Genomic DNA, 55465 nt, shown 5'->3' with positions numbered 1-55465 from the left:
GGCGCAACCGACGATCGCACCGAACAGCAGGGTGACCGCGCCGACCGCGACCACCGCGGCCTGGGCGGTGGGCGCGGCGTTGAAGATCGCGCCGGAGCGGGTGATCAGATACACCCCGGCGGTGACCATCGTGGCGGCGTGGATCAGCGCCGACACCGGGGTCGGACCCTCCATCGCGTCGCCCAGCCAGGACTGGAGCGGCACCTGCGCCGACTTCCCGCAGGCGGCCAGCAGCAGCACCAGCCCGATGGCGGTCAGCTTCCCCTCGGAGGTGTGACCGACCGCGCCGAGCACCGGGCCGAACGCGAAGGTGCCGAAGGTGGTGAACATCAACATCACCGCGATCGACAGGCCCATGTCGCCGACGCGGTTGACCAAGAACGCCTTCTTCGCGGCGGTGGCCGCGCTGGGCTTGTGCTGCCAGAACCCGATGAGCAGGTACGACGCCAGGCCCACACCCTCCCAACCGACGTACAGCAGGAGGTAGTTGTCGGCGAGGACCAGCAGCAGCATCGCCGCCAGGAAGAGATTGAGGTAGCCGAAGAAGCGGCGGCGCCGCTCGTCGTGCTCCATGTAGCCGATCGAGTAGAGGTGGATCAGCGAGCCGACGCCTGTGATCAACAGGACGAAGGTCATCGACAACTGGTCGAGCTGGAAGGCCACATCGGCCCGGAAGCCGCCGACCGGGATCCAGCTGAACAGGTGTTGGTGCAGGGTGCGGTGCTCGGCGCCGCGGCCGAGCAGGTCGACGAAGAGCACCACCCCGATGGCGAACGACACCACCGCGAGCAGTGAGCCGACCCAATGGCCGACGCGGTCCAGGCGTGTGCCGCCGCACAACAGCAGGGCCGCACCGACCAGCGGTGCCGCGACGAGCAGCGCGATCAAGTTCTCCACTTTGTGCGACCCCTTACAGCTTCATCAGGCTGGCGTCGTCGACCGAAGCCGAATGACGGGTGCGGAAGATCGACACGATGATGGCCAGGCCGACCACGACCTCCGCCGCGGCGACGACCATCGTGAAGAAGGCGATGATCTGGCCGTCGAGATTCCCGTGCATCCGCGAGAAGGTGACAAAGGCGAGGTTGCAGGCGTTCAGCATCAGCTCGATGCACATGAACACCACGATGGCGTTCCGCCTGATCAGCACGCCGGCCGCGCCGATGGTGAACAACAGGGCGGCGAGGTAGAGGTAGTAGACCGGGTTCATTTCTGGGCCCCCTCCTTGGGCGCCGCGGGGCCGGGCCGCTGCTGCTCCGATTTCTCGGCCTTCTCGACCGGGCCGGACTCCCGCCCCAGCCACTCCTCGGACCGCCGCTCCAGCGCCTTGAGTTCGGCCAGCGACTGACCGGAGACGTCCCGGACCTGGCCGCGCTCCCGCAGCGTCGGACTGACCGTCAGCTCGGAGGGGGTGCCGTCCGGCAACAGGCCGGGGATGTCCACGGCGTTGTGCCGGGCGTAGACACCGGGGGCGGGCAGCGGCGTGACCTGCTTGCCCTCGCGGATGCGGGCCTCGGAGCGCTCCCGTTGGGTCCGGGCGCGCTCGGTGCGCTCCCGGTGGGTGAGCACCATCGCGCCGACCACGGCGGTGATCAGCAGCGCGCCGGTGATCTCGAAGGCGAAAACGTACTTGGTGAAGATGAGCGCGGCCAGGCCCTGCACATTGCCGCCGGCGTTGGCCTCGCCCAGGCCGTTGAACTCCTTGAGCGAGGCGTTGCCGATCCCGGCGATCAGCAGGATGCCGAAGCCGAGACCCAGACCGGCGGCGAGCCACCGCTGGCCCTTGAGGGTCTCCTTGAGGGAGTCCGCCGCGGTGACGCCGACCAGCATCACCACGAAGAGGAAGAGCATCATGATCGCGCCGGTGTAGACCACGATCTGCACGATGCCGAGGAAGTACGCGCCGTTGGCCAGATAGAAGATCGCCAGGACGATCATGGTCCCGGCGAGCGAAAGGGCGCTGTGCACCGCCCGCTTCATCAGGATCGTGCACAGCGCTCCGGCCACTGCGACGATGCCCAGGAGCCAGAACTGCACGGCCTCCCCCGAGGAGGTCGTGGTGGCGGCGAGCCCCGTCATGCGTGCGCCTCCTTCCCCTGGGCGTCCTGCGGTGCGGCCGCGTCCCTGGGCTGCTCGCCGCGGGAGCGGGCGACCTGACGGACCGTGCCGGGCGCGGCCTCGGTCACCAGCCCGCTGTAGTAGTCCCGTTCGGTCATGCCCGGGTAGATCGCGTGCGGGGAGTCGACCATCCCCTCCGACAGGCCCACCAGCAGCTCTTCCTTGGTGTAGATAAGCGACTCCCGGGAGCGGTCGGCGAGTTCGTACTCGCCCGTCATGGTGAGCGCGCGGGTCGGGCACGCCTCCACGCACAGGCCGCACAGGATGCAGCGGAGGTAGTTGATCTGGTAGACGGCGCCGTACCGCTCGCCCGGGGAGTAGCGCTCCTCGTCGGTGTTGTCGGCGCCCTCGACGTAGATCGCGTCCGCCGGGCAGGCCCAGGCGCACAGCTCGCAGCCGACGCACTTCTCCAGCCCGTCCGGATGGCGGTTGAGCTGGTGCCGGCCGTGGAAACGCGGCGCCGTCGGCTTCTTCTCCTCGGGGTACTGCTCGGTCAGCCGCTTCTTGAACATGGCCTTGAAGGTCACGCCGAAGCCGGCCACCGGGTTCTGGAACTCAGGCACCGTCGCCCCCCTTTCCGTCGCTCTCATTTCCGTCACTCACAGTGTCCACCCGGCCACTGACAATCAACTCCCCGTCGCGGCGCGGCCGTCGGCGCGGCACCGGTGGCAGGTGCTGCCCGGGCAGCGGTGGCACGGGGAACCCGCCGGCCACCGGATCGAAGGCGGCGTCCCCGTCGCCCTCCCGCTCCGGCTCGATCCGTCGGAAGAAGTCCACGAGCAGCGAGATCAGCAGCAGCGCCACCGCGCCACCGCCCACGTAGAGCACGATCCGGGAGAAGTCGTAGCCCTCGTTCTTCAGCGCCCGGACGGTGGCGACGAGCAGCAGCCACACCACCGACACCGGGATGAGGACCTTCCACCCCAGTCGCATCAACTGGTCGTAGCGGACCCGGGGGAGGGTGCCGCGCAGCCAGATGAAGAAGAACAGCAACAGCTGCACCTTGATGACGAACCAGAGCATCGGCCACCAGCCGTGGTTCGCGCCCTCCCAGAACGTCGAGATCGGCCAGGGCGCCCGCCAGCCGCCCAGGAAGAGGGTGGTGGCGACCGCCGAGACGGTGACCATGTTGACGTACTCGGCGAGCATGAACATCGCGAACTTGATGGACGAGTACTCGGTGTTGAAGCCGCCGACGAGGTCGCCCTCGGACTCCGGCATGTCGAACGGCGCCCGGTTGGTCTCCCCCACCATCGTCGCGATGTAGATGAGGAACGACACCGGCAGCAGCAGCACGTACCACCGGTTCGCCTGCGACTCCACGATGGTCGACGTCGACATCGACCCGGAGTACAGGAACACCGACGCGAACGCCGCGCCCATCGCGATCTCGTAGGAGATCATCTGCGCGCACGACCGCAACCCGCCCAGCAGCGGATACGTCGACCCGGACGACCAACCGGCCAGCACGATGCCGTAGATGCCGACCGACGCCGTGGCCAGGATGTAGAGGATGCCGATCGGGAGGTCGGTGAGCTGCATCGGGGTGCGGTGCCCGAGGATCGAGATCTCGTTGTCCGCCGGGCCGAACGGGATCACCGCGATCGCCATGAAGGCCGGGATCGCCGCCACGATCGGCGCGAGGACGTAGACCGCCTTGTCGGCCCGCCGGACGACCAGGTCCTCCTTCAGCATCAGCTTGATGCCGTCGGCCAGGGACTGGAGCATCCCCCAGGGCCCGTGCCGGTTGGGGCCGATCCGCAGCTGCATCCAGGCGACGACCTTGCGCTCCCAGACGATCGAGAACAGCACCGTCAGCATCAGGAACGCGAAGCAGAACACCGCCTTGATGACGACCAGCCACCACGGGTCGCGCCCGAACATCGACAGGTCCTCCTGGGCGGCCAACGCGGCCACCGGAAAACCGGGATGCTGCATCATGCGTCCTCCTCCTTGGCCGGCACCGGCGTACCGGGGACAGCGGAGACCTTCACCAACTCACCGGGGTGCGCCCCGGTGTCGGCGGCGACGCCACCGCCCACGGAGTTCAGCGGCAGCCACACCACCCGGTCGGGCATCTGCGTGACCTTCAGTGGCAGTTGGACCGCGCCGGCCGGACCGGTGACCGCCACCAGGTCGCCGTCCCGCACGCCGTTCTCCTCGGCGGTGGCCGGCGACAGTCGGGCCAGCGCGGCGTGCCGGGTGCCGGCCAGCGCCTCGTCGCCCTCCTGGAGCAGCCCCCGGTCCAGCAACAGCCGGTGCCCGGCCAGGACGGCCTCGCCGCTCGCCGGACGGGGCAGCGACCGCCCCGCCTCCCGGGGCCCGCCCGCGTACGGGCCGCCCCAGGTGCCGAGCCGGTCCAACTCCCGGCGCACGGCGGTCAGATCCGGCAGGTCCAGGGCCCCGGCGCCGTCGTCGACCACGGTCATGGCGTCGGCGAGCATCTCCAGGACCCGGGCGTCGGCGGGGAGTTGCCGCCGGGTCATCTGGTCCGGCTTGAGCGCGGGCTCGAACGGGCGGGCCCGGCCCTCCCAGTTGAGGAAGGTGCCGCCCTTCTCGACCACCGCCGCCACCGGGAGGACCACGTCCGCCCGCTGCGTCACCGCGGAGGGCCGCAACTCCAGGCTGACCAGGAACCCGACCTCGTCCAGGGCCGTCAACGCCCGCGCCGGATCGGGCAGATCGGCCACCTCCACGCCCGCCACCAGCAGGGCGGCCAGCTCACCGGTGGCCGCGGCCTCGATCATCTGGCCGGTGTCCCGGCCGTGCCGGTGCGGCAGCGCGGCCACACCCCAGGCCACGGCGACCTCGTCCCGGGCCACCGGGTCGGTCGCCGGCCGACCACCGGGCAGCAGCCCCGGCAGCGCCCCGACCTCGACGGCGCCCCGCTCCCCCGCCCGCCGCGGCATCCACACCAGGTGCGCCCCGGTGGCGGTGGCGGTGCGCAGCGCGGCGGTCAGCGCCCCGGGCACCGTCGCCAGCCGCTCGCCGACGACGATCACCGCGCCGTCCGCGCGCAGCGCCTCGGCCGCGGCCCGCCCCTCGCCGTCCAGTCCGACGCCGCCCGCGAGGGCGTCCAGCCACTCCGTCTCGGTGCCCGGCGCGGCCGGCAACAGCCGCCCGCCGGCCTTGATCAGTCCCCGGGTGGCGTGGCTGGCCAGCCCCCAGGTGCGCTGGCCGCGCTTGCGGTGCGCCTTGCGCAGCCGCAGGAAGACGCCGGGCGCCTCCTCCTCCGCCTCGACACCGGCCAACAGGACAGCCGGCGCCTGCTCCAGCGACGCGTAGCTGACGCCCTCCCCCGTCCCCAGGTCCCGACCGCGGCCGGCGACGTGGGCGGCGAGGAAGTCGGCCTCCTCGGCGCTGTGCGGCCGGGCCCGGAAGTCGACGTCGTTGGTGCCCAGCGCGACCCGGGCGAACTTGGCGTAGGCGTAGGCGTCTTCGACGGTCAGCCGGCCGCCGGTCAGCACGCCGGCCCGGCCCCGGGACGCGGCCAGCCCGCGCGCCGCGGCGTCCAGCGCCGCCGGCCAGCTCGCCGGCTCCAGTTCACCGGAGTCGGCGTTGCGCACCAACGGGTGGGTCAGCCGGTCCCGCGCCTGCGCGTACCGGAAGGCGAACCGGCCCTTGTCGCAGATCCACTCCTCGTTGACCTCGGGGTCGTTCGCCGCCAGCCGCCGCAGGACCTTGCCGCGCCGGTGGTCGGTACGGGTCGCGCAGCCGCCCGCGCAGTGCTCGCACACCGACGGCGAGGAGACCAGGTCGAAGGGGCGGGAGCGGAAGCGGTAGGCGGCCGAGGTGAGCGCGCCCACCGGGCAGATCTGGATGGTGTTCCCGGAGAAGTACGACTCGAAGGGGTCGCCCTCGCCGATGCCGACCTGTTGGAGGGCGCCCCGCTCGATCAGCTCGATCATCGGGTCGCCGGCGATCTGGTTGCTGAACCGGGTGCACCGCGCACACAGCACGCACCGCTCGCGGTCCAACAGCACCTGCGTGGAGATCGGCACCGGCTTGGCGAAGGTGCGCTTCTTGCCCTCGAAGCGGGTGTCGGGGTCGCCGACCTGCATCGCCTGGTTCTGCAGCGGGCACTCGCCGCCCTTGTCGCAGATCGGGCAGTCCAACGGGTGGTTGATCAGCAGCAGCTCCATCACGCCGCGCTGCGCCTTCTCGGCCACCGGGGAGGTCAGTTGGGTCCGCACCACCATCCCGTCGGTACAGGTGATGGTGCACGAGGCCATCGGCTTGCGCTGGCCCTCGACCTCCACGATGCACTGCCGGCAGGCGCCCGCCGGGTCCAGCAGCGGATGGTCGCAAAAGCGCGGGATCTCGATGCCGAGGAGTTCGGCGGCCCGGATGACCAACGTCCCCTTGGGGACGGAGATCTCGATGCCGTCGATGGTCAGGGTGACGAGGTCCTCCGGTGGCACCGCCGCCGCCCCGCCCCCGTTGGGGGCATTGGTCGTGATGGTCATGCGTTCACCCCCAGGTGAGCGTCGTTGTCGGCCCAGAGGGTCGACTTGGCGGGGTCGAAGGGGCAGCCCTTGCCGGTGATGTGCTCCTCGTACTCCGCGCGGAAGTACGTCAGCGAGGAGAAGATCGGCGAGGCGGCGCCGTCGCCGAGGGCGCAGAAGGACTTGCCGTTGATGTTGTCGGCGATGTCGGCGAGCTTGTCGAGGTCCTCCGGCCGGCCCTTGCCAGCCTCCAGGTCCCGGAGCAACTGCACCAGCCAGTACGTCCCTTCGCGACACGGCGTGCACTTGCCGCAGGACTCGTGGGCGTAGAACTCGGTCCAGCGGGTGACCGCCCGGACCACACAGGTGGTCTCGTCGAAGCACTGCAGCGCCTTGGTGCCGAGCATCGAGCCGGCCGCGCCGACGCCCTCGTAGTCCAGCGGCACGTCGAGGTGCTCGGCGGTGAACATCGGGGTCGAGGAGCCGCCCGGGGTCCAGAACTTCAGCCGGTGGCCGGGGCGCATCCCCCCGCTGATGTCCAGCAGTTGGCGCAGGGTGACGCCCAACGGGCCTTCGTACTGGCCCGGGTTGGCGACGTGGCCGCTGAGCGAGTAGAGCGTGAAGCCCGGGGACTTCTCGCTGCCCATCGTCCTGAACCAGTCCTTGCCCTTGTTGAGGATCGCGGGAACCGAAGCGATGGATTCGACGTTGTTCACCACAGTGGGGCAGGCGTAGAGGCCGGCCACCGCAGGGAAGGGGGGACGCAGACGGGGTTGGCCGCGACGGCCCTCCAGCGAGTCCAACAGCGCGGTCTCCTCACCGCAGATGTAGGCGCCGGCGCCGGCGTGCACCGTGACGTCCAGGTCGAGGCCCGAGCCGAGGACGCCCTTGCCGAGGAAGCCCGCCGCGTACGCCTCGCGCACGGCCTCGTGCAGCCGGCGCAGGACGGGCACCACCTCACCACGGAGATAGATGAAGGCATGGTTCGACCGGATGGCGTGCGCCGCGATCACGATGCCCTCGATGAGGGAATGCGGATTGGCGAAGAGCAGCGGGATGTCCTTGCACGTCCCCGGCTCCGACTCGTCGGCGTTGACGACGAGGTAGTGCGGCTTGCCGTCGCCCTGCGGGATGAACTGCCACTTCATCCCGGTCGGGAAGCCCGCGCCGCCGCGGCCGCGGAGCCCGGAGTCCTTGACGTAGGCGATGACGTCGTCCGGGTCCATGGCCAGCGCCTTCCTGGCGCCCTCGTAGCCCTCGTGCCGCAGATAGGTCGCAAGCGTCCAGGACTCGGGTTCGTCCCAGAAGGCGGACAGGACGGGGGCGAGGACCTTCTCCGGGCTGGTGGCTCCCTGGGGGTGCGGCCGGGAAGCCCCGCCGAACTCGGCTGCCACGGTCATCACTTCCCCTCCTCGTGGTGCGGGCCGGCGGCCTCATCACCGCGGGGCGGCGCCCCCGCGTCCGGGGCGACGGGTGGGGGCCCGGCCTCATCGGACGGGCGGTCCGCGGTGGCCCGCGGGGCGACGACGTGATCGGCGTGGCCCGGCGCCTCGCCCCTGGCCAGGCGGAGCCCGACCAGCGAGGCGGGGCCGGCGCCGCCGGTCGCCGCGACGGCACCGGGCCGCTCGTCGGGGAAGCCGGCGAGCATCCGCGCGGTCTCCTTGAAGGTGCACAGCGGGGCGCCGCGGGTGGGCTCGACGGTCCGCCCGGCCCGCAGGTCGTCGACCAACTTCCGGGCCGAGCCCGGCGTCTGGTTGTCGAAGAACTCCCAGTTGACCATCACGACGGGCGCGAAGTCGCAGGCCGCGTTGCACTCGATGTGTTCGAGCGTGACCTTGCCGTCCTCGGTGGTTTCGCCGTTGTCGACGCCGAGGTACTGCTTGAGGTCCTCGAAGATGGCGTCGCCGCCCATCACCGCGCACAGGGTGTTGGTGCAGACCCCGACCTGGTAGTCGCCGCCGGGCTCCCGGCGGTACATCGAGTAGAAGGTCGCCACGGCGGTGACCTCGGCGGTGGTGAGCCCGAGTTGCTCGGCGCAGAAGCGGATGCCGGTGCGGGTGACGTGGTCCTCCTCGGCCTGGACGAGGTGGAGCAGCGGCAGCAGCGCCGAGCGGGAGTCGGGATAGCGGTCGATCACCTCCCGCGCGTCGGCCGCCAGCCGAGCCTTGACGTCGGCCGGGTAGTCGGGGGCCGGAAGCTGGGGCATCCCCAGCTGGACGTCCTTGGGTGCCTCAGTGGCGCTCACCGGTCGACGCCTCCCATCACGGGGTCGATGGACGCGACGGCGACGATGACGTCGGCGACCTGGCCGCCCTCACACATCGCTGCCATGGCCTGCAGGTTGGTGAAGGAGGGGTCGCGGAAGTGCACCCGGTAGGGGCGGGTGCCGCCGTCGCTGACCGCGTGCACGCCCAGTTCGCCCTTGGGCGACTCGACGGCCGCGTACGCCTGTCCCGGCGGGACCCTGAAGCCCTCCGTCACCAGCTTGAAGTGGTGGATCAGGGCCTCCATCGAGGTGCCCATGATCTTCTTGATGTGGTCGAGGGAGTTGCCGAGACCGTCGGGGCCGAGGGCGAGCTGGGCGGGCCAGGCGATCTTCTTGTCGGCGACCATCACCGGCCCCGGCTCCAGCCGGTCCAGGCACTGTTCGACGATCCGCAGCGACTGCCGCATCTCCTCCAGCCGGATCAGGAACCGGCCGTAGGCGTCGCAGGTGTCGGCCGTCGGCACCTCGAAGTCGTACTCCTCGTATCCACAGTACGGCTGCGCCTTGCGCAGATCGTGCGGCAGTCCGGCCGAGCGCAGGACCGGGCCGGTGGCACCGGTGGCCATGCAGCCGGCCAGGTCGAGATAGCCGATGCCCTCCATGCGAGCCTTGAAGACCGGGTTGCCGGTGGCCAACTTGTCGTACTCGACGAGGTTCTTGCGCATCTTCTTGACGAAGGCGCGGATCTGCTCGACGGCGCCGGGCGGCAGGTCCTGGGCGAGGCCGCCGGGGCGGACGTAGGCGTGGTTCATCCGCAGGCCGGTGATCAACTCGTAGATGTCGAGGATCAACTCCCGGTCCCGGAAGCCGTAGATCATGATCGTGGTGGCGCCCAGCTCCATGCCGCCGGTGGCGATGCACACCAGGTGCGAGGAGAGCCGGTTGAGCTCCATCAGCAGCACCCGGATCACGGTGGCCCGGTCCGGGACGTCGTCGGTGATGCCGAGCAGCTTCTCCACCGCCAGGCAGTACGCCGTCTCGTTGAAGAAGGGCGTCAGGTAATCCATCCGCGTCACGAAGGTGGTGCCCTGCGTCCAGGTCCGGAATTCGAGGTTCTTCTCGATGCCGGTGTGGAGGTAACCGATGCCGCAGCGCGCCTCGGTGACGGTCTCGCCGTCGATCTCCAGGATCAGCCGGAGCACGCCGTGGGTGGACGGGTGCTGCGGCCCCATGTTGACGATGATCCGCTCGTCGTCGGACTTCGCGGCGGCCGCGGCGATCTCGTCCCAGTCGCCACCGGTGACGGTGTAGACGGGGCCCTCGGTGGTCTCGCGGGGGGTTGCGCGGGACGTCTGGCTGGGAGTGCTCATCAGGTGTACGACCTCCGCTGGTCGGGAGCCGGGATCTGCGCGCCCTTGTACTCGACGGGGATGCCGCCGAGGGGGTAGTCCTTGCGCTGCGGGAAGCCCTGCCAGTCGTCCGGCATCATGATCCGCGTGAGCGCCGGATGCCCGTCGAAGATCAGGCCGAAGAAGTCGTAGGTCTCGCGCTCGTGCCAGTCGTTGGTCGGGTAGATGTCCACGATCGACGGCAGGTGCCGGTCGGTGTCGGGGACCGCGACCTCCAGCCGGAGCAGCCGGTTGTGGGTGATCGAGCGCAGGTGGTAGACGGCGTGCAGCTCGCGGCCGGTGTCGTCGGGGTAGTGGACGCCGCTGACGCCGGTGCACAACTCGAAGCGGAGCGCGGGGTCGTCGCGCAGGGTGCGGGCCACCGCCGGCAGGAACTCCCGCTGGACGTGGAAGGTGAGTTCGCCGCGGTCGACGACGGTCTTGTCGAGGACGTTCTCGGGCACCAGGCCCTGTTCGTCGAGGGCGCCCTCCAACTCGTCGGCGATCTCGTCGAAGTCGCCGTAGCCTTCGGTGGCGCCCGGCCCGCCGTACGGCCGGGTGCTGGCCCCGGGCAGCCGGACGGTGCGGATCAGCCCGCCGTAACCGGAGGTGTCCCCACCGTTGTTGGCGCCGAACATCCCGCGGCGGGTGGCGATCACCTCGCCGGTGTCGTCGCGCTGCGCCGGGACGGCCTCTTCGGGTGCGTCCGCGTTCGGGGGGTTCGTCGGCTCGCTCACCGCAGCAGCCCCTTCTTCTCTGACCGGCAGGAACTCTCGACGGAACGGTCCATCTCGATCAGCGGGAGCGCCTTGAGCGCCGCCGCCTCCTCGTCGTGCGCCGCCTGCACCGCATGGGGCCCGAGCTTTTCGGCCTGGATCTTCTTGTGGAGCTTGAGGATGGCGTCCATGAGCATCTCGGGACGCGGCGGGCAGCCCGGCAAATAGATATCGACGGGGACGATGTGGTCCACGCCCTGCACGATTGCGTAGTTGTTGAACATGCCGCCCGAAGAGGCGCAAACCCCCATGGAGATCACCCACTTCGGGTTCGGCATCTGGTCATAGACCTGCCGCAGGACGGGCGCCATCTTCTGGCTGACCCGGCCGGCCACGATCATCAGGTCGGCCTGCCGCGGGGAGCCGCGGAAGACCTCCATGCCGAAGCGGGCCAGGTCGTAGCGCCCGGCACCGGTGGTCATCATCTCGATGGCGCAGCAGGCCAGTCCGAAGGTCGCGGGGAAGACCGAGGACTTGCGCACCCAGCCCGCGGCCTGCTCGACAGTGGTCAGCAAAAAGCCGCTGGGCAGCTTCTCTTCCAGTCCCATTGGTGACCCCTAGTCCCATTCCAGGCCGCCACGACGCCAGACGTAGGCGTAGGCGACGAAGACGGTGAGCGCGAAGAGGAGCATCTCGACGAGCCCGAACAGTCCCAGGGCGTCGAAGCTGACCGCCCAGGGATAGAGGAAGACGATCTCGATGTCGAAGACGATGAAGAGCATCGCCGTCAGGTAGTACTTGATCGGAAAGCGACCGCCACCGGACGGATGTGGCGTCGGCTCGATTCCGCATTCGTACGCTTCGAGCTTGGCCCGGTTGTAGCGCCTGGGGCCGATGAGCGTGGCCATGACCACGGAGAAGATCGCAAAGCCTGCCCCGAGGGCTCCCAGTACGAGGATGGGCGCATAGGCGTTCACCGTCCTCGCTCCCTTCAGTCGACGATGACTGGATGGCGGTCCGCTCGGGCTCGACTACCCCAGGTGATCGCGGATATGTGAGGCAGTTCACAAGCCCGATGCCCGCATCTTATGCCCGTCGGTCTGTGATCTGCGACACGGGGTAAGCCAACGCCTTTGTGATCTTCACCACCTGACGAAGGATCATGGAGTCGGATGCCCGACATGCCCCGCACACCCAGCGCGCGAGTGATCACCAAAGGTGATGTCCGCCGGGGTTACCGCTGGTCAGCGCGGTGGTTTCTTTATCAAGAAGCTTGCCATGCAAGCAAATTGGTGCTGGACGGAGGCCAACTGCTATACGCGCGGCGGCCGTAGACGTGATGCGGTCGTGACCCCGTCGTGATCGTCGGCGCGTGCTCGCGTTCACGAGCCGTGGCCGAATTTGGGGGGCGGCGGGGGCGGTTGGGGGCGCCGCGCGAACCGACGGCCGGTCACGGGAACATAACGGACACTCACGAGTGACCTATCCCACGCGATTTGAAGCCATAAGACCTTGACGGCCGGGAAGCCTTGGCGTGGCGGATCAAGAAGTGGTAAGCGCCCTCGGAGGCCGCGCCGGTCGCCAAATGCCGTGCGTAGGAACATGATCGCGAAATTCGGACATCGCGTCAGCTCCGCACTGGCCGACGAAAAGTCCGTTTTATTCGCCAGGTACGCGTCAAGTGTGGTGCACCCCACCTTTGTTGGCAGCAACCAGTGGCTCCTGATAGCCGTGGTGCCATGTCCCCGAACGCACTCATACCCAGCCACCGGAAGCCCCGCCGCTCCGCGTCCTCGCGGGCCCTGCGTGCGGGCGTGACCGGTGGCTTCCTCACCCTCGCGGTGACCGGCGCGACCGTGCCGGCCAACGCCGCTGAGAAGCCCGTCTCCGAAACCCAGGAGATGCCCACCATCACCACTGCGCTGGCCACCAGCGCCGCCAAGAGCGCCGACGCCGCCCAGCAGGCCGCGTTCAACTACGAGCGGCAGGCGCTCCAGGACGCCGCGGAAGCCAAGGCCGACCAGGCCGCGGGCAAGGCGAAGGCCGCCGCCGAGAAGAAGGCCAAGGCCGAGGCCGAGGCGAAGAAGGCCGCCGAAGAGGCCCGCCAGGAGAAGGAAGCCGCGCAGGCCCGCGCCTCCCGCTCCGAGACGCGCAGCGCGCTGTCCGCCGTCTCCGACTCCTCCTCCTCGACGCCCGCGTCCGGCAGCGTCGCCACCCTGGTGTCCTTCCTCAAGTCCCAGCTCGGCAAGGCGTATGTGCTCGGCTCCAGCGGCCCGTCCTCGTACGACTGCTCCGGTCTGACCCAGGCCGCGTTCTCGCAGATCGGCGTCGACCTGCCGCGCGTCTCGCAGAGCCAGTCGACCGCCGGCACCCAGGTCAGCCTCGGCAACCTCCAGGTCGGCGACATCCTCTACTGGGGCAGCGCCGGCAGCGCCTACCACGTCGCCGTCTACGTCGGGAACGGCAACTTCATCGGCGCCCAGAACCCGAGCACCGGCATCGTCGAGCGCCCGCTCAGCTACGACATGCCCACCGGCGCGGTGCGCGTCCTCTGACCCCACCGCGGCACCCTCCAGCACGCCACGCGAAACCGCCCCTTCCCCGCTCGGGAGGGGCGGTTTCGCTGCGTGTCCACAAGGTCAGCTAGGGCCTGTCCGATGGGGCAGGGTCGGATAGGCCCCAGCCAACGGGGCGGGCATCCGACGGCTCATGTCCCCAAAGGGGCAAGAGAGTTGGCCCCGCCCGCCCCGGCGCGGGCGGCCCGGCCACGGCTGCGACCGCGGCCTACCAACCCGCGCCAGCCGGCTGCCGGGTCGTGGCGTTGAGCCGGTTGAACAGGTTCGTCAGCCCGACCATCAGGACCAGCGCCGCCAGTTGACGCTCGTCGAAGTGGTCCGCGGCGGCGTCCCAGACCGCGTCCGGCACCGCGTCGGGGCGGTCCGCGAGCCGGGTCGCGGCCTCGGCGAGCGCCAGCGCGGCCCGCTCCTCCGCGCTGAAGTACGGCGCCTCCCGCCAGGCCGCGACCGTGCACAACTTGTCGTCGGCCACCCCCGCTTTACGGGCGCTCTTGATCCCGCCGTCCACGCAGTAACTGCACCCGTTGATCTGGCTGACCCGCAGGTGCACCATCTCCATCGTCCCCTGCGGCACCCCGCCGCTGCGGGCCGCCTCCGCCACGGCCAGCAACGGAGACAGCGCCTCCGGAATGACCGCCACCGGGTTCTGCATGCGTGCTTCCATCGCCGCGCTCCTCACGGAAATCCACTCTCCTCAACGGGATCCGACCGGCGAAGCCCTGCCGGCCTCCCCGTCACTGCACCGACGGATCGCACACGGCGCATGTGACAACGGGCCGGCCCCCGGGGAGGGGACCGGCCCGTTGAGGTCGGCGCGCCCGGTCAGCGGGGCGCGACGGCGCATCCGGAGGCGGACGCGTGGCGAGGGGCGCGGACGCCCGCCTCCTCACGCCTTCGGCGCGACCTTGCTCAGCCCGTTGATGATCCGGTCCATCGCGTCGCCGCCCGTCGGATCCGTGAGGTTGGCCAGCATCTTGAGCGTGAACCGCATCAGCAGCGGATGCGTCAGCCCGCGCTGGGTGGCGATCTGCATCACCTTCGGGTTGCCGATGAGCTTCACAAACGCCCGGCCCAGCGAGTAGTAGCCGCCGTAGGTGTCCTTGAGGACCTTCGGGTAGCGCTGCAGCGCCAGCTCCCGCTGGGCGTAGGTGGCCCGCGCCTGCGCCTGGACGATCACCTCGGCCGCGATCGCACCGGACTCCATGGCGTACGCGATGCCCTCGCCGTTGAACGGGTTCACCAGCCCGCCCGCGTCACCGACCAGCAGCAGACCCCTGGTGTAGTGCGGCTGGCGGTTGAAGGCCATCGGGAGCGCCGCGCCGCGGATCGGCCCGGTCATGTTCTCCGGCGTGTACCCCCAGTCCTTTGGCATGGACGCGCACCACGCCTTGAGGATCTCCCGCCAGTCCAACTCCCGGAAGGCGGAGCTGGAGTTGAGGATTCCGAGGCCGACGTTGCTCGTGCCGTCGCCCATGCCGAAGATCCAGCCGTAGCCCGGCAGCAGCCGGTCCTGCGCGCCGCGGCGGTCCCACAGCTCCAGCCAGGACTCCAGGTAGTCGTCGTCGTGCCGCGGCGAGGTGAAGTACGTCCGCACCGCGACGCCCATCGGCCGGTCCTCGCGCCGGTGCAGGCCCATCCCGAGCGAGAGCCGGGTGGAGTTGCCGTCGGCGGCGACCACGATCGGGGCGTGGAAGGTCACCGGCTCCTTCTCCTCGCCCAACTTGGCGTGCACGCCGGTGATGTTCCCGGTCAGCTCGTTGACGATCGGGGCACCCACGTTGCACCGCTCGTAGAGCCGGGCGCCGGCCTTCTGGGCCTGCCGGGCCAGTTGCTCGTCGAAGTCGTCGCGCTTGCGGACCAGGCCGTAGTCCGGGAAGGAGGCGAGTTCCGGCCAGTCGAGCTGGAGCCGGGAGCCGCCGCCGATGATGCGCAACCCCTTGTTGCGCAGCCAGCCCGCCTCCTCGGAGATGTCGATGCCCATCGCGATCAACTGCTTGGTGGCGCGCGGGGTGAGCCCGTCGCCGCAGACCTTCTCGCGCGGGAACGCGGTCTTCTCCAGGAGCAGCACGTCCAGACCGGACCTGGCGAGGTGGTAGGCGGTGGCCGAACCGGCGGGCCCGGCACCGACGACGATCACATCCGCGCTGTGCTCCGATCGGGGTGTGGTCACGGACTCGGTCACGGACGCGGACTCGGTCACGGCGTTGTCTCCCGGAAGTCGGTATCTGGCTCTGGCTTTGGCGCTTCGGAGCCCCGTCGCAGTCTATGAGGGCCGCGCTGATCGGAAACTGAAGGGTTGTCCCACGACGCCCGCGGCCGCCCCGCCCCACCCCCCAATCCACTCACCGCGCGTAACGCCCCGCCTACGGAATTGACGAAAAACTGCCCGTCCACCGCGCATCCATCGCCGCCTCCCGTGTGTCTCAAGAGTCAGCGGCACGCCCATGTGGCCGCAACGCAGGGGTATTTGGAGCATCCACTTTGAAAATCGGCATCAAAGGCATCAGGGGCATCAAGGGCATCCGGCGCGCTTCCGCCGTGGCCGTCACCACCGGAGCCGTCCTGACCGCCGGGGCGTTCGGCTCCCAGGCGCAGGCCGCCGCCCTCCCGACCCCCACGATCACCGCCGCGGGCGGCTTCGTGATGAACAACGGCACCGGCTCGACGCTGTTCGCCAAGGCCGCGGACACCCGCCGGTCCACCGGCTCCACCACCAAGATCATGACGGCCCGGGTGGTGCTGGCCCAGAAGAACCTCAACCTGGATTCCAAGGTCACGGTCCAGAAGGCGTACAGCGACTACATCGTCAACAACAACTGGGCCTCGTCCGCCCACCTGATCGTCGGCGACAAGGTGACGGTCCGTCAGCTCCTCTACGGGCTGATGCTCCCGTCCGGCTGCGACGCCGCCTACGCGCTGGCCGACACGTTCGGCACCGGCTCGACCCGCGACGCCCGGGTGAAGTCGTTCATCGGCCAGATGAACACCACCGCCAAGAACCTGGGAATGAAGAACACCCACTTCGACTCGTTCGACGGGATAGGGCGCGGCAAGAACTACTCGACGCCGCGCGACCTGACCAAGCTGGCCAGCAACGCGATGAAGTTCTCCACCTTCCGCACGGTCGTGGGCACCACCTCCACCAAGCAGAAGGTCACCACGAGCAACGGCGGCTACCGCTACATGTCGTGGACCAACACCAACAACCTGCTCAGCAACTACAAGGGCACCATCGGCGTGAAGACCGGTTCGGGCCCGGAAGCCAAGTACTGCCTGGTCTTCGCCGCCACCCGCGGCGGCAAGACCGTCATCGGCACGGTGCTCGCCTCCCCGAACCTGAACAACCGCACCGCCGACGCCAAGAAGCTCATGGACTACGCCTTCAAGAAGTAGCCACCACCAAGCGGGCCGACCGGCCCACCATGTGCCAAGGGCCCGTCCGCGCTCACGGACGGGCCCTTGGGCTCATGGCGGGTCGGCTCTCACTGGGCCGGGCTCGCCTGCCGACTCGACCTTCGACCGGTCGGTCTCGCCCTCACGTCTCGCCCTCACGGCCGGCGTCCGCCTCAGCCCTCGACCGGCTCCGGCTCGGCCCCTCGGCCGGCTCCGGATTGCCCACCCCTGACTACCCAGTTACCCGGCTACCGGCCTCGGCGCCCGGCCGTGGCAAGTCCGGGCTCAGCCCTCCTCGGGCTGCGGCTTGACGCCCCGGTGCAGCGCCACGATCCCGCCGGTCAGATTGCGCCACGCGACCTTGGTCCAGCCCACGCCCTGGAGCCGGGCGGCCAACTCGGGCTGGTTGGGCCACGTCCGGATGGACTCCGCGAGGTAGACGTACGCCTCCGGGTTGCTGCTGACCGCACGGGCGACGGGCGGCAGCGCCCGCATCAGGTACTCGGTGTAGACGGTCCGGAACGGCGCCCAGGTCGGCTCGCTGAACTCACAGATCACCACCCGCCCACCGGGCTTGGTGACGCGGTACAACTCGGCGAGCGCCGCATCGGTGTCCTGGATGTTCCGCAGCCCGAAGGAGATCGTGACGGCGTCGAACACCCCGTCCGCGAACGGCAGCCGGGTCCCGTCCCCCGCCGTGAACGGCAACCACGGGCGCCGCTTCTTGCCCTCCCCCAACATCCCCACCGAGAAGTCGCACGGCACGACGTACGCCCCGTTCTGCGCGAACGGCAGCGAGGAGGTACCGGTCCCGGCCGCGAGGTCGAGCACCCGCTCCGCGGGCCGCGCGGCCACCGCGCGGTCCACCTCCTTGCGCCAGAGCCGCGCCTGGCCCAGCGAGAGCACGTCGTTGGTGAGGTCGTACCGTGCCGCCACGTCGTCGAACATCGCGGCGACTTCGTGCGGCTGCTTGTCCAGGGATGCTCGGGTCACCCGGCCATTGTCCACCGTGCCAAGACGCCCCCCGGCACCGGGCGCCCCGACCGGCCCACCGTCCCCCGCCTGCACCCCGGCCCCGGCACCCCAGGCCCACCCGCACCGTGCCCCCGCGCCGCCCGCAGTCGGTGTCGGCCCTTCAGCCGGACGGGAACGAACAAGACCCCGGCCCGGGAGAGCCGGAAACGCCGGCAACGTCCCCACCGACGAAGTGAACGGAAGCGATTGGTCAGCGATTGGTCGGGGACGGCCGTCATGCCCCCCTCTGACATTCCGGGCGGTCTAGCGGTGCGCAGTGCATCGCGAGCGGCCGGGCGACGGCCGTCCCCGCGAACATGATCTTTCCGGCCTGAATCGCCCACTCCGCTTCCGTTGACACCGCCCTGATGCGCAAACGGCGCGCCCTGACGTGTTCTTGACGCCCAGCATGCGCCCCTGCACCTTCACTCCCCTCCCATGCCCGTCGCTCCCCCGCGCGCCTCCATGCCTCCCGCCCCTTCTCTCCACGTCTCTCCGCTCCCCACCCGCCTCTCCTCAGGAGCCGCGCGCCGCGTGCCTGGTGCGCCACCGGCCCGCCCTCCCCTGTCGCGCCGCCGCCTCCTCTTACTCCGGCAACGATTACGGAGCGTGAAGCGTTCCCAACTTCGTTACGGAGTGCGAGATTGGTGCGGCGGAGTGTGATGGGTGCGGTGAGGCTGGCGGGAACGGTGATGCAAGACGTGGGGAGACGTGGGGAAGGGCAGACGTGAGGTGCGTGTGGTGCGGGGTGATTCAGCGGCGGCGGTGGAGGAGGCGGCCGGCGAGGACGGTGGCCAGACAGGTGCCGTCCGGGGCGAAGACGGCGAAGTCGGCCTGGGCGCCCGGGGCAAGGCGACGCGGTGTGCCCTCGGGCGTTCGGTCGGGGGTGACGGTTTCTCGGAGGCCGGAGCGGTGGACCGCGGTGCGGACCACGGGGCGGGTGAACGGGCCGGCGAGGCTGGTGGTGCCGGCGGCCAGCAGGCGCTGGAGACCACGCCGGGCGCTGGCGCCCCAGCGGGCCTCGGTCATGGGGAGGGCGGCCAGCGCCCCGCCGGTCAGCGGCTCGGTGCCCAACTCGGCGGCCTCGCGCGGGTCGGGGTGGTAGGCGGCCTCCAACAGCGCCGCGCCGTCCGGTTCGTGGCGCCCCGGGGCCAGCGTCCCGTCCCATTCCCGGACCCGGGCCGCGCCGTAGGTCGCCACCAGTTCCTCGTACGGGCCGACGGCGGCCAGCCGGTCACCGTCGACGACGACCGCGTACCCGGGGAGCGGCTCGGCGTCCTCGGCGGCGGTGAGCCGGACGGCTCGTACTCGATGCAGCGTCAGCATGGGTTTCCCGTGACCGTGGGTTCTCGTGACCGTCGGTCCTCGTGACCGTCGGTTCTCTTGGCCAACTGGCGGGCTTCCGTGGGCAATTGGCGATACGGTTCCGGATGTGGCGTGACCCGCGGAATGGAATGACGGCGATGTGACGCGCCCGACCGCGGCCGGACCGGCGGCCGGACGCCACCAACCAGAGTTGGACACCAACCACACTTGGGCACCAACCGCAGTTGGACACCAGCCACGACTGAACACCAACCGCAGCCGCCCACCGGCCAGTTGCCATAGCCCTAGCCGTAGCCGTTGCCCTAGCCGTCCGCCGGCCAGTTGGAGGTCAGTTGGCGTCGATGAGCTTCAGTTCCGGGTGGGCGGTGCCGCCCTCGATGGCCGTCGAGGAGAGGTGCGAGACGACGCGGTCGTCGACCGGGTCGTTGGCCGGGTCGTCGTGGACGACCAGGTGCTCGTAAGTCGTCGCGCGCTGCGCCGGGACCCGGCCCGCCTTGCGGATCAGGTCGATGATCTCCTGACGGTTGGAGCGGTGCTTGGCGCCGGCCGAGGAGACCACGTTCTCCTCCAGCATGATCGAGCCGAGGTCGTCCGCGCCGTAGTGCAGCGACAGTTGGCCGATCTCCTTGCCGGTGGTCAGCCACGAGCCCTGGATGTGGGCGACGTTGTCGAGGAAGATGCGCGCGATCGCGATCATGCGCAGGTACTCGAAGAGGGTCGCCTGGGTCTGGCCCTTCAGGTGGTTGTTCTCGGGCTGGTAGGTGTACGGGATGAAGGCGCGGAAGCCGCCCGTCCGGTCCTGTACGTCGCGGATCATGCGCAGGTGCTCGATGCGCTCGGCGTTGGTCTCGCCGGTGCCCATCAGCATCGTGGACGTGGACTCCACGCCCAGCTTGTGCGCCGCCTCCATGATCTCCAGCCAGCGCTCGCCGGACTCCTTCAGGGGCGCGATGGCCTTGCGGGGGCGCGCGGGGAGGAGCTCCGCGCCGGCGCCGGCGAAGGAGTCCAGGCCCGCGGCGTGGATCCGCTGGATCGCCTCCTCGATGCTCACCCCGGAGATCCGGGCCATGTGCTCGACCTCGGACGCGCCGAGGGAGTGGATGACCAGCTGGGGGAAGTCCTTCTTGATGGCCGCGAAGTGCTTCTCGTAGTACTCGACGCCGTAGTCCGGGTGGTGGCCACCCTGGAACATGATCTGGGTGCCGCCCAGCTCGACGGTCTCCGCGCAGCGCCGCAGGATGTCGTCGAGGTCGCGGGTCCAGCCCTTGGCGGTGTCCTTGGGAGCGGCGTAGAAGGCGCAGAACTTGCAGGCCGTCACGCAGACGTTGGTGTAGTTGATGTTGCGCTCGATGATGTACGTCGCGATGTGCTCCGTGCCGGCGTAACGGCGGCGGCGGACGGCGTCGGCGGCCTGGCCCAGCGCGTGCAGCGGCGCGGAGCGGTACAGGTCGAGCGCCTCCTCGGGGGTGATGCGGCCACCCTGTGCGGCGCGGTCGAGTACGGACTGGAGGTCGGCGTTCTCGGTCACCGGGGTGTCCCTTTCGGAGGCTGACAGTTGGCACTGACAAGTCGGATTGAAGGCGTGAACCAGCGTACGCCAGGGGTCTGACAACGTTGCTGGCGGCCGGTCCGCGGGCGGCGGCGACGCCGTCAGCCGCCGCTCTTGGTCAGGGTCGCCTTCGGGGTGCCGCCCCGTTTGTCGTCCGAGGTGAAGGTGAGCGCCCCGTTTGCGCCGAGGGTGTACGTGACGGTGGAGGTGTTGCCGGTGCAGCCCGGCCCCTGGGTGCCGTCGAGGCTCTCCTGGAGCACCAGTTCGCGGTCGGTGGCCGACAGCAGTTTCGCCTTGGCTCGGCAGCGCACCAGCAGCGCGTCGTAGGTCGTCCGCACGACGACGTCGCCCTTGTTGCCGGCCGTGATGACGCTGGAGACGGTGCCGTTGGGGATGCCGTTGGCCATGGTGACGGAACCGTTCCAGGTGCCCAGGAAGGCGTGCGGTACACCGCGGTCGGCACCTTGGGCGGGGGCGGAGGGGCGGTGACCGGACGGCGGTTCGGCGGCGCTGCCGCCGCCCCCCGGCCCCTGGAGCACGCCGAAGAACACCCCGGCAGTGGTGGCGACCGCCAGCGCACCGGCCACCGAGAGCACCAGGGTGCAGCTCATCCTCCGGGGCCGGTCCTTGCCGCCGAGCGCACCACTGAGCGCGATCCGCCGCTCCTTGGGGGCGGGCACGGCGCCCGCGGCGGGCGGGGCGCCGGCCTCGGGCCAGGCGGCCTGCGGAGACACGGCCGACGGCACGGAGCCCGCTCCGGTTCCCAGCCCGCTTCCCGGCCCGGTTCCCGGCCCCGTAGGCGCGCCCACCCCTGGCGCCGTGGCCCCTCCCTCCTGTCCCTCCTGCACCGGACCATCGAACGGGATCAGCCCGGAGGCCGTCCCGGATGCGGCTCCTGCATCTGAGGCCGTCCCGGATACCGCCCCGGCCCCGCCCCCGTACGAGGGGTCCGGCGGCCCAAACGCCCCTCCGGGCAGCGCAGTTCCCGCCAACGGGCCGGAGGCGTCCGCACCGCCCGCAACCGGGCCATCGGCGCCCGAGCCGGCGGCGCCCAGCCCAACTCCCCCAGCACCAAAGGCCCCAACAGTCCCCGGAGCACCCTCACCCCCATCCCCATCTCCATCCCCAACCCCCGCGTCGAGGTCCAACAGCGCCACCGCCTGCCGGCTGACCTGTTCGACGAGCGGGCCGGGCAGCCATCCGGCGCGCACCAGCGCCGCCGCGCCGCCGCTGGCACCGCCCGCGAGCCGGGCCGCGACCGCTTCCGGGGTGGGCCGCCGGGCCGGGTCCTTCGCCAGGCAGGCGGCCACCAACTCGCGCAGCGGACCGGTGAGTTCCGGGCCCAGCTCGGGTTCCTCGTGCACCACCTTGTAGAGCAGCGCGGCGGACGAGTCCCCGGGGAACGGGCTGGTCCCGGTTGCCGCGAACGCCAGCACCGCCCCCAGGGAGAAGACGTCCGCGGCCCCTTCCGCACCGTTGCCGAGGATCTGCTCGGGCGCCATGTAGCCGGGCGAACCGACCGAGGCCCCGGTGGCGGTCAGCGAGACGGTGCCGTCCGTTGCCCGGGCGATCCCGAAGTCGATCAACCGGGGCCCGTCGAGCGTCAGCAGCACGTTGGAGGGCTTGACGTCCCGGTGGACGAGCCCCAGCGCGTGCACCGCGGTCAACGCCTCGGCCAGGCCGGCGCCCAGGGCCCGTACGGAGTGTGTGGCGAGCGGCCCGTGGTCGGCGAGGACGCGGGTCAGGGAGGGGCCGGCGACGTAGCCGGTGGCGACCCAGGGGACGGCGGCGTCGGGGTCGGCGTCCAGTACGGGCGCGGTCCAGGCGCCGCCGACCCGTCGCGCCGCGGCGACCTCGCGCCGGAAACGGGCCCGGAACTGCTCGTCCGCGGCGTACTGGGCGTGCACCGCCTTCACCGCCACGGTGCGGCCGCCCGCGCTGCGCCCCAGGTAGACGCGGCCCATGCCGCCCGCCCCCAGGCGGCCGAGCAGCCGGTATCCGCCCAGGACCCGTGGGTCGTCCGCGGCCAACGGTTCCATGGCGCCTCCCCCTCCAGACGGCGGCCCTCAGCTTATGACCGAGTTCATGCCGGGTCCCCGAAACCGAGTACCCGCTTTCCGCATCAAACAGGGCACAAGCCGGTCATCGGCCCCTCGACCCCGCCCAGGGCCCGTCCATCGGGAGAACGCTCATGCATCACACCCCCGGGGACCGCCCGTACGACCCGCGCCGTCAGTACCGCAGCCCCCGGCGCGGCCTCATCGGCCGTACCCGCCGCGCCCGTTCACGAGACGGCCGGCCGGCCCGACCCCGGTGGCGGATGTCCTTCCTCACCGGCCTGGTTGCCGTGCTCGGCCTCTGCGTCTACCCCGCCGTCAAGTACCTGGACGTGCTGAACGACACCGGTGAGCCGATGTCGTTCAGCCAGTCGCTGCCCGAGGGCGTGCCCGGCCCGGCGCCGGCGGTCGCGACGGACCCGGCCGTCCGGATGCCGACCGGCCCGCAGGCCGACTTCCGTACGGCCGCGACGCTCGGCGACGGCACGAAGATCGGCGTCACCACCCTGCGCGGCAAGAAGTCCGGCTTCACCGGGGAGGTGTGGGTCTGGGCGCCGAAGGAGTACTACGAGGACCGCTACCGGAACAGCGCCTTCCCCGTCCTGATCGCCCTCCCCGGCAGCTACGGCTTCCCCGTCAATTACTGGAGCAGCCCCCAGCTCAAGCTCCAGAAGACGGTCACGGACCTGGCGGCCCTGGGGCGCGGCAGGCCGTTCATCGTGGCGATGCCGGTCCTCAACCCTGGCAAGCGGTACTACGACGGCAGCGACATCCCCGGGCAGCCGAAGATGGGCACCTGGATGTCCGACGACGTGCCCGACCTGGTCAGGGCCAACTTCCGGACGTTCACCAGCCGGGACGGGTGGGCGTTCATGGGCTCCTCGTCCGGTGGTTTCGTCGCTCTGAAGCAGGTCCTGGCGCACCCGGACCGCTTCAAGGCGGTGATCGCCAGCGGCCCGGACACCCGCCCGGACTCGCCCCTGTGGCGGGGCCACGAGGCGGCGAAGCGGGCCAACGACCCCGAGCGGCTGGCGCAGCGCCTGGCCGCCCGCCCCGGTGCCCCGGACGTCTTCATCCAGTTCCAGATAGGCACGCGGGAGAACGGCCGGGCCAATCTGGAGCGCTTCGTGCAGCGGTACGCCAAGGGGCCGGTCCACGCCCGGCTGCACGTCATCGAGGACGGCGGCCACAACGCCCGCAGCTACGTCCGCGGGATGCGGGACGCGAGCCTGGAGGCCATCAGCCGGGTCCTGCGCGGCCCGACGCCGACGCCGTAGCCCCGCGGGCGGTCCGCCGCGCCCCGAGGCGCCCACGGGCCCGCTACGGCCGCGCGCCGGCCCGCTCGGCCGCCAGCAGCTCCACCGCCACATCGGCCGGGAAGCCGGTCGTCGGCCCCACCCGGCGCGCGAACTCGGTGACGCCGCCCAACTGCTCGGGCCCGAACCGGAAGTCCAACGTCGTGAAGTACCGCTCCAGGACTTCCGCGTCGAAGTGCTCCCAACGGGCGGCCTGCTCGGCGACCTTGCCGACCTCCTCCAGCGACAGGTCGCGCGAGGCCAGGAACGCCTCGTGCACCTGGTGGACGACCTCCGGCTCGCGCTCCAGGTAGTCGCGCCGGGCCGCCCAGACCGCGAAGACGAACGGCAGCCCCGTCCAGTCCTTCCACATCTGGCCCAGGTCATGGACGTCCAGGCCCAGCGCGGGCCCGTCGTGCAGGTTGGCGCGGAGCGCGGCGTCGCCGATCAGCACCGCCGCGTCGGCCTCCTGCATCATCAGCCCGAGGTCCGGCGGGCAGGTGAAGTAGTCGGGCCGCACGCCGATCTTCTCGGCGAGCAGCAGCTGCGCCAGCCGGACGGAGGTCCGGGAGGTCGATCCGAGGGCGACCCGGGCGCCGTCCAGTTGCTCCAGCGGCTTCTGCGAAACGATCACGCAGGACATCACCGGCCCGTCGCAGCCGACCGCGAGGTCGGGGAAGGCGACGAGGTCGTCGGCGGCGCGCAGGAATTCGACGAGGGTGATCGGCGCGATGTCGAGCTCCCCGCGGACCAGCCGCTCGCTGAGCTTCTCCGGGGTGTCCTTGGTGAGGTCCAGGTCGAGGAGGGTGCCCGTACGGGCCAGGCCCCAGTAAAGGGGCAGGCAGTTGAGGAACTGGATGTGGCCCACCCGCGGCCGGCTGCGACGGTGGTCGGCGTCGGCTCCCGCGGGTGCGTCTCCGAAGGTTGAATTGTCCACATGCGGAGGCTAGACCCGCGGCTTCCGCCGGCGGACGCCGGGGCCCCGGTGTGGCCTTTCCTTCTCCCCGTCAAACGTGATCTTTGGCTCTTCCACCTTCGGAGCGCACCATGCTAGGCTCAGGCCAAGTTGCAGTTTGGTTTCCCTTGCAGTACAGAGCCTGCGGAGCATGTGACCGCAGGCTTTTGTAGTTTTCAGACTTCTTTGCAGGTTCTGGAGCAGGGCAACCCTTTGGCCCAAGGAGGGCTCATGGCTACCGGAACCGTCAAGTGGTTCAACGCTGAAAAGGGCTTCGGCTTCATCGCCCAGGACGGCGGCGGCCCGGACGTCTTCGTCCACTACTCGGCGATCAACGCCACCGGTTTCCGCTCCCTGGAGGAGAACCAGCAGGTCACCTTCGACGTGACCCAGGGCCCGAAGGGCCCGCAGGCGGAGAACGTCTCCCCGGCCTGAGCTAACCGCTCCGGCTTCTCTCCTACAAGTCGATAAGTAGTACCCAAGGAGCCCCACTCCGCTTCGGCGGAGAGTGGGGCTCCTGCCTTTTGTACAGCCTTTCGTAGCCACACCACCCCTCGCACCGAAAATGAATACCGCGTGAATATTGGGCGCCCAGCGCCCCCGACCGGCGCACCGACGGCACCATCCGCCACCCGGCGCCGCCCCCCCCTCCCTCACCCCACCACCCCGGCCTCACCATCGATCTCCCTCACCGGGAACGGAACGGAGAATTCCCCTCCCCGAGAACCCTCCGGAAATGCTCCGCCCCAACAAGTCCGGATTGTGGATTTCCAAGATTCCCGGACCGGAAAATCACCCCCATTCCCACCCCCGAACCACCCCACCACCGCCCTGGCCTGCACCCTCCCCGCCCCAAGCGTCCCGATCCCCAAATTCGACCAGTCCCGGAAAAACCGGACCTACTCACGCCCCCGCACCCACTCCTTCACCACGATCACGGAAAGTGGTCACGCGGCCACATGACAAGTCCTACCGTGGGCAGAATGAGCGAGAGCATGCCCCCGCAGAAACCCTGTCCGGACTGCGGCGGCGCGGGCACCGTCGAGTGGGAAACCCCCGGCGGCCACAAGGTCATCACGCAGTGCTCCGGCTGCGCCGGCACCGGAACCGTCCTGGCATAGAGGAGGGAGGCCATGGCGGCCTTCAGCAGAAACGGCAAGCCGGTCGGCCTGGACGCCCAGTACGTCGGCAGGCTCCCGTGCGCCGCCTGCGGATTGCGCCCAATGAAACTGCCCGGCCGGGAGGGCGGCGTGTGCATTCCCTGCTACGCGGAAGAACGGGCGGCGGCGGGCCGACGGGCCGCATCGGCCGGCGCATGGGTCGCGGCCAGCTTCGTCGGCGACCCGTGCCTGGCCTGCGGTTCCCGCTCCGTGGACGCCAACGGATGGGCGTTCTGGTGCAACTCCTGCCACATGCAGACAGCGGTGGCGCTGCCCCCTCGTTAAGAACCCGTCAGAAAGCAGACCCCGTGCCACCTCCCCCACAGAGGTGACACGGGGGTTCCAGTTTGACGCGCGAAGGCCCCCGGCTCCAGAGCCAGGGCACCCCCTTTCGTAAACGCGCCCCATCTCACAGCCGCCCACGGCCAGCGGCCACAGCTCCGAACCGAAAACCGGCACACCGAGACCGTCGCCCCACCGCCAGAGATCCGACAAACCACGCACGCAGACGCCCAGCAGCCCGACCGACCCCACCCGCAGAAGGCCGGCAACGGCCCAAGCCGAAAACCGGCAGCCCAACCGGGCCCACCGGCGGAAAGTCGGCAACGGCGCATGCAGAGAGCCAGCAACCCGGCCGACCCACCGGCGGAAAGTCGGCGACGGCGTAGGCCGGAGGGGATGTCCCGGGGTGCGCCCGCAGGATCTGGAGCAAAGCCCCGGGTATTCGTCAGCTGACTGACCAGAGGCGCCCGCACCGAGGACGTACCCCGGGACAGCCCCTCCGGCCCCCACCCACAACGAGAACCCGCGAAGCGCAAGCCCCCACCGGACAGAACCCACAAACGAGCGGAACCCGTAAAGCACCCGCGCCCACCCGGCGGCACCCGCCCCCAGAGACCACCCCCCTCACCCCCCAGCGGCCCACCGCCCACCCGCCATCAGCCGCCCCAACCCCACCCACGCGAAGTTCATCAGCGTCGCCGCCGCCTCCTCGGCCGTCGGCGGCTCGCACTCGCCCGAGTAACCGAACGCCGAAGTCACGTCGGCCGTACGGCCGTTGGCCCACTCCGCGAGCGATTCCGCGGCGCCGACGAGGGCGTGCGCCAGGCCCGCCACCTCACGGTCGGCCAACTCCCCCACGCACCCCGCCTCCTTCGCGGCGGCCGCGATCAGCCCGGTCACGAACCGCACGATCTCCGCCCGCGTCGCGGCCACCTCGACCGCGAACGGCTCCCCGTGCGTCCGCGCCTGCTGGTGCAACACCGCCCAGCCGTCCGGGTGTTCGGCGGTGTGTGCGAAGAAGCCGGCCAGCCCGCTCCAGAGTTGCTGGTCGGCGGCGGCCCCCGGCTCCACGGCCGCGGTCACGGCCGCCACCAGGGCGGCCGACTCACGCCGGATGACGGCGCTGAACAGGTCTTCCTTGGAATTGAGGTAGAGATAGACCAACGGCTTGGAGACGCCGGCGAGTTCGGCTATCTCGTCCATGGAGGCCGCCCGGTACCCCCGCCGGGCGAACGTCCGCACCGCGGCGTCCATCATCTGCTGCTCCCGTATGGCCCGCGGCACCCGCTTGCTCTTGGCAGCTCCCACCCTGAAGCCCCTCCATCGTCCCGCCCCCTTTACGGCATTTACCGCCGAGTGAGTTTACGATCTTCGATTTCCACACCCCGTCCGGTTGACACGATGTGGACACAACGAGACGATACGGTTCGTCGCGCATGCACAGAACGCGACTCCCCCAGCCACAGGGCCCACCCCGCACGGCCCGCACGCCCCGGCCCACGCACGGCAGTCCGCGCGCAGCGGCCCACACCCGGAGGTCCCCATGCCGCAGCCGCCACACCAGCCACACCCGCAGCCCCGCCGCGATCAAACGACGGCGAAAACCAAACAACAACGCACCGAGGAACGCTTCATCGACGCCGCCCCCGGCATCCGGCTCTGGACCGAACAGCGCGGCCCCGCCGACGCGCCCCCGCTGCTGCTGGTCATGGGCGCCCAGGCCACCGGCGTCGGCTGGCCGGAGCCCCTGGTGGACGCGTTGGCCGCACACCACCGGGTGATCCGTTACGACCACCGGGACACCGGCCGCTCCACCTGGTCGTTCGAGGAACGGCCGTACCGGATCACGGACCTCGCGGCCGACGTGGTCGCCGTACTGGACGGGCTCGGCATCGAGCGGGCCCACCTCGTCGGGATGTCGCTGGGCGGCATGCTCGTCCAGATGGTGCTCGCCGACCATCCGGAACGCGTGCTCAGCGCCACCCTGATCGGCACCTGCGCGCTCAGCACCGCCCCGTACACCCGGCCCGACGGCGGCACCGTCCCGGTGGCGGAGCTGCCGGGCATCGCCCCGGAGGTGCGCCAGCTGTGGGCGCTCCCGGTGGTGGACCAGGGCGAGGAGGCCGAGATCGCGCGCCGGATCACACACTGGCGGGCGCTCGCCGGTGACCAACTGCCCTTCGACGAGGGCTACTTCCACGCGCTGGAGCGCCGGGTCATCGCACACACCGGGCACTACCACGTCGGCACCGCCCACGGTCGCGCCGACGACGGCGGGATGCTCCGCACCGACGCGCTGGCGCGGAACGCGGTGCCGGTGCTGGCGGTCTCCGCGCCGGCCGAGCCGGTGTTCCCGCCGCCGCACCCGCAGCACCTCGCGCAGGTGATCGGGAACGCCTCGGTGGTGGAGATCCCGGGGATGGGACATGCCCTGCCACCGGAGACCCACCGCCCGCTGACGGACGCGATCGTGGCCCACACGACCGCGACCCGCACGGGGGCGCAACGGGGCCCGCAGTAAGCACTCGCGCAGTAAGCGCTGGGGCACAACCGGGCCACAGCAAAGCCCCGTTGCGCCATAAGCCCCAGAGCCCCGTAGCCCCACCGGACGCCGCAGCGCCCCCACGGCCCGTAAGGAGAACGGGCCGCAGGGGCGCTGCGGTGAACTGCGGTGCAAGGGCGGGTGCGGGCCCGCCGCCGGTCAGGCCGCGGCCACCGCCGGCTCCCGCTCCTCGACCGCTCCGGAGCCGGCCACCGCATCGGCGTCGGCATCGGCGTCGGCGATGTTCACGCTGGTGGCGCGGGCGTAGGCGTCACGGTCCAGGATCTTCTCGCGGGCCGAGACCACGATCGGGATGACCGACTGGCCGGCCACGTTGGTGGCGGTCCGCATCATGTCCAGGATCGGGTCGATGGCCACCAGCAGGCCGACGCCCTCCAGGGGGAGGCCCAGCGTCGAGAGGGTCAGGGTCAGCATGACCGTCGCGCCGGTGAGGCCGGCGGTGGCGGCGGAGCCGATGACCGAGACGAAGGCGATCAGGACGTAGTCGGCGATGCTCAGGTGGACGTTGAAGATCTGGGCGATGAAGATCGCGGCGATCGCCGGGTAGATGGAGGCGCAGCCGTCCATCTTGGTCGTCGAGCCGAACGGCACCGCGAAGGAGGCGTACTCCTTGGGCACGCCGAGGCGCTCGGTGACCTTCTGGGTGACCGGCATGGTGCCGACCGAGGAGCGGGAGACGAACGCCAGCTGGATGGCGGGCCAGGCGCCGCGGAAGAACTGCACCGGGTTGACCTTGGCGACGGACGACAGCAGCAGCGGGTAGACGACGAAGAGGACCAGCGCGCAGCCGACGTAGATGTCGACGGTGAAGGTCGCGTACTTGCCGATGAGGTTCCAGCCGTAGGTGGCGATGGCGTGGCCGATGAGGCCGACGGTGCCGATCGGGGCGAGCCGGATGACCCACCACAGCGCCTTCTGGAGCAGCTCCAGGGCGGAGCGGCTGATCTTGAGGACCGGCTCGGCCTTCTCCCCGATCTGCAGCGCGGCGATGCCGGCGACGGCCGCGATGAAGACGATCTGCATGACGTTGAGCTGGGTGAACGGCGTGATGACGTCGGTGGGGACGATGCCGGTGAGGAAGTCGATCCAGGAGCCGCTGTGCTGGGGGAGCTTGCCGTCCTTGGGGGTCAGGCCGGTGCCCGCGCCGGGGTTCGTCAGCAGGCCGATGGCCAGGCCGATCGCCACCGCGATCAGCGAGGTGACCATGAACCACAGCAGGGTGCGGGTGGCCAGCCGGGCGGCGTTGTTGACCTGCCGCAGGTTGGTGATCGAGACCAGGATCGCGAAGAAGACCAGGGGGGCGACGGCCAGCTTCAGCAGCTGGATGAAGAGGTCGCCGATGTGCTGCAGGGTGGAGCCGAGCCAGCCGATGTCACCGCTCTTGGTGACCCAGCCGAGCAGCACGCCGAGGACGAGGCCGGTCAGGATCTGCACCCAGAACGGGATCTTGGGTATTCGGGAGGTCTTCGGGGTCTGGGGCGCCTTCGCGGGCGCAGGGGTCTGGGCAGACGTGGACAACGGACACACTCCGGTGACGGGAAGACGTGGGACGCGGGGCGTTAAGGAACGGCGTGCGAGAGCGCCAGGAGGTCCGTACGCAGGATCTCCGGCCGCTGGGGGCATGTCAGCGGCGGCAACAGGCCGCGGACATGCAGCGGCAAAGATCGACGTGCAGGCGCCCCACGAGCGGGACGCTCATGGGATTCGAGGGCGCGGCTGCTGTCTTCATGACAAGCACGTTAACACTTGAACTTTGAGGAACCCAAAGAAAATCTTTGGGTTGCGGACAAGAGCTGACGCAGCACCATGGAGCGGGTGAAAGGACGCAAAACGGCGCCCGGTCCGGGGAGTTGGGACTCCGCGGACCGGGCGCCGTACGTGAGTGGGGGAGGGACCGCGCGCCGACGTGACGCGTCTTACAGTCCGGGGCGGGGACGGGGCCTTAGAGGCTGTCCTCCATGCGCTGGTTGGCGGCGAGCCGCTCCTTCTGGCGGTCCACCCTGGCCACGATCTGCTCGGACATCGCGTCCCGCTGCTTGCGCAGCAGCACGAAGCTGAGCGGCGCGGAGATGACGATGGCGAGCAGCAACAGCCAGATCGTGTTGGAGTTGCCGACGCCGAGCGGGATGATCCGGAAGTAGGCCAGCACCCATACCGCGGCGAAGCAGACGACGAACAGGCCGATGCGAAGGGCGGTGTAGCGGAGCGTGGCGAACTTGGAGCTACTCACGGTCGGGACCTTCTTCTCAACGGCAACCGAAAGGGTCTGCCGTCCAGTCAAGCACAGCACCCCGGGCGATCTTCCGGGCCCCCGGCCCGCGGGCGCATCAGCCCAGGTCGAGCCACATCGTGACGTCGTCGCGGAGGTCGTCGTCGGCGAGCTTGATCGCGCGCGGGGCGCGGCCGATCTCGCGGTAGCCGCAGGAGGCGTAGAAGCGGTCCAGGCCGGTGCCGCCGCGGCAGGTGAGCCGGAGGCCGATGATGCCGTCGGTGCCGCGGGCGGCGTCGGCGACCGTGGCCATCAGCGCGCGGCCGGTGCCCTTGCCCTGGAGGTCGGGGTGGACCATGACGGTGGAGACCCACAGCCAGTGGGTGTACATCCAGTGCCAGTTGGTGGTGAGGAACGCGGTGGCCACGACGCGGCCGCCGGCGTCCCGGCCGAGGAACAGCCGCGCGCTGCCCTCGGCGAGCGCCGTGAGGTGACGCAGGAGGTGGGAGCGGACGTCCTGCGGGGTGACGGGCGGAACGAAGCCGACCGCGCCGCCCGCGTTGGAGACGTCCGCCCACAACTGGCAGATCCCGTCCCGGACTTCCGGGGTGACGGCGGGGTCCGGCTCGAAGCACACGCTCATGGGGCGGACCCTACCGGGGCCCCGCGGGGCCCCGGCCGGCGTCAGAGCCGCATCGGCTGCGGGGACTCGCGGCGCTCCGGGTCCGGGCCCGGGTACTCGCGGATGGTCTCGTAGCGGGTGTTGCGCTCGACGGGGCGGAAGCCGGCGTCGCGGATCAGGTCCAGCAGGTCGTCGCGGGTGAGCTTGTTCGGGGTGCCGTAGTTGTCCGCGTCGTGGGTGATCTTGTACTCGACGACCGAGCCGTCCATGTCGTCGGCGCCGTGCTGGAGGGCGAGTTGGGCGGTCTGCACGCCGTGCATCACCCAGAAGACCTTGACGTGCGGGACGTTGTCGAAGAGGAGCCGGGAGACCGCGAAGGTCTTCAGGGCCTCGGCGCCGCTGGCCATCGTGGTCCGCGCCTGGAGCTTGTTGCGGACCTTGCCGTCCTTCATGTCCACGAAGTCGTGCTGGTAGCGCAGCGGGATGAAGACCTGGAAGCCGCCGGTCTCGTCCTGGAGCTCGCGCAGCCGCAGGACGTGGTCCACGCGGTGGCGGGGCTCCTCGATGTGCCCGTAGAGCATGGTGGCCGGGGTCTTCAGGCCCTTCTCGTGGGCGAGGCGGTGGATCCGCGACCAGTCCTCCCAGTGGGTGGCGTGGTCGACGATGTGCTGACGGACCTCCCAGTCGAAGATCTCGGCGCCGCCGCCGGTCAGCGACTCCAGCCCGGCGTCGATCAGCTCGTCGAGGATCTCGGAGGCGGACATGCCGGAGATGGTCTCGAAGTGGTGGATCTCGGTGGCGGTGAACGCCTTGAGGGAGACGTTCGGCAGCGCCTTCTTCAACTCCCGCAGCGAGCGCGGGTAGTAGCGCCACGGCAGGGTCGGGTGCAGGCCGTTGACGATGTGCAGCTCGGTGAGGTTCTCGTTCTCCATCGCCTTGGCGAGGCGGACGGCCTCCTCGATGCGCATCGTGTACGCGTCCTTCTCGCCCGGCTTGCGCTGGAACGAGCAGTACGCGCAGGACGCGGTGCACACGTTGGTCATGTTGAGGTGGCGGTTGACGTTGAAGTGGACGGCGTCGCCGTTCTTCCGGGTCCGCACCTCGTGGGCGAGGCCACCCAGCCACGCCAGGTCGTCGGACTCGTACAGAGCGATCCCGTCCTCGCGGGTCAGTCGCTCCCCGGCGTGGACCTTCTCCTCCAGCTCGCGCTTGAGGCCCGCATCCATCGACGCCGCCATCGGGTCGCCTCCCACCATCTCTGTGTGTCACCGGCCGTTCCACCCGGAACGTCGGCCATTCCTGCGAAAAACGGGCTTCGCCGAGCCTACTCCCCCGCTTCCGCGGCGGACGGAGGCCCCTTGGGCGCCGCCCTGGGCCCCCGTCCGCCGGCGGTGTGCGCCGGTTCAGCCGACCTCTTCGGGGAGCTCGCCGACGCGGTTCTCCCACTTGGTGGAGAGCACGATCGTGGTCCGCGTGCGGGAGACGCCCTTGGTGCCGGACAGTCGACGGATGGTGCGCTCCAGCCCGTCCACGTCGCCGACCCGGACCTTGAGCATGTAGGAGTCGTCGCCGGCGATGAACCAGCAGTCCTCGATCTCGGCGAGGTCCTTGAGCCGGCGGGCGACGTCCTCGTGGTCGGCGGCGTCCGAGAGGGAGATGCCGACCAGGGCCGTGACGCCCAGTCCGAGCGAGGCGGCGTCGACCGTCGCGCGGTACCCGGTGATCACTCCGGCCGCTTCGAGGCGGTTGATCCGGTCCGTGACGCTGGGGCCGGAGAGGCCGACGAGCCGGCCGAGTTCCGCGTAGGAGGCCCTGCCGTTCTCGCGAAGTGCCTGAATGAGCTGCCTATCCACCGCGTCCATGCCCTCAAGCCTTCCAATCTTTCCGCGTTCCTGCGTTTTGCATGTAGAATCTAAGGCATACAGGGGTCCTAGCCCTGTGATTCATTTAGAACGATCAAGGACGATCTTTCAACAGGAGTTGTCACCGTGTACTCGATCGAGATGGCCTACGCCCGCATGCGCGAGCTGCAGGACCAGGCCAATCGTTCTCGTGCCGCCCAGCAGCCCACTACCCCGCGGGCCCGGCGCCGCTTCGGCCGCGCCGCCACCAAGAAGCGCTAACGAGCTTCGGGGGCCTCCCCCTTGGAGCCGCCCCCCAGCTCCCCTTCCCACCGCCGGTACAGCCCGTGCGGCACCTGTGCCGCATCGAGCACCCGGCCCGCGACGAAGTCCACCAGATCCTGGATGTGCGTCGCACCCGCGTAGAACGCCGGAGAGGCGGGCAGCACCACGGCGCCCGCCTCGTCCAGCGCCACCAAGTGCTTGAGCGTCGGCCCGTTCAACGGGGTCTCCCGCACCGCGACGACCAACGGCCGCCGCTCCTTGAGCGTCACGCTCGCCACCCGCTGGAGCAGGTCCTTCGACAGCCCCAGCGCCACCCCGGCCACGCACGCCGTGCTCGCCGGGACGATCAACATCCCCCGCACCGGATACGAACCCGACGACGGGCCAGCCGCCAGGTCCCCGGCCGGCCAGTGCCGCACCCGCGCCAGCATCTCGTCGGTCACCCGGAAGGTGTCCGGCTTGCCGTCCGCACCACGCGCCAGCCACTCCCGAAGGTCGCTGCGCCAGTGCGCGTCCCGGAAGGCGATGCCGGTCTCGTCCAGCAGCGTCAACCGCGACGCCCGACTGACGATCAGGTCCACCGCCTCCCCTGCGGCGAGCAACCCGCGCAGCACGGACGCGGCGTACGGCGTCCCGGACGCGCCGGAGATTCCCACGACCCACGGGCGACGGCCCGGGGCCTGCTTGCTGGTGTTGTTGTGCGGCGGCTCCACGGATCGAGCCTATCCGGCGGAACCACCGGCACCGTCACGACCGTTACTACCTGTGCGCCGCTACGACGTCACCGGGCGCGCGAGAGTCGACGACGAAGACGAAGGGGGCGGGCGATGACACCGCGGACCGCAGGGGCCAGGCCCGCGCTGCTGCTGATGGTCGGTTGGGTCGGGCTGCTCTGGGTCCTGGAGGGCATCGACACCCTCAGCGGCAACGCCCTCGACGCCTTCGGCATCCAGCCCCGCGATCCGGCCGAGCTGGTCGACGTGGTGCCCGCCGCCTTCCTGCACTTCGGCTTCGAGCATCTGGCGGCCAACACCCTGCCGTTGCTGGTGCTCGGCTTCGTCGCCGCGCTGCGCAGCGGCATCCGCCGGTTCCTCGCCGCGGCCCTGCTGATCATCGTCGTCAGCGGCCTGGGCGTGTGGTTGACCGCCCCGGCGCACAGCAACACCGCGGGCGCCTCCGGGGTGGTCTTCGGGCTCTTCGGCTATCTGCTGGTGCGCGGCTTCATCGAGCGCAAGCCGCTGGACATCGCGATCGGGGTGGGCGTCGGCCTGCTCTACGGCTCGATCCTGTGGGGCGCGCTGCCCACCACCAGCGGGATCAGCTGGCAGGGCCATCTGTTCGGGCTGATCGGCGGGGTGCTGGCGGCGTGCGTGCTGCGGGACCGGGGGCGGGTGGTGCCGGCGGCCGGCACCGTCGTCAGACCCGTCCCGTAGTCGAAGGGCTGAGCGCTCGGCGAGGGCTGAGCGGCAAACCACAGCGCCCCGGCGCCGCGACTTCACGGTGCCAGGGCGTTGGGGCCTTACGACGTCAAGTGTCGTTACGGCGCTGGGTCGTTCACGGCGTCAGTCCGCGGACGAACAGGTCGAGCAGCGCGCAGACGAACAGCGCGATCCCGATGAAGCTGTTGACCTGGAAGAACGCCCGGTTGAGGCGGGAGGTGTCGTGCGGGCGCACGATCGCGTGCTCGTAGCAGAAGGCCACCGCCACGATCACCAGCCCGATCCAGAAGAAGAGGCCGGCGCCGATCACGACGCCGTACCACGCCAGCAGCGCGGTGGTGACGGCGTGGCACCAGCGGGCGCCCCAGAGCGCGCCCGGCACGCCGAAGCGGGCCGGCACGGACTTCACGCCGTTCTCGCGGTCCGCCTCGACGTCCTGGCAGGCGTAGATCAGGTCGAAGCCGCCGATCCAGATGCCGACCGCGAGGCCGAGGATCACCGACTCCCAGGACCAGGAACCGGTGACCGCCAGCCAGGCGCCGACCGGGGCCATCGCCTGGGCGAGGCCGAGGATCGCGTGCGGGAAGTTGGTGAAGCGCTTGCCGTAGGGATAGACCACCATCGGCACCACGGCGATCGGCGCCAGCGCCAGGCACAGCGGGTTGAGCAGCGCCGCCGCGCCCAGGAAGACCACCACGGCGATCAGCGCGCCGGTCCAGGCGGACTTCACCGAGACCGCGCCGGTGACCAGTTCACGCCCGGCCGTGCGCGGGTTACGGGCGTCGATCTCCCGGTCGATGATGCGGTTGACGGCCATCGCGAAGGTGCGCAGGCCGACCATGGCGACGGTGACGAGCAACAGCCGTAGCCAGTGGACGTGTTGGTCCAGCCGCTGCATCGCGGTGAACGCGGCGATATAGGCGAAGGGCAGCGCGAAGACCGAGTGCTCGATGACGACGAGCCGCAGGAAGGCCCTGGTCTTGCCCGTTTGCGGTACCGCGGCGGCAGAAACACTCATGCGGAGACCTCGCTGCACTCGGCCCCGTACACGCGCGGCACGCACCTCTTGACGGTTCTCCCCCAACCTTCGGCCGGGGGTGCCCCCCTGCGAGGCTCGCTCACAGCCCGTACTCCTTCCAACGCTTCGTGACCCGCTCGGCGATCGCCGGGTCCGACTCGACCATGTCCGGCCAGCCCCCGTCGCGGGTGTAGCCCTCCTCGGGCCACTTCTTGGTGGCGTCGATGCCCGCCTTGCCGCCCCAGAACTGCTGGTAGGAGGCGTGGTCGAGGTGATCGACCGGGCCCTCGACGACGGTCAGGTCGCGGGCGTAGTCGGTGTTGCCCAGCGCCCGCCAGGAGACCTCGTGGAGGTTGTGCACATCGCAGTCGGCGTCCACCACCACGATCAGCTTGGTCAGCGACATCATGTGGGCGCCCCAGATGGCGTGCATCACCTTCTGGGCGTGCTTGGGGTACTTCTTGTCGATCGAGACGATCGCGCAGTTGTGGAAGCCGCCGGACTCGGGGAGGTGGTAGTCGACGATGTCCGGGACGATGATCTTGAGGAGCGGGAGGAAGAACCGCTCGGTGGCCCGGCCCAGCGGACCGTCCTCGGTCGGCGGCCGGCCCACCACGATCGACTGGAGCAGCGGCCGGCGGCGCATCGTGACGCAGTCGATCTTCAGCGCGGGGAACGGCTCCTGCGGCGTGTAGAAGCCGGTGTGGTCGCCGAACGGGCCCTCCGGCAGCATCTCGCCGGGCTCCAGCCACCCCTCGATGACGACCTCGGCGTTGGCCGGGACCTGGAGCGGGACCGTCTTGCAGTCCACCATCTCGATCCGCTTGCCCTGGAGGAAGCCGGCGAAGAGGTACTCGTCGATGTCGCCGGGCAGCGGGGCGGTGGAGGCGTAGGTCACCGCCGGCGGGCAGCCGAAGGCGATCGCGACCGGCAGCCGCTCGCCGCGCTTGGCGGCGACCTGGTAGTGGTTGCGGCTGTCCTTGTGGATCTGCCAGTGCATCCCGATGGTGCGCTTGTCGTGGCGCTGGAGGCGGTAGAGACCGAGGTTGCGGACGCCGGTCTCGGGGTGCTTGGTGTGGGTCAGCCCGAGGTTGAAGAAGGAGCCGCCGTCCTTGGGCCAGGTGAACAGCGCCGGCAGCTTCTCCAGGTCGACGTCGTCGCCGGTGAGCTGGACCTCCTGGACGGGCGCCTCGCCCTTGACCTTCTTCGGGGGGACGTGCGTCATGTTCGCCAGCTTGCCGAACGCCTCGCGCACGCCCACGAAGCCGTGCGGCAGTTCGGGCTTGAGCAGCCCGCCGATCTTCTCGCTGATCTGCTCGTAGTCACTCAGGCCGAGCGCCTTGAGGAGCCGGCGGTCGGTGCCGTAGACGTTCATGGCCAGCGGCATCGCCGAGCCCTTGACGTTCTCGAAGAGCAGCGCCGGACCGCCGGCCTTCTGCACCCGGTCCACGATCTCGCCGACCTCCAGATACGGGTCGACCTCGGCCTTGATGCGTGTGAGGTCGCCCTCGCGCTCCAGGGCCCGCAGCAGGGAGCGAAGATCGTCGTAAGCCATGCGTTCCAGTATCCGGTACGCACTACCCTGTACGGGTCACGGGGCCCCGTCGCGGGTCCGTCCGCGCACCCAGGGGGACCGTCCACCATGCTCAGGTATCTGCCGTTCCTTGTGGTGCTGGGGCTGTGGATCTACGCCTTCATCGACTGCCTCAACACCCCCGAGTCGCAGGTCCGCGGACTGCCGAAGCTGGCGTGGGTGTTCATCATCCTGCTCTTCGGCGAGGTGCTGATCGGGCCGATCGCCTGGCTGGTGGCGGGCCGGCCGCGAGACCGCGTCCCGAACGGCCGGGGCAGCACGCCCGCCGAGTGGCACCGCAACTCCGGCGCCGCGTGGGTGGCTCCGGACGACAACCCCGAGTTCCTGCGGTCGCTGCGCGAGGAGAACAAGAAGGACGAGGCGCTGCTGAAGGACTGGGAGGCCGATCTGCGCCGCCGCGAGGAGGAGCTGCGCCGCAAGGAGGCCGGGTCCGGCGACGGCGCGAAGGGCACGGACGGCGCCGGGGGTTCCGGCGACGGGCCCGGCGGCCGCAAGGGTCCCGAGGAGACCCCGCCCGCCGCCTCCTGAGTGCCCCTCACGGCCCGTCCGGCCCAGCGGGAGTTGCCAGGGCCGCCCGGGCGGGAAGAGTGACCGCATGGACCAGGCACCGGATCGGGACCGACCGCGGACGTGGGGACAGGACCGCGAGGCCGTCAGCCGCTACGGCCAGATCGACGGCCACGAGGATCTGGCCGGACACCCCGACCACCTCCAGGAGCAGGCCCGCGGGATGCTGGCGACGGCGCTGGCCGAGGCCCGGGCGGGGCTGGCCGAGGGCGGCATCCCCATCGGAGCGGCGCTCTACGGCCCGGACGGCGCGCCGCTGGGCCTGGGCCACAACCGCCGCGTGCAGGACGGCGATCCGTCCCGGCACGCCGAGATCGTCGCCTTCCAGGCGGCCGGGCGGCGGCGCGGCTACCGGGGCACGACGATGGTCACCACGCTCTCGCCGTGCTGGCTGTGCAGCGGGCTGGTCCGCCAGTTCGGGATCTCCCGCCTCGTCGTCGGCGAGGCCCGGACCTTCCACGGCGGGCACGACTGGCTGGCCCGGCACGGCGTGCAGGTGGTGCTGCTGGACGACCGCGAATGCGCGGCGCTGATGCGGGAGTTCATCGGGGCGCACCCTCAGCTGTGGCAGGAGGACATCGGCGGCGCCTGAGGCCACCGGCCCGTCGGGGCGCCGCGGACTGACGCGTAATCCGGTGGTCCGCCGCGGCCGACGTCGGCAGGATGGGCCACCATGAGCCCCGCCACCCCCACCTCCCGCGAGCCGTTCTGCCGCATCCGCGCGCTGCACACCGCCGACACCGTCACCGTCTACCAGGCGTACGCGCCGGTGCTGGGCCGCCCCGCGGCGCGCGAGGGCCGCTTCCCGGCCGCCTGGAAGCGGGACCGGATGACGTGGGTCAAGCCGTCGTTCCTGTGGATGATGTACCGCTGCGGCTGGGCCACCAAGGCCGACCAGGAGACGGTGTTGGCCATCGAGATCACCCGGGAGGGGTTCGACCGGGCGCTGCGCGGCGCGTGCCTGTCGCACTACGACCCCGCCGAACACCCCGACCGCGCCGCCTGGCAACGCGCGCTGCGCGCCTCCGCGGCGCGCGTCCAGTGGGACCCCGAGCGCGATCTGCGCCTGCGGCCGCTGCCGCACCGCTCGCTCCAACTGGGCCTGTCCGGCGCGCTGTCGCGGGCGTACGCGGACGAGTGGCTGGTCGGCGTACGCGATGTGACGCCGCTGGCCCGGAAGGTCCACGCGCTGGTGCGCGCCGGCGAGGAGGGCGCCGCCCGCGCACTGCTCCCCGACGAACGCCCGTACCCGGCACCCGAGGGAACTCCGGGCGTAAGCCGCGTGTCCCCGTCAATCGCCGCAAAGGCGTAGCCGGAGTGGTGCGCGCGTGGTCGCGCGCTGCGTCACGTGACGTACGGGACGTAGGACTGACCAGCCAACTCGGGTCTGTTCACGGCCAATTGACGCGCCGTTCAGCAACCTCCCCCTGCCCGCGAAACTAGGCCACCGCCAGAGTCGGGAAGGTCCACCGAGGGCCTTCGCGACTCAGGGAGAGTGGCACATATGCCGAATATGACCCGACGCAGACTCCTCGGCTCGGCGGCCGGGGCGATCGGCGGCACCGCCGCACTGTCGCTGCTGCCGCCCAGCGTCCAGAAGGCCGTCGCCGCGGGTCCCCCGCGGGGCGGCTCACTGCGCGACATCGAGCACGTCGTCCTGCTGATGCAGGAGAACCGTTCGTTCGACCACTACTTCGGCACGCTCCGCGGCGTCCGCGGGTTCAACGACCCGCACGCGCTCAAGCTCTCCACCGGCCGCTCCGTCTTCTACCAGCCCGACGCCGAGAACCCCGACGGCTATCTGCTGCCGTTCCGCCTGAACACCCATACCTCCAGCGCCCAGGCCATCCCCTCCACCAGCCACGCCTGGTCGGTCCAGCACGAGGCGTGGAACGGCGGCAAGATGGACCGCTGGCTACCCGCGCACCGCAAGGCCGACGGCATCAACGGCCCCTACGTGATGGGCTACCACACCCGCCAGGACATCCCCTTCCAGTTCGCCCTCGCCGAGGCGTTCACCCTCTGCGACAACTACTTCTGCTCGGTCTTCGGGCCGACCTGGCCCAACCGGCTGTACTGGATGACCGGCACCCTCGACCCGGGCGGCACCCACGGCGGCCCGATCCTCAACAACACCGCGCCCACGCCGTACCGCTGGACGACGTACGCGGAGCGGCTCCAGGCGGCCGGCATCAGCTGGCAGGTGTACCAGGAGGAGGACAACTACGGCTGCAACCTGCTGGAGCAGTTCCAGACGTTCCGGGACGCCAAGCCGGGCAGCGCGCTGTACGAGCGGGGCATGCGGCGCCGGCCGGCCGACGCCTTCGAGGACGACGCCCGAGGCGACCGGCTGCCGGCGGTCTCCTGGCTGATCCCCACCAGCCACCAGTCGGAGCACCCGGACTACCTGCCGGCCGCCGGCGCCGACTACGTGGCCAGGAAGATCGAGGCGGTCGCCTCGAACCCCAAGGTGTGGGCGAAGACCGCCTTCATCCTCAACTACGACGAGAACGACGGCCTGTTCGACCATGTGCCGCCGCCGGTGGCGCCGGCCGGGACCAGGGACGAGTTCGTCCGGGGCCTGCCGATCGGGGCCGGCTTCCGGGTGCCGTGCCTGATCATCTCCCCCTGGACGGTGGGCGGCTGGGCGGCCGGCGACGCCTTCGACCACACCTCGGTGCTCCAGTTCCTGGAGCGGTTCACCGGCGTGACCGAGCCCAACATCAGTGACTGGCGGCGGGCGACGTTCGGCGATCTGACCTCGGCGTTCGGCTTCCGCTCCCCCGCGCACCACGCGCCGCGGCTGCCCCGGGACACCGCCGAGAAGCTGGCCGAGGCGCAGTGGGAGGTGGCCCACCTGCCGAAGCCGAAGCTGCCGGGCGCGGACCAGCACCCGCCGCGGCAGGAACACGGCGGACGCAAGCGCCGCTGACGCCGGACGCGCAGACGACGGTGCCGTATGGACGGCCTCGGGGCGAGGCCGTCCATACGGCACCGGTTGCGTTGGGGGTCGGGCGGGACCTGCTCAGACGCCGGCGTAGGAGTGCAGGCCGGTGACGAAGATGTTCACGCCGTAGTAGTTGAAGAGGTAGCAGGCGAAGGCGATCAGGCCGAGCCAGGCGGCCTTGCGGCCCTTCCAGCCGACGGTCGCGCGGGCGTGCAGGTAGCAGGCGTAGGCGACCCAGGTGATGAAGGACCAGACCTCCTTGGGGTCCCAGCCCCAGTAGCGGCCCCAGGCGGCCTCGGCCCAGATGGCGCCCGCGATGATGGTGAACGTCCACAGCGGGAAGACGGTGGCGTTGACCCGGTAGGCGAACTTGTCGAGCGAGGCGGACGAGGGCAGCCGCTCCAGCACCGAGGTGGCGAAGGCGCCGGGCTGCTTGCCCGTCGGGTCGGCCAGCTTGGCCTCGTAGCGGTCGCGGAAGAGGAAGAGCAGGGTGGCGACCGCGCCGAGGTAGAGCACCGCGCCGGAGAGGATCGCGCAGGAGACGTGGATCCACAGCCAGTACGAGTGCAGCGCCGGCACCAACTGGTCGCTGGCGGTGTAGAGGACGCTGACCGCCAGTCCCAGGGTGAGCAGGACGGTGGTGACCAGCGGCAGCCCGATCCAGCGGACGTTCTTCTTCAGGAGCAGCAGGACGAGGTAGACGCCCACCGCGACCCCGGCGAAGGTCACGGAGAACTCGTACATGTTGCCCCAGGGGGCGCGCTGCACGGACAGTGCACGGGTGACGACGCCGCCGACGTGCAGCGCCCAGGCCAGGACGGAGAGCGAGACCGCGATCCGGCCGTAGAGGTCGCCCTTCTCGGTGCCGCCGTGCGCGCCGGGGCCGTCGGGGACGTCCCGGCTACCGGCCGCGGTCCGGGTGACGACCTTCGGACGCTCCAGGACGGCGGTGCCGCCCTTCTGCGCGCTCTGCACGGGAGCCGCGGCGGCCGCCGGCGCGGCGGCCTCGGTGGTCAGGGCGGCGGCGGTCCGGCCGACCTTGCTGCGGCTGCCGAACACCCACTCGGCCATGTGGGCAACGAAGGCGAGGGTGTAGATGGCCATCGCCGAATAGACCAGCACATTGCTGTTGTGAGCCAGTGTCTCGTTGGCTGCGGCAGCGAGGTTCACGCGCGCACTCCTTCGGAGGGATCAGCAGGATCGGCAGAGTCGGTGGGCTCCGTCGGGTCTTCGGCGGACGGGTCGGGGGCGTCCCCGGCGTCCGGTGCGGGCGCGGCCAGCGGGGCGCTCGGGGTCAACGCGGCCGCGAGGGCGGCGAGTTCCTCCGCCACCCGGGCCGACTCGCTGCGGCCGAGGCCGGCCATCTCGACGACGGTGCCGCCGCCGTTGTCGTCGGCGCGCTCCGCCCGGACCCACACCCGGCGCCGCTGGATGAACAGCGAGGCGGCCAGGCCGAGCAGCGCGCAGACCGCGCCGGTCAGCGCGAGCCCGTTGCCGGGCTGGTGGGCGATCTTGAAGCTGGCCCAGGTCTTGATGCCGTCGAAGGTGATGGAGCCCTCGCCGTTCGGGAGCTGCATCGTGGACTCGGCGGCGAGCTGATCGGCCGTCAGCTTGGCGCCGGTGTGGCCGAGCATCTGCCCGGCGCGGTCCTTGGGCAGCAGCATCTTCTTGAAGATGTCGCCGCTGGCGTCCTTGTACTGCTTCAGCCGCTTGGTGTCGAGCTGGTAGACGTTCTGCGGCAGGCCGGAGTCCATGCCGAGGTCGCCGTGCCAGGCGTTCACCGACAGCACCGGGAAGTCGGGCGCCGGGAACTGGGAGAACATCGACCCGGAGTTCTTGCCGCCGAAGGTCGGCACGAACAGCGCCTGGAAGCCGAGCTGGTTGCGCTGGCCGTCCTTGGTCTGGGCGCCGGGGACCTTCACCACACCGGAGGAGGTGAAGTTCTTCGGGTCCTGCGGGAGGAACGGCACCGCACCGTGGTAGACGGTCTTGCCGCGGCCGTCCTTGACGGTGACGACCGGCGCGTAGCCGTGGGAGAGCAGGTAGACCTTGTTGCCCTCGATGTCGAGCGGGGTGTTCACCCGGATCGTCCGCTTGTGCTCCGCGCCGTCCGCGCCGGAGAAGTAGCTGACGTTGGCCTGGAAGGTGCGCGGGGTGCCCTTCTGCGGGCCGGTCCGCTCGTAGGTCGCGTCGAAGGAGTTCAGGGTGAAGCCGAACGGCGCCATGGTGTCGGTGTCGAAGAACGGCCCGGAGGAGAAGTCGTCGTACTGGGTCAGGCTGTTGGAGAAGCCGTCGCCCTCCACGACCAGCTTGCCGCCCTCGGACTTCCACAGGCTGCCGACGGCGAACGCCACCAGCATCACGATCAGCGCGACGTGGAAGAGGAGGTTGCCGGCCTCGCGGAGGTAACCCTTCTCAGAGGCGACCGCGGTGCCCTCCCGACGGATCCGGAAGCGCCGCTTCTTCAACATCCGCTCGGCGGCGTCGAGGACGTCCTCGGGCGCCGCCTCGGTGCGCCAGGTGGTGTACGCGGGCAGCCGGGTCAGCCGGCGGGGGGCGGCCGGCGGGCGGCCGCGGAGCTGCCCGACGAACTGCCAGGCGCGCGGCACGATGCAGCCGATCAGCGAGATGAACAGCAGCAGGTAGATCGCCGAGAACCACACCGAGCTGTAGACGTGGAACATCCCCAGCTTGTCGTAGATCCCGGCGAGGGTGGCGTGCTCGGCCTTGAACTGGTCGACCTTGACCGGGTCGATGCTGGTCTGCGGGATCAGCGACCCGGGGATCGCGCCGATGGACAGCAGGAAGAGCAGCAGCAGCGCCACCCGCATCGAGGTCAACTGCCGCCAGAACCACCGCGCCCAGCCGATCGGGCCGAGCGAGGGGAGGCTGATGTCCTCTTTGGGGGCGGTGGAGAGCTGGGATCCGGCCGCGCCGAGATCACCGCCCTGATCGGCGGTGGCGCCCGGCTCGTCCGTGGTGTCGGTCTTGGTGGACATCAATCAGATCCCAACGGTGGTGCTTTGCGCCCAGCTCTGGAGCTCGGACATCAGACTGTCCCAGATGCCGGTGACGAGGAGCACGCCGAGGGCGATCATCATGCCGCCGCCGGCCCTCATCACCCATACGTAGTGCCGCTTGACCCAGCCGAAGGCGCCGAGCATCCGGCGGAAGGCGAGCGCCACCGCGACGAACGGCAGCCCCAGGCCCAGGCAGTACGCCACGGTGAGCAGCGCACCGCGGCCGGCGCTGGCCTCCTGGAAGGACAGGGCGTTGACCGCGGTGAAGGTGGGCCCCAGGCAGGGCGTCCAGCCGACGCCGAAGAGCACCCCGAGCACCGGCGCGCCGGCCAGCCCCATCGAGGGCTTCTTGTGGAACCGCAACTCCCGCTGGCCGAACCGCTTCAGCACGCCGGCGAAGGCCAGCCCGAGCAGGATCATCAGCACGCCCAGGACGCGCGAGATGTCGGTCTTGTAGTTCTGGAGGGACTGGCCGAAGAACCCGAAGAGGGCGCCGCCGGAGACGAAGACGGCGGTGAAGCCGAGGACGAAGAGGCCGGCGCCGGCCAGCATCCGGCCGCGCCGGGCCTCGGCGAGGTCGGTGCCGGTGACGCCGGTGACGTAGGACATGTAGCCCGGGACCAGGGGGAGGACGCAGGGCGAGAAGAACGAGACCAGGCCGGCGAAGAGGGCCAGCGGGACGGCGGCGAGCAGGGTGCCGGTGAGGATGGTCTGGTTCTGCGCGGTGGCGGCGGCGAGCGCGATCACGCGATCACTTCTCGGCGATCAGCGGGTCGACCATCTTGCGCAGGTCGTCCTCGGCGAGCGGGCCGATCGAGCGCGCGGCGATCCGCCCCTGCCGGTCGATGGCGATGGTGGACGGGATCGCCTGCGGGTTGAGGCTGCCCTTGGGGAAGCGCAGCATCAACTTGCCCTGGGGGTCGAACAGGCTCGGGTAGGGCATCTTGTGCTCTTCCTCGAACTGGACGGCCTGCGACTTCTCCACGTCACGGGTGTTGATCCCGATGAACTGGACGCCCTTGCCCTTGTCCTCGTTCGCGACCTTGGCGAAGTTGGGGGCCTCGGCGATGCAGGGGCCGCACCACGAACCCCAGACGTTGATGATGACGACCTTGCCCTTGTAGTCCGCCACCTTCAGCTTCTTGCCGGTGGTGGTCTCGCCGGACAGGTCGGGCGCCGGCTGCCGTTCGTCGGGCTTGACGGTGTCGACGCCGTTCTTGCCCTGGACGAACCGGGTCTGCGCCGAGCCGCCGGAGGCACCGTCGCCGCAGGCGCCGAGCGTCAGCGAGGCGGCCGCCGCTCCCGCGACGTACAGGGCGAGACGGCGGCGACTGGTGAGGCGGCGAGGGGCGCGGCTGTCACTCATGTGAAAAGTTTCGCATGGGCCAATTGCGGATCTTCCGCGCCCCCCTTGCCCCGCCACGCCCCGCGCGAAGGGCCATGTCAGACCCCCCGGAACCGCCCATTCCGGCGCGCCGCGCGGGCCGATCGACCGTCAGGCGAGGTAGTTCTTCCAGCCGCCGGCCGGCCGTTCGCCGACGCCCATCCGCTGGAGCTTGCGGACGATCTGCGGGTCCTGCGCGTCGAGCCAGTCGGTGAACTGCCGGAAGGAGACCAGCCGGACGTCCTTGTTCTTCTCGTTGGCGATGTGCTTGAACGCCTCCTCGACGGCGTCCATGTAGATGCCGCCGTTCCACTCCTCGAAGTGGTTGCCGATGAAGAACGGCGCGCGGTTGGTCTCGTAGGCCCGCCGGAAACCGGAGATGTACGCGTCGGTGGCCTGCCGGCGCCAGCCCGGGTAGTTGGCCGGCGGCGCCTTCGTGGAGTTCTTGGACTGGTTGGCCAGGATGTTGTAGTCCATCGACAGGACCTCGAACGAGTGGCCGGGGAAAGGTATCTGCTGGAGCGGGAAGTCCCAGATGCCCTGCTTCTTGCGGGGCCACATCTGGAGGCCGCCGGGCGAGCTCGCGTCGTAGCGCCACCCCAGTTCGCGGGCGGTGGGCAGCAGGTTCTCCTGGCCGAGCAGGCAGGGGGTGCGACCGCCGACCAGTTCCTTGCGGTAGTCGAAGGGCAGCGGGTCCGCGTCGGAGAAGCCGGTGTGCGTCCGCCACTTGGTGACGAAGTCCACGGCCTGGTCTATCTCGGACTGCCACTGCTGCGGCGTCCAGTGCTTGACGCTGCCCCGGCCGGAACAGAAGTGGCCGTTGAAGTGGGTGCCTATCTCGTGCCCGTCGAGCCACGACTGACGGACGTTGTCGAGCGTCTCCTTGATGTGGGCGTCGTTGAGGTAGCCGATGTCGGAGGCGCCGGGCTTGTTGTTCGGCGGGCGGTAGAGGTGCTTCTTCTGCTCGGGCAGCAGGTACAGCCCGGAGAGGAAGAAGGTCATGGCCGCGCCGTGGTCCTTGGCCAGCTTGCGGAAGCGGGGGTAGAGGCCGTTGCCGACCTCTCCCGCCCCGTCCCAGGAGAAGATCACGAACTGCGGCGGGGTCTGACCCGGCTCCAGCCGCTCGGGGGCGGCGGGTTGGTTGGGCTGCTTGCCGTAGTCCGAGGTCGAGCCGTCGCCTATGAGCTTGGGGCGGGCCGGCGCCGCGTTCTTCACCCGCTGACCGCCGCCACCGGACCCGGAACTGGAGCAGCCCGCCACGCCCAGCGCGGCGGCCGCCCCAACTCCCATGCCCAGCAGGCTTCGCCGACTGATCGCGCCCATAGCGTCGTTCCCCATCCGTGCTCGACGAACTAGATATCCATATAAACGGACATCTTTATAGAGGGCATGTCGGATGGTGAGGTTCCGTGCTATTGGCTCAGACTTTGCATTTCCGGCGAATTTGACATTCCGCCACGTGACGGCTTGTCAGGCGCCGAACGACTTGGACCCGCCCTTCACGGGCTTGGCGCCCGCCAACAGGTGGGACGGGACCAGGTCGCGCGCCGGTTCGCTGTACCCCACGGAAATGATCTTGTCGCCGTGGAAGGTGAACGACGTCAGCGAGGCCAGGGTGCACTGCCGCTTCCGCGGGTCGTGCCACAGCCGCCGCCGCTCGGCGAAGCTGCGCACGATCCAGATCGGCAGCTGATGGCTGACCGCCACCGCCTCGTGCCCGCGGGCCGCGTCCCGGGCCGCACCGAGCGCCGCCATCATCCGGACGACCTGCTCGATGTACGGCTCGCCCCACGACGGGCGGAACGGGTTGGTCAGGTACTTCCAGTTGCCCGGCTTCTTCAGCGCGCCGTCGCCCACCCCGAAGGTCTTGCCCTCGAAGACGTTGGCCGCCTCGATCAGCCGCTCGTCGGTGGCGATCTGAAGGCCGTGCGCGTCGGCGATCGGCGACGCGGTCTCCTGCGCGCGCTCCAGCGGCGAGGCCACCACGTGTGTGATGTCCCGGTCCGCGAGGTGCTCGGCGACCCGGTCGGCCATCTTCCGCCCCAGATCAGAGAGGTGGTAGCCGGGCCGGCGCCCGTAGAGCACGCCCTCGGGGTTGTGCACCTCGCCGTGCCGCATCAGGTGGACGACGGTGATCTCGTCGCCGTGCGCGTCGCCGTTGTTCATGTCACCCATCTTCCGGTCCGCTCCGCCCGTGCCCGTCACGCACTCGCCTCGGCCGCGGCCCGCGCGGCGGCCGGCAGCGCGGCGGCGATCCGCTCGATCGCCGCGTCGTCGTGCGCGGTCGAGACGAACCAGGACTCGAACGCGGACGGCGGGAGGTACACGCCCTGCGACAGCATCGAGTGGAAGAAGGCGGTGAAGCGGAACGACTCCTGCGCCTTGGCCTTGTCGTAGTCCGTGACCTCGGCGTCGGTGAAGAAGACCGAGAACATGTTCCCGGCGACCTGGAGCCGGTGCGCCACGCCCTCCTTGGCCAGCGCCGCGGTGACCAGCCCGCGGACCTCCGTCGAGACCGCGTCGACCTTGCCGTACGCGGCGTCGTCCAGCAGTCGGAGCTGCGCGACGCCGGCGGCGGTGGCGATCGGGTTCCCGGACAGCGTGCCCGCCTGGTAGACCGGCCCGGCCGGGGCCAGGTGCGCCATGACGTCCGCGCGGCCGCCGAAGGCCGCGGCCGGGAAGCCGCCGCCCATGACCTTCCCGAAGGTCATCAGGTCCGGGCGGACGCCGTCGATGCCGTACCAGCCGGCCTTGCTGACCCGGAATCCGGTCATGACCTCGTCGGAGATGAAGAGCGCGCCGTGCTCTTCGCAGAGGTCCTTGAGGCCCTGGTTGAAGCCGGGCAGCGGCGGGACGACGCCCATGTTGCCCGGCGACGCCTCGGTGATCACACAGGCGATCTCGCCCTGGTGCGCGGCGAACGCGGCCCGTACCGCGTCCAGGTCGTTGTACGGCAGCACGACGGTGTCGCCGGCCTGTGCACCGGTGACCCCGGGGGTGTCCGGCAGCCCGAACGTCGCGACGCCCGAACCGGCCGCGGCCAGCAGCGCGTCCACGTGCCCGTGGTAGCAGCCGGCGAACTTGATGACCTTGGCCCGGCCGGTGAAACCGCGCGCCAACCGGATCGCCGACATCGTCGCCTCGGTGCCGCTGGAGACCAGCCGCACCTGCTCGACGGGCGCGATCCGCGCCACGATCTCCTCGGCGAGCTCGACCTCGCCGGCGCCGGGCGTCCCGAAGGACGTGCCGTGGGACACCGCCTCCTGGACCGCCGCGATCACCTCGGGGTGCGAGTGACCGAGGATCATCGGTCCCCACGAGCACACCAGGTCGACGTATTCCCGGCCGTCGGCATCGGTGAGGTACGGACCGGTACCGGACACCATGAACCGGGGCGTACCGCCCACGGCCCGGAAGGCCCGCACCGGAGAATTCACGCCGCCCGGCGTCACCACGGACGCACGGTCGAACAGCGACTGCGAAACAGGGGCTTCATACGGAAAAGACACTGTGATCCTGACCTGCATATACGGGGGAGGGAGGGCGGCGGCGCGCGGACACGGCCCGGCTGGCTGGGGCGCGGGGAATCACCCGCGGACCACCCGGCCCGCCCGCGCGATTCCCCTGCATTCCCGCTTGGTTTCTTTTTCGTTCCTCTCGCTCGCGACCGGGCGTCAGCCCCCGCGCGTCTGCGAAACTGGGGCGTCGTACGAGTAAGTCACGCAAGCAATGGTCTCAGAGGTGCACGGGGGCGTGCGGCCGGGCGTTTCACGCGCCGGTGACGGGGGAGGTCTCTGGGACGATGATCGGGTTGCGCGGCTGGGGCTGCGAGTGGTCGGGTGGAGATATGCATCGCGGTGGCGAACTGGGCGAGGGAACCAATGACCGGGGTCCCGAGCGCGCCCAGCGCGGCCGTCACCGGCGGGAGGGCTCCGAGCACCACGGGGACGACGACCGGCACAGGGGCACCGAGAGCATTACGGGCGGGGAAAACAGGGGCGGCCGCATGGGGGTGACGTACAAGTACTTCGGTGCGCCCAACGGCGCCACGGCCGCCCGGGTCCCGATCTCGATGCGCCCCGAGGAACTGGGCGGCGACGAGCTCGGTATGGGCGGCATGTTCACCAAGATCAAGCCGGAGACCATGGCCGCCATGGTCCTCACCGGTATAGAGGGCATACCGCTGCACAAGGTGCCCCCGCTGGAGTTGGTCGTCCTCCACCCCGACTACGCCGTCGTCAAGCTCCCGATGACCGTGGTCGATCCGCTGCGCGGCGTCGGCGAGGAGTCCGTCGGCGCGGCCGCCTTCATCTGGTCCACCGTCCCCGACCGCGGCGGCCCGCGCGACGCCTTCAGCGTCTACCAACTCCTGCACGAATGGCAGGACTTCTCCCACCGCCTCCACGAGGCCGGGCACCAGGCGTACTGCCTGGTGTGGCCGTGAGCCGCCAGCCGCATTCCGGACAGGGCCCGGCCGGGGCGGCGCCGCGGGGCTGACGCACCGCCGGTGACGGCTCGCGGGCGGGCGCACCGTCGCTCCCGGCTCACCAGGTGGGACGGGCCGAGACCCCGCCGTCCACGACGAGATCGTGGCCGGTGATCCAGGTGGCCATCGACGAGGCGAGGAAGACGCAGGCGTCGCCGATGTCCTCGGGGCGCCCCAACCTCCCGGTGGGCGCGGCCCGTTGCCACCGGGCCACCCCCTCCGGCCAGTCCTTGGCCAGCCCCGGCCGCGCGATCAGCCCCGGCGAGACGCTGTTGACGCGGATGCCGTCCGGCCCGTACTCCAGGGCCGCGGAACGGGCGTGCATCACCACCGCCGCCTTGGACGCGCAGTAGTGGGCGTGCTGCGGCGCCGGGCGGTCCGCCTCGATGGAGGCGATGTGGGTCACCGTGCCGCCGCCGGCCGCGCGCAGGGCCGGCACGGCGGCCTGGGTGCAGGCGAAGACGCTGTGCACGTTGGGGTCGGCGACCGCCCGCCAGTCGGCGAGCGACATCCCGGCCAGCTCCTGAGTGGGCTGCACCCCCGCGTTGTTCACCAGCGCGGTCAGCCGCCCGCGCCACCCGGCCGCCTCAGCGACCAGCCGGTGGCACTCCTCCTCCGCGGTCAGGTCGGCGCGCAGCGCCAGCGCCCGCCCGCCGCCCCGTTGGATCTCCTCGACCAGCGCCCGCGCGGGCTCCTCGCCGGCCCGGTAGTGCGCGACCACGTCCGCTCCGGCGGCGGCGAACCGCAGCGCGATGCCCCGACCGATGCCGCCCGACGCCCCGGTGACCAGGGCCACTTGACCGGTGAGGTCGGGGAGGGCGGGGTCGGGCGCGCTCGGCCGGGGGCCGGGGTGGTCGGCGTGCGGGGTGCTCGTCATGGGGTGGGGTTCTCCTTGCCGGCGGTCTTCTTGGCGCTTCTCGCTGCGGGGTGGGGTCCGTGTGACGTCGGAGGGGACTGTTGGGCGGGCGTCGTCGTCATGCTCGGCTCAACGCCCCGATCCTCGCCGCCTCTTGGGGGAAGAGCGCGGCCAGCCGGCCGGCGTCCCCGTGCTCGTAGTCGGCGAAGGTGAAGCCGGGCGCCATGGTGCAGCCAAAGAGCGTCCAGGAGCCGCCGGGGGCGACCTCGGCGGCCATCCAGGTGCCGGCCGGGACCGTGAACTGCACGTGCTGGCCGCCGAGTACGTCCGGGCCGAGGACGACGGTGCGGGCGGTCGCGTCGCCGGCGGCACCGCGCTCGTGCTCGTGTTCGCGTTCGCGTTCGGTGAGCAGGAGCAGGGTGAGCGGGTCGCCCCGGTAGAAGTGCCAGATCTCGTCGGTTGGTAGCCGGTGCAGGGCGGAGTAGACGCCCGGCTCGGCGGTCAGCAGCATCACGATCGCCGAGCCCTCGGGCCGGCCGTCCGGCCGCTGGGGGCCGGCCCAGGTGCTGCGGTACCAGCCGCCCTCACGGGGCAGCCGGGTCAGCCCGTAGAACGCGATCAGCTCCTGCGGGAACCGGTCGCGGGGCATCGCAGGGTGCTCGTCCATCCGCCTGGCCACCTTCCGCTCGTCCGGCGCTCCCGGGGTCCGCCCCGGTGCGCCGGTCTGTCGGTCGTCGCCTCTCCTGCCGGTGTCGCCTCACCCTAGGTGCGGTGGGGGCGCGGGTCGCGGAACGGGCGGCAGAATCGGGCCATGTCCGATCACCTCGCTGCCTCGCCGGAGCCCGCACCCGCCTCGGCCGACGCCAACTCCCGGCCCGTTCCCGCCCGTTCTCCCGCGCTCCCGTCCGAGGCGATCCCCTGGGACACCATCGACGGGCTGGTGCGCTGGCTCGACCGGGAGAGCGCGCTGCCGGCGGAACAGGAGCGGCTGCTGCGGGTCCTGAAGCTCTCGGAGGAGGCCGGCGAGGTCGCCCAGGCCGTCATCGGGGCCACCGGCCAGAATCCGCGCAAGGGCCACAGTCACACCTGGGACGACGTCCAGGCGGAGCTGTGCGATGTGATCGTGACGGCGATGGTGGCGCTGCGGACGCTGACGCCCGAGGCGCGGCGGGTCTTCGAGGGCCATCTACGGCGGATCGCGGGGCGGGTGGCGGGAGAAGCCGGTGCGCGGGTGGCGGGAGAAGCCGGTGCGCGGGTGCCGGACGGGGGCGCGGGGCCGTCCTGAGCCGTCGGCCGCCGCGCCGCCGCACCGCTCCAACAGGGCCCGCCGCTACGGTCGTTCGGCCGTCAGATAGCGCTGGATGGTGGGCGCCATCCAGGCGACGAGCTCGTCGTGACTGAAGTCGACGGCGGGGCCGAAGTGCAGGACGTAGCGGCACAGCGCCATGCCCAGGATCTGCGATCCGACCAGGGCGGCGCGGGCCGGCGCCTCCTCCGGCACCGTGCAGACCGCGTCGAGCATCGGGCGGACCTGCTCGGTGAAGACCTGCCGCATCCGCTCCGCGCCGGCCTCGTTGGTGACGCCGACGCGCATCATCCCGGTGAGCGTCTCGTCGCCCTCCCAGAGCTCGATGAAGTGGCGGACGAGCCGGGCGCCCCGCTCCTCGACCGGCACCGCGGCGAGGTCGAGGGCGGGCAGGTGGAACGCGGAGGCGGCGACGAAGAGTCCCTGCTTGTTGCCGTAGTAGCGCATCACCATCGACGGGTCGATGCCGGCGTCCCGGGCGATGGCGCGGATGGTGGCGCGCTCGTAGCCGTCGGCGGCGAAGCGGTCCCGGGCGGCGGTGAGGATCGCGGCGCGGGTGGTGTCGGAGCGGCGGGGGCGGGGGTGGACGCCGACGTCGGGGGCCTCGGGGGTGACGGGGGCGGGGCCGTTGTCGACCTCCGGCCGGACCTCGGGGGCGCGGGAAGAAGCGTCGGCGGGGGTGGCGGAGGGATCACGTTCGACCATGCCAACAAATGTAGGCCAACAACCGTTGACACGCGACTCGTGGACGCCATACGCTTTTTGCCAACAAGCGTTGACCAACATGCGTTGGCAGGAGGCGACAGTCATGGATGCCCTCAATCGCAGGCCAGGAGCCACCCGCGGCGGCGAGAGCCGCCCGAGCAGCAGAACGGACGCGCGCCCGACCGGCGCCGCATCGACCGAGCAGGACGCGGACGCGATCGTGGTGGGCGCCGGCCCGACCGGGCTGCTGCTCGCCGGTGACCTCGCCGAGGCCGGCCTGGCCGTCACGCTCCTGGAGCGCCGGGAGCGCACCGTCAGCAATCTCAGCCGGGCGCTGGCCGTGCACGCCCGGTCGCTGGAGCAGCTGGACGCCCGCGGGCTCGCCGACGAGTTGATAGCGGGCGGCCATCGGCTCGCCGGCCTCCATCTGTTCGGGATGGCGACGCTCCCGCTGGCCCGGCTCCGCTCCCGCTTCCCCTTCGTCCTGATCACCCCGCAGTACGAGGTCGAGCGCCTGCTGCTGCGGCGCGCCGAGCGGGCCGGCGTCACCTTCCGGTACGGCTCCGAGGTGCTGGGCCTGGACCAGGACGCGGACGGCGCAACGGTCCACTTCCGGGCGGCCGTTGGCGCGGACGACGGGGCGGGCGACGGGGCGACGGACAGCGAGGGCGACGGCCCGGGGCGCGGCGGTGCGGGACGTGGCAGTGCGGGGCGGGAGGGCGCGGGCGACGGCGTCGGGGGCCTGCGTGCCGCCTATGTGATCGGCACCGACGGGGGCCGCAGCGCCGTCCGCGAGGCGATCGGCCTGCCCTTCCCCGGCAAGGCCGTCATCCGCTCCGTCGTCCTCGCCGACGTCCGGCTGGCCCAGCCCCCCGACTCCCCCTTCGCCGTCAACGCCACCCCGCACGCCTTCGGCTTGGTCGCCTCGTTCGGAGACGGCTGGTACCGCGTCATCGGCTGGAACCGCCACGCCCAGGCCGCCGAGGACGCCCCCGCCACCCTGGACGAGGTCCGCGAGGTCACCCGCCTCGCCTTCGGCACCGACTACGGCCTGCACGACGCCCGTTGGATCTCGCGCTTCCACAGCGACGAGCGGCAGGCCCCGGCCTACCGCGTCGGCCGGGTCTTCCTCGCCGGGGACGCCGCGCACGTCCACTCCCCGGCCGGCGGCCAGGGGATGAACGTCGGTCTCCAGGACGCGGCCAACCTCGGTTGGAAGCTGGCGGCGGTGTTCCAGGGCCACTCCCCCGACAGCCTGCTGGACAGCTATCAGGCGGAGCGCCATCCGGTCGGCAAGACGGTGCTGCGCAGCAGCGGCGCCCTCATCCGGCTCGCGCTGGTGCGCTCCGCCCCCGCCCGGGCGCTGCGCGGCCTCGGCCTCCAGCTCCTCCGGCGGGTGCCGGCACTGCCCCGCCGGGCGATCGGCAATCTCTCCGGCATCGACCTCGCCTACCCGGCAGGCCCCGGTGCCCACCGCCTGGCCGGCCGGCGCGCCCCCGACGTCCACCTCGCCGGCGGCACCCGACTCTACGAACTCCTCCGGCAGGGCAAGTTCGTCCTGATAACCGCCAACCACGAGCCAACAGCGGACAACCCGGCGACGGACGACCCGACATCAGGCACACCCCCGATCCCGACCCCCGCCCCCGATCGGTTCGTCACCGCCTCCTGGGCGAGCGACCGCAAGACGGCCGTCCTGGTCCGCCCCGACGGCTATATCGCCTGGGCCACGGACACCACCACCCCCACCGAGCGCACCACCGAAATCCACACCGCCCTCACCCACTGGACCGGCACCACGACGCCCACCACCATCCCCCAACCCCCGCCCACCACCGCACCTTTCACACCCTCCGGACCCTCGGCACCCTCCGCCCCTTCGACCCCCTCCACCCCGCCCACACCCTCGGCACCCTCCGGACAGATATGACCCACCCACGCGGTGGGCCGCTCGCCCTGGGCCACTTCCCCCGGGCCGCTCACGCCGGGCCACTCCCCAAGCCGTCCGCCCAGGCCGCCCGCTCCCCGGGCGGGGCCCCGTTCCCTCACGGGAGGGTGTGGGGCCGGAGGGGTGGGTGTTCGGACGTAAAGCGAACGCGTACCAACACCCCCCCCCGCGGCCCCCCCCCCCCCCCCCCCCCCG

At 70.8% G+C, this 55465-nt stretch carries 53 protein-coding genes and 1 pseudogene (1 of these 54 only partly in view); 16 read left to right on the top strand and 38 right to left on the bottom strand.

Features of this window, described 5'->3' with window-relative positions:
• The 12 genes in view from nuoL to ACFVFQ_RS08625 are tightly spaced (at most 35 nt apart) and all read right to left on the bottom strand, a layout consistent with a single transcriptional unit that may run on beyond the window.
• Positions 1-897 carry the 5' end (the start) of an NADH-quinone oxidoreductase subunit L gene (gene nuoL, locus ACFVFQ_RS08680; protein WP_383411035.1) on the bottom strand. 987 nt of this gene lie to the left of the window's left edge, so 897 of the gene's 1884 nt are visible here — the first part of the coding sequence; the start codon lies at positions 895-897; its stop codon lies off the left edge, out of view.
• A 13-nt stretch (positions 898-910) separates the two neighbouring features.
• On the bottom strand, positions 911-1210 hold the full coding sequence (nuoK, locus tag ACFVFQ_RS08675; RefSeq protein WP_016573026.1) for an NADH-quinone oxidoreductase subunit NuoK: 300 nt from the start codon (positions 1208-1210) through the stop codon (positions 911-913).
• Positions 1207-2079 (bottom strand): NADH-quinone oxidoreductase subunit J, encoded by an 873-nt coding sequence (locus tag ACFVFQ_RS08670; RefSeq protein WP_383411032.1) that lies wholly within the window; start codon positions 2077-2079, stop codon positions 1207-1209. The genes nuoK and ACFVFQ_RS08670 overlap by 4 nt, the downstream gene beginning before the upstream one ends.
• The gene (nuoI, locus tag ACFVFQ_RS08665) at positions 2076-2681 is read right to left on the bottom strand and encodes an NADH-quinone oxidoreductase subunit NuoI (protein WP_383411029.1); all 606 of its coding nucleotides are present in this window, start codon (positions 2679-2681) and stop codon (positions 2076-2078) included. Before nuoI ends, ACFVFQ_RS08670 begins: the two co-directional genes overlap by 4 nt.
• Positions 2674-4059 (bottom strand): NADH-quinone oxidoreductase subunit NuoH, encoded by a 1386-nt coding sequence (gene nuoH, locus ACFVFQ_RS08660; RefSeq protein WP_383411026.1) that lies wholly within the window; start codon positions 4057-4059, stop codon positions 2674-2676. Before nuoH ends, nuoI begins: the two co-directional genes overlap by 8 nt.
• Positions 4056-6584 carry an NADH-quinone oxidoreductase subunit G gene (locus ACFVFQ_RS08655; RefSeq protein ID WP_383411023.1) on the bottom strand — a complete coding sequence of 843 codons (2529 nt, stop codon included), beginning with the start codon at positions 6582-6584 and terminating at the stop codon, positions 4056-4058. Before ACFVFQ_RS08655 ends, nuoH begins: the two co-directional genes overlap by 4 nt.
• Positions 6581-7963, bottom strand: a complete 1383-nt coding sequence (gene nuoF / locus ACFVFQ_RS08650) for an NADH-quinone oxidoreductase subunit NuoF (protein ID WP_383411020.1) — start codon at positions 7961-7963, stop codon at positions 6581-6583. The genes ACFVFQ_RS08655 and nuoF overlap by 4 nt, the downstream gene beginning before the upstream one ends.
• Positions 7963-8769, bottom strand: a complete 807-nt coding sequence (gene nuoE, locus ACFVFQ_RS08645) for an NADH-quinone oxidoreductase subunit NuoE (protein ID WP_383411518.1) — start codon at positions 8767-8769, stop codon at positions 7963-7965. The genes nuoF and nuoE overlap by 1 nt, the downstream gene beginning before the upstream one ends.
• A gap of 35 nt (positions 8770-8804) precedes the next feature.
• Positions 8805-10139 carry an NADH-quinone oxidoreductase subunit D gene (locus tag ACFVFQ_RS08640; RefSeq protein ID WP_383411017.1) on the bottom strand — a complete coding sequence of 445 codons (1335 nt, stop codon included), beginning with the start codon at positions 10137-10139 and terminating at the stop codon, positions 8805-8807.
• Positions 10139-10894 (bottom strand): NADH-quinone oxidoreductase subunit C, encoded by a 756-nt coding sequence (locus ACFVFQ_RS08635; RefSeq protein ID WP_383411014.1) that lies wholly within the window; start codon positions 10892-10894, stop codon positions 10139-10141. Before ACFVFQ_RS08635 ends, ACFVFQ_RS08640 begins: the two co-directional genes overlap by 1 nt.
• On the bottom strand, positions 10891-11481 hold the full coding sequence (locus ACFVFQ_RS08630) for a NuoB/complex I 20 kDa subunit family protein (protein WP_383411011.1): 591 nt from the start codon (positions 11479-11481) through the stop codon (positions 10891-10893). The genes ACFVFQ_RS08635 and ACFVFQ_RS08630 overlap by 4 nt, the downstream gene beginning before the upstream one ends.
• A 9-nt stretch (positions 11482-11490) precedes the next feature.
• Positions 11491-11850: an NADH-quinone oxidoreductase subunit A gene (locus ACFVFQ_RS08625; RefSeq protein WP_067349851.1), complete on the bottom strand. Its 360-nt coding sequence runs from the start codon at positions 11848-11850 to the stop codon at positions 11491-11493.
• A 762-nt stretch (positions 11851-12612) separates the two neighbouring features.
• Between ACFVFQ_RS08625 and ACFVFQ_RS08620 the strand changes: the two genes are divergently transcribed.
• Positions 12613-13428, top strand: coding sequence for a C40 family peptidase (locus ACFVFQ_RS08620; RefSeq protein WP_383411008.1), 816 nt, complete (start codon positions 12613-12615; stop codon positions 13426-13428).
• A gap of 229 nt (positions 13429-13657) precedes the next feature.
• Here the strand turns inward: ACFVFQ_RS08620 and ACFVFQ_RS08615 are convergent, their stop codons facing one another.
• Together ACFVFQ_RS08615 and ACFVFQ_RS08610 are read right to left on the bottom strand one after the other, a co-directional pair.
• Positions 13658-14113, bottom strand: a complete 456-nt coding sequence (locus tag ACFVFQ_RS08615) for a carboxymuconolactone decarboxylase family protein (RefSeq protein WP_383411005.1) — start codon at positions 14111-14113, stop codon at positions 13658-13660.
• A gap of 222 nt (positions 14114-14335) precedes the next feature.
• Positions 14336-15712: pseudogene (locus tag ACFVFQ_RS08610) on the bottom strand (geranylgeranyl reductase family protein); the annotation flags it as partial.
• A 218-nt stretch (positions 15713-15930) separates the two neighbouring features.
• On the opposite strand from ACFVFQ_RS08610, the gene ACFVFQ_RS08605 reads away from it, so the two are divergent.
• Positions 15931-16842: a D-alanyl-D-alanine carboxypeptidase family protein gene (locus ACFVFQ_RS08605; protein ID WP_383411001.1), complete on the top strand. Its 912-nt coding sequence runs from the start codon at positions 15931-15933 to the stop codon at positions 16840-16842.
• 285 nt (positions 16843-17127) lie between these two features.
• Here the strand turns inward: ACFVFQ_RS08605 and ACFVFQ_RS08600 are convergent, their stop codons facing one another.
• The 4 genes from ACFVFQ_RS08600 to ACFVFQ_RS08585 form a co-directional block, all read right to left on the bottom strand.
• A complete protein-coding gene (locus ACFVFQ_RS08600) occupies positions 17128-17835 on the bottom strand; it encodes a demethylmenaquinone methyltransferase (RefSeq protein WP_383410999.1) in 708 nt (235 codons plus the stop codon).
• A gap of 774 nt (positions 17836-18609) precedes the next feature.
• Positions 18610-19182, bottom strand: coding sequence for a hypothetical protein (locus tag ACFVFQ_RS08595; protein WP_383410996.1), 573 nt, complete (start codon positions 19180-19182; stop codon positions 18610-18612).
• A gap of 328 nt (positions 19183-19510) precedes the next feature.
• On the bottom strand, positions 19511-20710 hold the full coding sequence (gene mqnC / locus ACFVFQ_RS08590; protein ID WP_383410993.1) for a cyclic dehypoxanthinyl futalosine synthase: 1200 nt from the start codon (positions 20708-20710) through the stop codon (positions 19511-19513).
• 122 nt (positions 20711-20832) lie between these two features.
• A complete protein-coding gene (locus ACFVFQ_RS08585) occupies positions 20833-22770 on the bottom strand; it encodes a serine/threonine-protein kinase (protein WP_383410990.1) in 1938 nt (645 codons plus the stop codon).
• A gap of 152 nt (positions 22771-22922) precedes the next feature.
• Between ACFVFQ_RS08585 and ACFVFQ_RS08580 the strand changes: the two genes are divergently transcribed.
• Positions 22923-24065: an alpha/beta hydrolase gene (locus tag ACFVFQ_RS08580; protein WP_383410987.1), complete on the top strand. Its 1143-nt coding sequence runs from the start codon at positions 22923-22925 to the stop codon at positions 24063-24065.
• A gap of 43 nt (positions 24066-24108) precedes the next feature.
• Here the strand turns inward: ACFVFQ_RS08580 and ACFVFQ_RS08575 are convergent, their stop codons facing one another.
• Entirely contained in the window at positions 24109-25020 is a 912-nt protein-coding gene (locus ACFVFQ_RS08575) for a menaquinone biosynthetic enzyme MqnA/MqnD family protein (RefSeq protein WP_383410985.1), read from the bottom strand.
• Positions 25021-25269: 249 nt separating this feature from the next.
• Between ACFVFQ_RS08575 and ACFVFQ_RS08570 the strand changes: the two genes are divergently transcribed.
• The 3 genes from ACFVFQ_RS08570 to ACFVFQ_RS08560 all read left to right on the top strand — a co-directional run bounded on the left by ACFVFQ_RS08570 (position 25270) and on the right by ACFVFQ_RS08560 (position 26483).
• Positions 25270-25473: a cold-shock protein gene (locus ACFVFQ_RS08570; protein ID WP_274914984.1), complete on the top strand. Its 204-nt coding sequence runs from the start codon at positions 25270-25272 to the stop codon at positions 25471-25473.
• 548 nt (positions 25474-26021) lie between these two features.
• Positions 26022-26159 (top strand): hypothetical protein, encoded by a 138-nt coding sequence (locus tag ACFVFQ_RS08565; RefSeq protein ID WP_383410981.1) that lies wholly within the window; start codon positions 26022-26024, stop codon positions 26157-26159.
• A 12-nt stretch (positions 26160-26171) separates the two neighbouring features.
• Complete coding sequence (locus tag ACFVFQ_RS08560) at positions 26172-26483, top strand: hypothetical protein (RefSeq protein ID WP_383410978.1); 312 nt, start codon at positions 26172-26174, stop codon at positions 26481-26483.
• A gap of 621 nt (positions 26484-27104) precedes the next feature.
• Here the strand turns inward: ACFVFQ_RS08560 and ACFVFQ_RS08555 are convergent.
• Complete coding sequence (locus ACFVFQ_RS08555) at positions 27105-27788, bottom strand: TetR/AcrR family transcriptional regulator (RefSeq protein ID WP_383410975.1); 684 nt, start codon at positions 27786-27788, stop codon at positions 27105-27107.
• 235 nt (positions 27789-28023) lie between these two features.
• On the opposite strand from ACFVFQ_RS08555, the gene ACFVFQ_RS08550 reads away from it, so the two are divergent.
• Entirely contained in the window at positions 28024-29001 is a 978-nt protein-coding gene (locus ACFVFQ_RS08550; RefSeq protein WP_383410972.1) for an alpha/beta fold hydrolase, read from the top strand.
• 180 nt (positions 29002-29181) lie between these two features.
• Here ACFVFQ_RS08550 and ACFVFQ_RS08545 read toward each other — a convergent pair whose 3' ends face one another.
• The 5 genes from ACFVFQ_RS08545 to ACFVFQ_RS08525 all read right to left on the bottom strand — a co-directional run bounded on the left by ACFVFQ_RS08545 (position 29182) and on the right by ACFVFQ_RS08525 (position 33736).
• Positions 29182-30561, bottom strand: coding sequence for a dicarboxylate/amino acid:cation symporter (locus tag ACFVFQ_RS08545; RefSeq protein WP_383410969.1), 1380 nt, complete (start codon positions 30559-30561; stop codon positions 29182-29184).
• 424 nt (positions 30562-30985) lie between these two features.
• Positions 30986-31273, bottom strand: a complete 288-nt coding sequence (locus tag ACFVFQ_RS08540; protein WP_383410966.1) for a DUF4229 domain-containing protein — start codon at positions 31271-31273, stop codon at positions 30986-30988.
• 97 nt (positions 31274-31370) lie between these two features.
• Complete coding sequence (locus ACFVFQ_RS08535) at positions 31371-31895, bottom strand: GNAT family N-acetyltransferase (protein WP_383410963.1); 525 nt, start codon at positions 31893-31895, stop codon at positions 31371-31373.
• Positions 31896-31936: 41 nt separating this feature from the next.
• Complete coding sequence (gene mqnE / locus ACFVFQ_RS08530; protein ID WP_383411515.1) at positions 31937-33100, bottom strand: aminofutalosine synthase MqnE; 1164 nt, start codon at positions 33098-33100, stop codon at positions 31937-31939.
• 177 nt (positions 33101-33277) lie between these two features.
• Positions 33278-33736, bottom strand: a complete 459-nt coding sequence (locus ACFVFQ_RS08525) for an Lrp/AsnC family transcriptional regulator (protein ID WP_274914976.1) — start codon at positions 33734-33736, stop codon at positions 33278-33280.
• Between the two features lie 126 nt (positions 33737-33862).
• On the opposite strand from ACFVFQ_RS08525, the gene ACFVFQ_RS08520 reads away from it, so the two are divergent.
• Entirely contained in the window at positions 33863-33997 is a 135-nt protein-coding gene (locus ACFVFQ_RS08520) for a hypothetical protein (RefSeq protein ID WP_383410960.1), read from the top strand.
• Here the strand turns inward: ACFVFQ_RS08520 and ACFVFQ_RS08515 are convergent.
• Positions 33994-34713, bottom strand: a complete 720-nt coding sequence (locus ACFVFQ_RS08515) for a UbiX family flavin prenyltransferase (RefSeq protein WP_383410957.1) — start codon at positions 34711-34713, stop codon at positions 33994-33996. The two genes, ACFVFQ_RS08520 and ACFVFQ_RS08515, sit on opposite strands and share 4 nt — an antisense overlap.
• A gap of 114 nt (positions 34714-34827) precedes the next feature.
• On the opposite strand from ACFVFQ_RS08515, the gene ACFVFQ_RS08510 reads away from it, so the two are divergent.
• A complete protein-coding gene (locus ACFVFQ_RS08510) occupies positions 34828-35433 on the top strand; it encodes a rhomboid family intramembrane serine protease (protein ID WP_383410953.1) in 606 nt (201 codons plus the stop codon).
• A 121-nt stretch (positions 35434-35554) separates the two neighbouring features.
• Here the strand turns inward: ACFVFQ_RS08510 and mqnP are convergent, their stop codons facing one another.
• Both mqnP and ACFVFQ_RS08500 read right to left on the bottom strand, forming a co-directional pair.
• Positions 35555-36457: a menaquinone biosynthesis prenyltransferase MqnP gene (gene mqnP, locus ACFVFQ_RS08505; protein WP_383410951.1), complete on the bottom strand. Its 903-nt coding sequence runs from the start codon at positions 36455-36457 to the stop codon at positions 35555-35557.
• 100 nt (positions 36458-36557) lie between these two features.
• A complete protein-coding gene (locus ACFVFQ_RS08500; protein ID WP_383410948.1) occupies positions 36558-38012 on the bottom strand; it encodes a menaquinone biosynthesis decarboxylase in 1455 nt (484 codons plus the stop codon).
• An 87-nt stretch (positions 38013-38099) separates the two neighbouring features.
• Between ACFVFQ_RS08500 and ACFVFQ_RS08495 the strand changes: the two genes are divergently transcribed.
• From ACFVFQ_RS08495 to ACFVFQ_RS08480, 4 genes are all read left to right on the top strand, one after another.
• Positions 38100-38579 (top strand): PLD nuclease N-terminal domain-containing protein, encoded by a 480-nt coding sequence (locus ACFVFQ_RS08495; RefSeq protein WP_383410945.1) that lies wholly within the window; start codon positions 38100-38102, stop codon positions 38577-38579.
• A gap of 67 nt (positions 38580-38646) precedes the next feature.
• Positions 38647-39210: a nucleoside deaminase gene (locus tag ACFVFQ_RS08490; protein ID WP_383410940.1), complete on the top strand. Its 564-nt coding sequence runs from the start codon at positions 38647-38649 to the stop codon at positions 39208-39210.
• 81 nt (positions 39211-39291) lie between these two features.
• A complete protein-coding gene (locus ACFVFQ_RS08485) occupies positions 39292-39930 on the top strand; it encodes a DUF4291 domain-containing protein (RefSeq protein WP_383410932.1) in 639 nt (212 codons plus the stop codon).
• Between the two features lie 192 nt (positions 39931-40122).
• The gene (locus ACFVFQ_RS08480; RefSeq protein WP_383410929.1) at positions 40123-41550 is read left to right on the top strand and encodes an alkaline phosphatase family protein; all 1428 of its coding nucleotides are present in this window, start codon (positions 40123-40125) and stop codon (positions 41548-41550) included.
• 93 nt (positions 41551-41643) lie between these two features.
• On the opposite strand, the gene ccsB is transcribed toward ACFVFQ_RS08480, so the two are convergent.
• The 7 genes from ccsB to hemL form a co-directional block, all read right to left on the bottom strand.
• Positions 41644-42735, bottom strand: coding sequence for a c-type cytochrome biogenesis protein CcsB (gene ccsB, locus ACFVFQ_RS08475; RefSeq protein ID WP_383410926.1), 1092 nt, complete (start codon positions 42733-42735; stop codon positions 41644-41646).
• Positions 42732-44564, bottom strand: a complete 1833-nt coding sequence (locus ACFVFQ_RS08470) for a cytochrome c biogenesis protein ResB (RefSeq protein ID WP_383410923.1) — start codon at positions 44562-44564, stop codon at positions 42732-42734. The genes ccsB and ACFVFQ_RS08470 overlap by 4 nt, the downstream gene beginning before the upstream one ends.
• A 3-nt stretch (positions 44565-44567) precedes the next feature.
• The gene (locus tag ACFVFQ_RS08465) at positions 44568-45329 is read right to left on the bottom strand and encodes a cytochrome c biogenesis CcdA family protein (RefSeq protein ID WP_383411512.1); all 762 of its coding nucleotides are present in this window, start codon (positions 45327-45329) and stop codon (positions 44568-44570) included.
• 7 nt (positions 45330-45336) lie between these two features.
• Positions 45337-45951 carry a TlpA family protein disulfide reductase gene (locus ACFVFQ_RS08460; protein WP_383410918.1) on the bottom strand — a complete coding sequence of 205 codons (615 nt, stop codon included), beginning with the start codon at positions 45949-45951 and terminating at the stop codon, positions 45337-45339.
• A 129-nt stretch (positions 45952-46080) separates the two neighbouring features.
• Complete coding sequence (locus tag ACFVFQ_RS08455) at positions 46081-47292, bottom strand: hypothetical protein (protein WP_383411510.1); 1212 nt, start codon at positions 47290-47292, stop codon at positions 46081-46083.
• Between the two features lie 147 nt (positions 47293-47439).
• Entirely contained in the window at positions 47440-48135 is a 696-nt protein-coding gene (locus tag ACFVFQ_RS08450) for a histidine phosphatase family protein (protein WP_383410915.1), read from the bottom strand.
• Between the two features lie 35 nt (positions 48136-48170).
• On the bottom strand, positions 48171-49496 hold the full coding sequence (hemL, locus tag ACFVFQ_RS08445) for a glutamate-1-semialdehyde 2,1-aminomutase (RefSeq protein WP_383410913.1): 1326 nt from the start codon (positions 49494-49496) through the stop codon (positions 48171-48173).
• Positions 49497-49816: 320 nt separating this feature from the next.
• Between hemL and ACFVFQ_RS08440 the strand changes: the two genes are divergently transcribed.
• Entirely contained in the window at positions 49817-50413 is a 597-nt protein-coding gene (locus tag ACFVFQ_RS08440) for a hypothetical protein (protein ID WP_383410910.1), read from the top strand.
• A 100-nt stretch (positions 50414-50513) separates the two neighbouring features.
• Here ACFVFQ_RS08440 and ACFVFQ_RS08435 read toward each other — a convergent pair whose 3' ends face one another.
• Together ACFVFQ_RS08435 and ACFVFQ_RS08430 are read right to left on the bottom strand one after the other, a co-directional pair.
• Positions 50514-51332 (bottom strand): SDR family NAD(P)-dependent oxidoreductase, encoded by an 819-nt coding sequence (locus ACFVFQ_RS08435; protein WP_383410907.1) that lies wholly within the window; start codon positions 51330-51332, stop codon positions 50514-50516.
• A gap of 97 nt (positions 51333-51429) precedes the next feature.
• Positions 51430-51978, bottom strand: coding sequence for a cupin domain-containing protein (locus tag ACFVFQ_RS08430; RefSeq protein ID WP_383410904.1), 549 nt, complete (start codon positions 51976-51978; stop codon positions 51430-51432).
• Between the two features lie 144 nt (positions 51979-52122).
• On the opposite strand from ACFVFQ_RS08430, the gene ACFVFQ_RS08425 reads away from it, so the two are divergent.
• Entirely contained in the window at positions 52123-52596 is a 474-nt protein-coding gene (locus ACFVFQ_RS08425) for a MazG-like family protein (RefSeq protein ID WP_383410898.1), read from the top strand.
• 45 nt (positions 52597-52641) lie between these two features.
• Here the strand turns inward: ACFVFQ_RS08425 and ACFVFQ_RS08420 are convergent, their stop codons facing one another.
• A complete protein-coding gene (locus ACFVFQ_RS08420) occupies positions 52642-53322 on the bottom strand; it encodes a TetR family transcriptional regulator (RefSeq protein ID WP_383410896.1) in 681 nt (226 codons plus the stop codon).
• Between the two features lie 103 nt (positions 53323-53425).
• On the opposite strand from ACFVFQ_RS08420, the gene ACFVFQ_RS08415 reads away from it, so the two are divergent.
• On the top strand, positions 53426-55252 hold the full coding sequence (locus ACFVFQ_RS08415; RefSeq protein WP_383410893.1) for an FAD-dependent monooxygenase: 1827 nt from the start codon (positions 53426-53428) through the stop codon (positions 55250-55252).
• Positions 55253-55465: the final 213 nt, after the last annotated feature.

This window comes from Streptomyces sp. NPDC057743, from assembly GCF_042798755.1.
Taxonomy (GTDB): domain Bacteria; phylum Actinomycetota; class Actinomycetes; order Streptomycetales; family Streptomycetaceae; genus Streptomyces.
This window is presented reverse-complemented; position numbering and strand designations above follow the sequence as displayed.

Bases quoted from the DNA above. Each gene is read 5' to 3' on its own strand.
- ACFVFQ_RS08460 (WP_383410918.1), bottom strand. From the start codon at position 45,951: ATGAGTGACAGCCGCGCCCCTCGCCGCCTCACCAGTCGCCGCCGTCTC.
- ACFVFQ_RS08415 (WP_383410893.1), top strand. From the start codon at position 53,426: ATGGATGCCCTCAATCGCAGGCCAGGAGCCACCCGCGGCGGCGAGAGC.
- ACFVFQ_RS08560 (WP_383410978.1), top strand. From the start codon at position 26,172: ATGGCGGCCTTCAGCAGAAACGGCAAGCCGGTCGGCCTGGACGCCCAG.
- ACFVFQ_RS08550 (WP_383410972.1), top strand. From the start codon at position 28,024: ATGCCGCAGCCGCCACACCAGCCACACCCGCAGCCCCGCCGCGATCAA.
- nuoF (WP_383411020.1), bottom strand. From the start codon at position 7,963: ATGACCGTGGCAGCCGAGTTCGGCGGGGCTTCCCGGCCGCACCCCCAG.
- ACFVFQ_RS08615 (WP_383411005.1), bottom strand. From the start codon at position 14,113: ATGGAAGCACGCATGCAGAACCCGGTGGCGGTCATTCCGGAGGCGCTG.
- ACFVFQ_RS08500 (WP_383410948.1), bottom strand. From the start codon at position 38,012: ATGGCTTACGACGATCTTCGCTCCCTGCTGCGGGCCCTGGAGCGCGAG.
- ACFVFQ_RS08620 (WP_383411008.1), top strand. From the start codon at position 12,613: ATGTCCCCGAACGCACTCATACCCAGCCACCGGAAGCCCCGCCGCTCC.
- mqnE (WP_383411515.1), bottom strand. From the start codon at position 33,100: ATGGATGCGGGCCTCAAGCGCGAGCTGGAGGAGAAGGTCCACGCCGGG.
- ACFVFQ_RS08425 (WP_383410898.1), top strand. From the start codon at position 52,123: ATGTCCGATCACCTCGCTGCCTCGCCGGAGCCCGCACCCGCCTCGGCC.
- mqnP (WP_383410951.1), bottom strand. From the start codon at position 36,457: ATGAGTGTTTCTGCCGCCGCGGTACCGCAAACGGGCAAGACCAGGGCC.
- ACFVFQ_RS08495 (WP_383410945.1), top strand. From the start codon at position 38,100: ATGCTCAGGTATCTGCCGTTCCTTGTGGTGCTGGGGCTGTGGATCTAC.
- nuoH (WP_383411026.1), bottom strand. From the start codon at position 4,059: ATGATGCAGCATCCCGGTTTTCCGGTGGCCGCGTTGGCCGCCCAGGAG.
- ACFVFQ_RS08455 (WP_383411510.1), bottom strand. From the start codon at position 47,292: ATGGGCGCGATCAGTCGGCGAAGCCTGCTGGGCATGGGAGTTGGGGCG.
- ACFVFQ_RS08480 (WP_383410929.1), top strand. From the start codon at position 40,123: ATGCCGAATATGACCCGACGCAGACTCCTCGGCTCGGCGGCCGGGGCG.
- nuoK (WP_016573026.1), bottom strand. From the start codon at position 1,210: ATGAACCCGGTCTACTACCTCTACCTCGCCGCCCTGTTGTTCACCATC.
- hemL (WP_383410913.1), bottom strand. From the start codon at position 49,496: ATGCAGGTCAGGATCACAGTGTCTTTTCCGTATGAAGCCCCTGTTTCG.
- ACFVFQ_RS08490 (WP_383410940.1), top strand. From the start codon at position 38,647: ATGGACCAGGCACCGGATCGGGACCGACCGCGGACGTGGGGACAGGAC.
- ACFVFQ_RS08450 (WP_383410915.1), bottom strand. From the start codon at position 48,135: ATGAACAACGGCGACGCGCACGGCGACGAGATCACCGTCGTCCACCTG.
- ACFVFQ_RS08585 (WP_383410990.1), bottom strand. From the start codon at position 22,770: ATGGAACCGTTGGCCGCGGACGACCCACGGGTCCTGGGCGGATACCGG.
- ACFVFQ_RS08510 (WP_383410953.1), top strand. From the start codon at position 34,828: ATGACACCGCGGACCGCAGGGGCCAGGCCCGCGCTGCTGCTGATGGTC.
- ACFVFQ_RS08485 (WP_383410932.1), top strand. From the start codon at position 39,292: ATGAGCCCCGCCACCCCCACCTCCCGCGAGCCGTTCTGCCGCATCCGC.
- ACFVFQ_RS08580 (WP_383410987.1), top strand. From the start codon at position 22,923: ATGCATCACACCCCCGGGGACCGCCCGTACGACCCGCGCCGTCAGTAC.
- ACFVFQ_RS08595 (WP_383410996.1), bottom strand. From the start codon at position 19,182: ATGCTGACGCTGCATCGAGTACGAGCCGTCCGGCTCACCGCCGCCGAG.
- ACFVFQ_RS08420 (WP_383410896.1), bottom strand. From the start codon at position 53,322: ATGGTCGAACGTGATCCCTCCGCCACCCCCGCCGACGCTTCTTCCCGC.
- ACFVFQ_RS08435 (WP_383410907.1), bottom strand. From the start codon at position 51,332: ATGACGAGCACCCCGCACGCCGACCACCCCGGCCCCCGGCCGAGCGCG.
- ACFVFQ_RS08630 (WP_383411011.1), bottom strand. From the start codon at position 11,481: ATGGGACTGGAAGAGAAGCTGCCCAGCGGCTTTTTGCTGACCACTGTC.
- ACFVFQ_RS08470 (WP_383410923.1), bottom strand. From the start codon at position 44,564: ATGTCCACCAAGACCGACACCACGGACGAGCCGGGCGCCACCGCCGAT.
- ACFVFQ_RS08525 (WP_274914976.1), bottom strand. From the start codon at position 33,736: ATGGACGCGGTGGATAGGCAGCTCATTCAGGCACTTCGCGAGAACGGC.
- ACFVFQ_RS08430 (WP_383410904.1), bottom strand. From the start codon at position 51,978: ATGGACGAGCACCCTGCGATGCCCCGCGACCGGTTCCCGCAGGAGCTG.
- nuoE (WP_383411518.1), bottom strand. From the start codon at position 8,769: ATGCCCCAGCTTCCGGCCCCCGACTACCCGGCCGACGTCAAGGCTCGG.
- ACFVFQ_RS08655 (WP_383411023.1), bottom strand. From the start codon at position 6,584: ATGACCATCACGACCAATGCCCCCAACGGGGGCGGGGCGGCGGCGGTG.
- ACFVFQ_RS08565 (WP_383410981.1), top strand. From the start codon at position 26,022: ATGAGCGAGAGCATGCCCCCGCAGAAACCCTGTCCGGACTGCGGCGGC.
- ACFVFQ_RS08640 (WP_383411017.1), bottom strand. From the start codon at position 10,139: ATGAGCACTCCCAGCCAGACGTCCCGCGCAACCCCCCGCGAGACCACC.
- ACFVFQ_RS08670 (WP_383411032.1), bottom strand. From the start codon at position 2,079: ATGACGGGGCTCGCCGCCACCACGACCTCCTCGGGGGAGGCCGTGCAG.
- ACFVFQ_RS08440 (WP_383410910.1), top strand. From the start codon at position 49,817: ATGCATCGCGGTGGCGAACTGGGCGAGGGAACCAATGACCGGGGTCCC.
- ACFVFQ_RS08570 (WP_274914984.1), top strand. From the start codon at position 25,270: ATGGCTACCGGAACCGTCAAGTGGTTCAACGCTGAAAAGGGCTTCGGC.
- ACFVFQ_RS08535 (WP_383410963.1), bottom strand. From the start codon at position 31,895: ATGAGCGTGTGCTTCGAGCCGGACCCCGCCGTCACCCCGGAAGTCCGG.